Source organism: Bacteroidota bacterium (genome assembly GCA_013360915.1).
Classification (GTDB): Bacteria; Bacteroidota; JABWAT01; order JABWAT01; family JABWAT01; genus JABWAT01.
On sequence record JABWAT010000022.1, the window covers coordinates 1 to 42,500 of the forward strand.

The window sequence follows — 42,500 nt, forward strand, 5'->3', positions numbered from 1 at the left end:
CAAAAAGCAATGATCAGAGATCAGTTAATACAAGTGATTGGTTGATGGAAAAACCCGGTGGCTGAGGGTCTCGAAGCCAAAGGGTTTTTCAGGTGAACAGCCCTTCGACTTTGCTTGGTCCCTGAGCGGAGTCGAAGGGCCGCTCAATGACCGGGACCGAAGGGCCTGACTCCCATATTCCCTATTCCGTTGCTGCTTTCAGTTTTTTAAGGAAGAAGAGAACCAGCAACGCACTGACCAGCGAGGTAACCACCAGCAACAGGAAGAACTGCCACAGTTCCCAGTTCTGATAAAACCGTCCGACAAAACCCGACAGGTAGTTGCCAATGGCGGTGGCCATGAACCATCCGCCCATCATGAGACCTTTCATCCGGGCCGGAGCGACTTTGGAAACAAAAGACAGTCCCATCGGGCTCAGGAACAGCTCGGCAATGGTGAGGATGAAATACGTCGATATCAGGAAGTAAGGAGTTACCGTAACTGGTGAGGGCTGTCCGTTGAGTGAGTGAACCGGAGGCAGACTGAAGGAAGCTGCCATCATCAGCAGGAATGCAATGCCGGTGACCAGCATCCCGATTCCGATTTTCGCAGGAGAGGATGGTTCAATTCCCTTTCCGTTCATCCATCTGAAAATGGCCACAATCAACGGCGTCATCAGCACAATGAACATGGCGTTGAAGGAAATAAACTGTTCGGGAGAAATGGAGGTCAGCGGTTCATTGTTCAATGCCTGATACAGAATGACAGCCGATCCGCCAGCCAGCAATGCCCATCCGATTCCTTTCGAGCGGGATGATGACGATTTGCTGAAGGCCAGGCCGATTCCGATGAAGAAGGCAATAACGGCATGAAGTCCGACAATGTTGAAAAGGACCGCCGTAAAAGGTCCGACTACCGAATCGGTGTAATTCTGTGCATACAAGGACAGAGCGGCTCCATTCTGATGGAAAGCCATCCAGAAGAAAATCACGATGGTGAAAATCGTCACCAGCGCAATGATCCGTTCCCGTTCCTGGGTGGGAGTCAGCACCACATCCTTCACCGAGTTGACGGCATGTTTCGATTGGTAATCGGCATCGGCGTAGTATTTACGGAAGAGAACGAAAATGAGCAGAGAAATCACCATCCCGATGGCAGCAATTCCGAATCCGGCATTGTAGGCAACCGCCAGTGACGTTCCCAGATCATTCTGGAAATAGTTGCGGATTCCTGCAGCAGCCTGGGGTGCGTAAAAAGCGCCGATGTTGATCCCCATGTAAAAGATGTTAAATCCGGCATCCTTCAGAGAACCATCCTTGTGGGCATAGAGATTACCTACCATGACCGAGATGTTGGCTTTAAACAGTCCGTTCCCGATGGCAACCACTGCAAGGGCAATGTACAGTTGGGTGAGACTGTTTGTGGGGATGGCCAGCAGTGCGTAACCAATACCCAGGGTGATGGCCCCGATCACAATGGTGCGGCCGTACCCCAGATAATTGTCGGCAATCCATCCACCGATGATGGGGGTGAAGTAAACCGCCGCCATGAAGATTCCCCAGACATTGGTGACCTGTTGGCTATCCCAGCCAAATGCCGCACCCAGATAGAAAACGAAAATGGCCACCATGGTGTAGAAGCCGAACCGCTCCCACATTTCGGTGAAGAACAGAACGTACAATCCTTTAGGATGTCCCTGAAACATGTGATGTCCTTTTTTGGTGAATAGTGATTGGTGATTGGTGATTGGTGATTGGAAAAACCCGGTGGCTGAGGGTCTCGAAGCCAAAGGGTTTTTCCTGTAATCAGAAAAATCCGCCTGCGATGTCATCCCGGTTTAAAGTACCTGACAGACCCACTCCCCTTCCCGTCCTTGGCAAAGAGGTGGGATTCCGTATTCCGTATTCTGAATTCTTACTTCTGAATTCTGACTTCTGACTTAGTGCACCCCGTGCATGAGTTTTTTCAGCCAGAAACTGAGCACAAACAGAATGGCAGCGGCGGTGGCCGACATGATTACAAAGATCATGAAAAAGGCCTGCAGGTCGCCGATAACGAATCCGAACAGTTCGGGGAAATGACCCGCTTTCGGATCGGGGTAAAAGCTACTCAGAACACCGGCGGTGTAATTGGCAGCCATGTTGGCCAGAAACCAGACGCCCATCAGGAGGGAGGCAAATTTCAGAGGAGCGAGCTTGTTCACCATGGAAAGTCCGATGGGTGACAGGCAGAGTTCGCCCATGGTATGAACGGTGTAGAGTGCAAAAAGCCAGAAAGCAGACACCTTGGCCCCACCTTCCGCCTGACTGATTCCGTAAATAATAATGAGATAACCGACCGACAGCAGGAAAATACCGATCGACATTTTCACGGGGGATGAGGGTTCCATTCCCCGGTCGCCCAATTTGATCCAGAGCCAGGCAAAGAAGGGTGCCAGAAGCAAAATCATGAGCGGATTGATGGATTGGAACCAGCTTGCCGGAACCACGAAATCAATTCCGACCACATTAAAGTCCCGGATGGTTTGTTCTTCTGCGAAGAACGTCAGAGAAATACCCGCCTGTTCGAAGGACGCCCAGAAGAACACCACGAAAAACGCCAGGATAAAGATCACCGCAATCCGTTGGTAGTCAATGCTGGTCAGCGGTTTATCGTACTTTTCTTTTTCGGTTTGTGACTTGCCCGAGGGAGCCAATCCGATCTGCTCGCCGGTAGGCGTGACCAGATACTTGTCCTTCATGGTGATAAAGGTGAACAGACCGATGAGCATTCCGATGCCGGCAGCAAAAAATCCCCAGCGGAAATCGGCAGCGCTGCCGGTATCACCCAGGTAGCCGCAGACCAGCGGAGAGAGAAAAGCACCAAGGTTAACCCCCATGTAGAAAATGGTGTAAGCCGAATCGCGGCGGCGGTCACCTTCGGGGTACAGGGTTCCCACCATGGTGGAAATATTCGGTTTGAAAAATCCGTTCCCGATGACAAGCAATGTCAGGCCGATGGCGAAGAACGGGATGGCCACATCGGCTGTGGAATAAAACGTACCCGAGATGAACAACCCGAACTGTCCAAGCGCCATGAGGATGGCTCCCACAATGATGGACCGGCGATTGCCCCAGTACCGGTCGGAAATATAGCCCCCGATGATAGGAGTCATGTACACAGCAGCCGTGTAAATTCCATAGATCTGGGAGGTGAAGGCCTTATCGAACAACAGAGCGTTGATCATGAACAGCGAGAGCAGCGCCCGCATACCGTAATAACTGAACCGTTCCCACGTTTCGGTAAAAAACAGCAGCCGGAGGCCGACAGGGTGTTGGGCGAACATAACGATTTCCTTTGATTGCGGTTACCCGATTGGCAATCCGGTCAGAAAGCGTCGGACCGGTGCATCGGAATCCGGTAAAAATACAGGGTCGGACCTGCAGAGGAAAGAGCCCCGGATGAATGCTAATGAAATCCCAATGCATCCACCCGGGAAATGGGGGTTACTGATCGCCCCCGGAAGGGAACAACACGGAACGGTAGCGGTTGTAAAGGAACGACATCAGCAGCATCAGAAGGCCCAGCACCACCAGAACGATGGTCTTTCCGATGGTATCCATATCGGCCAGATCATGAAAAGTCACTTTCAACAGAGTGATTCCGATCAGCGAGATGGCCAGAACCCGAAGCGGCCTCAACTGCTTCCTGATTCCCAACCCTATCAGCAGCAAGGCATACAGTCCCCAGAGAATGCTGAGCCCCAGTTTATCGGAGTCGGAAACCCGCAGGATTTGCATCCATTGAATCAATTCGGAAGAAATCAGTCCGAGAATTACCAGATGACTAATCACCAGTAACCCGGTTTTCGACGCCGGTTCAAGGCGGGACCATCCTGCTTGTTTCCATACAAGCGCCAGCAGGACACCCACCACAGCAAGCAGGGGATACCGGATGGCCAGAAAGGTAATGTCCTGATTGAAGGGCCGTGATAAGGTGGTGTTGAGCCAGAGCGTGCGAAGCTGATCAAGTTGCTCAAGGGTACTGGTGAACAGCCCGAGAATCAGAAGCAGGGAAAGTCCCAGATACGACCACAGAACCGCCTCGTTTTTAAACCGCCGGTGATTCAGCCATCCGATGACCACCAGAAAAAAGACCGTATACGTCATGAGGATGACGTTTTTCTTCAGTAACAGACTTTCATCCCAATGGGTCCAGAAGGACGTGCCCGCCGGAACCATAAAGGTGGAACGGGTATATAACTGATCCCACCAGTTGGCGATTTCAGCACGGATGGAGCCATAGATGATCAGGGCCAGCAACACCGTACACACGGTCGATGCGATGGTAGACAGCGACTTTCCCGACCAGGGAAAGCGTTCTTTCCATTTAAAGTGAAACCAGGTCACCACCGAAAAGCCGGTCATGACGAGCAAACTGACCAGAAAGGTCCGGTTAAGCACCGGTGTGATCCAGGTGGAGGCCTGAACCGGATCCCATGTGCCGTAATCGCGGAACCACATGATGAGTGTGCTGAAAAAACTCAGCATCAGGGCTGGCCAGGCGAATCCTTCATAAAGCGATTGTCCTTTTGACCGGCCGATCAGGAACAGGACCACCGCTTCACCCGCCCAGAAGGCGGCGACCCACCGGCCATCGAGTTGCACCGGTACCCACAACACCAGAAAAGTCAGTGCCAGACCGGTGGTGAGCAGGTGAAAGTTGTCATCGGTTCCCGTTCGCAAACGGGCCATGATTGAAGCGGTGGCATGAAACCCTGTACAGAGAATCATGAACCAGCCCTGCCAGCTTTCTCCTGATGGAGATAAACTCAGCAATCCATAACCACTCAGTCCGTACGCCAGTGTGTTTAGCAGGATCATCGACACATCGGTGTATGTAAACGATCCGCGTTGTTTAAGACGATAGGCCGTCAGCACCACATAAAAGATCACGAAGAAAAGGGTGACAAATCCCAGACCCATCCAGACGTCGGCTGATCCGTGAGTCAGGCCGGATTGCCACTGGGCCACCAGCAACCAGGTAATCACAACCGAGGTGACCAGCAGCGATTTCCAGTAACGCTGCCAGGCCACGATCAGAATACCGGTATTCAGGAGTGCCATGTAGGTGAACAGAATTTCCACCCGTCCATGGCCTTCACTGAGAAGCAGGGGAACGGCATAAGCAGCCACCAACCCCACATGGGCAATCACCACCTGATTTTTCCGGATGGCCCCGGCCACAGTTGACGCCGTCACCAGCACCATGATGAGAAAGGCCAGCCAATCGGGAATGAGGGCATAATACCGGTACGCAGCGTATGTCACCAGATAGCTGGTTGCCATCGATCCGCCAAACAGAACCGCACTGTAGGCCGGCAGCTTATCAGCCAGCCGGAAGGAGACGGCCAGCAGCGCCAGTCCAAGAGCATATCCAGACAGAATCCGGAATACCGGGCTGATCAGATTGTGATCAATGGCGTATTTGGTCCCGATTCCAACCCCGATCAGCAGAATCAGAATCCCGATTTTATTAATCAGGTTCTCACCGATCAGTTTCTCGGTCAGGGCCCAGTTGGATGGTTTGGGTGCTGGGCTGGCCTTGGGTCGTTGTTCAGACTCAGGAATCAGTGGTGTTCCGCAGATTCCGGCCGGGTCCGCTGTTGTCGTCACCGGTGATTCTGTCTTCGCTTCCGGTTTCGCCTTTTGCCAGGCTTCCAGATCAATGCGGAGCGTGTTTAAGTCGGCTTCCCAGATGCGGCGCCGCTGCTCCAGCTGATCTAGCCGGTTTTTCAGGTTATCATACTGTTCCTGTGTGAGTGGCATGGCGTTCTCCCGGTTGGCCGCTTTTCAGCTTCAATCAGAATACAAAGTTAAAAGACAAATTATGAGTCAGTCCCCGGAAATCCTGGTTCTGCTTTTCGGTCAGCGGCAGGAAGTAACCCACCCGGGTATCGAGGACCATGTACTGGTTCTTGAAGATCTCGATTCCGATGTGCGGATTCACATGCATCACGTGACGGTTGATGGTCTCGCTGGTCATGAACGTGCCGCCGATGACAAAGCCGCTGTACAGATTGAAGAATTGATTCTGACCACGCCCGAAATATCTGGCATAAAAATCGGAACCCCATCCATACACAAACATGTCTCTGGCGGTGGTGGAATCGCCTGATGACGTATTCATGGCTTTCAGCACCTGCAGATTCAGATAGCTTTTACCCCGGGTAAACATGTAACGGAGACCACCACCGGCATACACCGCATCAGAAACACCCTTTTTCGGATTTTCCACAGCAATCACCATGGTTTCCAGACCGGGCATGTTCACGAAATCCCAATCGGCGCTTTCGAGCGGTTCGCCATGCTCTTCCTCAATTGAGAGCGAGACTTCCCATGCACTGGTTTCCTGTTTACGGTTCAGCAGGCGCTTTTCGAGCTCGAAAATCCGCTGATCCAGCTCCCGGGCTTTTTCCCACATGGTTTCGTAATTCTTATTACGTGCGGAAGGATCCAGCTTGGTCATTTCGGTGGTGTACACTTCACGCTGGGATTTATAAAAACCCAGTTCCATCTCGATGCTTTCCTTTTCCTTCTGGTTATCGCGGGTATTCAGGTCGAACCGCCGAACCGTTCCCAATGCTGGCAATTCTTTGCGGAAGGCATCGAATCCGGCCTGGTTGGTCGACAGAAGAAGTGTAAGTTGCCGGGCGTTGGAATAGGCACCCGAGGTGGAAGAATTCAGGATCAGGGCCTGATGGGTTTCGATGAGGCTGTTCAGTTTGACCTGTGCGGCTTTCAGATCCATGACGATGATGCTGGCATCGAGCCGCTGACTCATCATGGGTTGGGCCTGAAGAGAGGCAACGAACAGCAGGTGGATAAGGATAACAAGTGAGCGTTTCATGGTAACTCCTGTAGATGGTTCTACCCGGTACCGGTTCAACTCACGTGCCAGATCCCCACCGGCCCCGTAACAGGCAATTTACGGGGTTTTTATGACAAGAACGCTTACAATAGTGTAAAGGAAAGTGTAAAACGAGGTTACTTTTTCTGATTCAGTGCTCAGAACGACCAACCAAGACTGACCGCCATCAGGGATTCCTGTCTTACCAGAGTGTCGTAAAACCGGTTATACACCGGCTCAACCGCCTTATCAGTGATGATTTTATATCCGGGTTTGCAGGAGAGCAGCGTCATGTCGGCAAAAAAAGAACGGTTAAACCGGTAAGTGGTACCAAGCCCAAAGCCGATGGTGTAGTCCGTATCAGCGGTACGGAAAATGACATGTTTCTCGCTGCGGAAATCAATTCCGGGTGGCCCGGCGATAACCAATCCGGCCAGACCCCGCATTCCAATCTGGTCACTGAACGAGTAGGCTAAGCCACCCATCAGCCATATATTCCTGTAGCTCTCGTCCCTGAACTCAGCGTTGGGCCCGTACTCCGCTTCAAGATCTGAGAAATCAACCTGATTGTAGGTGAACCGGGCTTCCATACCCATCGAGAAAACCTTGGAATTCCCAACAGGCATGTACACCATTAAACCTCCTCCTACCCCTTGACTGGCCGGACCTGAATCCTTAATTGTTTCAGATGCGAAATCACCCGTTGGAACCGTGAAGGACCAGACCACTCCGCGAAGTGGAGGGTAAACCGGTTCATCAGGAACAGCCTGAGAGTAAGCGGGCCCTGCCCATGAGGCCAGACAGAGGATGCCAGAAATTGCAAAAAGTGTTTTCACCATTATGATCTCTTCCTTTCGGAATCAATGGGCAGAATGCAAGCGTCAGAAAGCAAAACCCAGACTGATGGCCACCATGGATTCATCATGTCCGACTTTGACTGTTTTTGAATTGGGAGTGGATGAATTGTATTGTATCTCGAACCCGGGCTCGCAAACCAAGTAGGTCACATCAATAAACGAAGAAGGGGCTATCCAAATGGTTCCGCCGACACCGTAACCAAAGACAGATTCCGTTGCAATATCTATTTTAAACTTACCAAACCCATTATCCTGCTCAATTTCCGGGAAATCAGCCATTACAACCCCTGCAAGTCCTTTGACACTCAGGGCATTGTTTATATCCAGAATAATTCCCCCAAGCAGCCACACATTGGTATAGGTTCCTTTAACTTCAACATTCTCCAATATATCCTCCAAAGGAGAATTACCGATGGGATTCATGGTCAGACGCGCTTCGAATCCCACGGACATGGTTGGTGAATGTCTCAGCGGAGAATAAAACATTAAACCGCCACCAAAGCCATTCTTTGCTGCGCCAGCGCTTTCACCTTCATCACTTCTAAAATCACTGGTGACCTTCACAAACGACCCGAAAACGCCAAACCATCTTTCATTCTTATCTGGCACCCACACGGAATCCTGTGCACTGACTATACCCGAGGAAAGCAAGAGTACCATTAACAAGATCACTCGGTTCATGTTTATATCTTTTTTTTTGGTTGTAAAAGCAAGTATATAAGAATGTAAAAATAACTTAATCTTAGGGGAATGAGCAAAGTGGAAGCGGTTCAACGAATTCTTAACCAGAGAAGGGGCTAATCAATGATGCAAGCCGTCCTTCTCTTACAGAGATTTCCCGCCAAGGGCCACCCACACAGGGTCTGGCATTGTCACCCGATTTAGCGGAAGGAACGGGGATTGGTTAGACTCATACACAATCGAAGTCAAACAACGTCTTGCTCAGAAAAACCAGCCGATCCCCACAGAAACCACTGATTCCTGGCGGTTAATCCTTTCAGCAACTCTTTCAAAGATCACATCCAATTCCTGTCGCTTCACCGCGAAGGTGGGTTCGCAATACAACCAGGTGACATCGGCAAAAAACGACGGTGAAAACCGGTATCTAGCCCCAACCCCATAACCTGGAGTAAGATCCGTATCCGCGGATTGTTTCATTTCCTTCCCCAAATTGCTAAACTCCACATCGGGATACCCGGCAATCACTATGCCAGCCAATCCCCTGATTCCAACCAATTCCCCAAACCCGATCTGCACACCACCCAATAACCAGACGTTCTTGTAACTGCCCACCACCGTTTCTGACATGAGACCAAAGTCTCCTGTCAGTGACGATATATCTACTTTATTGATGGTAAACCATGCCTCTCCACCGACGGATAAAAAAGAAGAGTTTCCGAAGGGAGTGTAAACCATCAAACCGATTCCAGCACCGGAAGTTGCGGGTCCTGTTTTTTTAACAGTTTCTTCTGCAAACTCTCCGGTGGGTAGCGCCAGAGACCCTACCACCCCACGCAGCAGAGTGTGTACTTTTTCACCTGAAACAGACTGAGAGAAAGCGGGCCCTGCCCAAAAGGCCAGACAGAGCATGCCAGAAATTGCAAAAAGTGTTTTCACCATTATGATCTCTTCCTTTCGGAATCAATCAGCAGAATTCAAGGGTCAGAATGCAATACCCAGACTGATGGCAACCATGGATTCTTCCTGTTCAACCTTTGCTGTGGCAGAGGAGGCAGAGGATTCCAATTCGAACTCGGGTTTACAGGCCAGGTATGTGACATCAACAAACAGGGCCCGGGATAGCCGGATGGTTCCGCCGAATCCGTATCCAAAGGTTGCTTCGGAATCAGCCGATAAGGTGACCTTGTCATAGCCATCATCCCCCTCGATTTCCGGAAAACCGGCCAGCACCACACCCGCCATCCCTCTGACACTGATGGTACTGCTGGCATCCAGCTTGATCCCTCCAAGTAACCACACATTGGTATAATTTCCTGCGTCAAATTCCACATCCTCATAAAAATCTTCCAATGGGGAAATGTCGATGGGATTCATGGTAAGACGGGCCTCAAAACCAACTGACATATTCGGTGAGTGGGCAAGCGGAGAGTAAAACATCAAACCGCCACCGAAGCCATTCTTTGCTGCACCAGCGCCTTCGCCTTCATCGTCGCCAAAATCACCGGTGGCCATCACAAACGACCCGAAAATTCCAGATAGTTTCCCAGTCTCCTCAGCAACCCATACAGAATCCTGTGCACTGACCATACCCGTTAAAAGCAAGAGAACCAAAGACAAATAAACACGTTTCATGTGACCATCCCTTTTTTGTTAGTGTATTAAATGTATGCAAACGATGAAGTGTAAAAAACCTTAACCTAGCTGGCCACACTCCTATGGAAGCGGTTCTAACGAATTCTTAACCAAAGAACGGCGGATCAATGATGCAAGCCGTCCTTCTCTTCCAGAGATTTCCCGCCAAGGGCCACCCACACAGGGTCTGGCATTGTCACCCGTTTAAGCGGAAGGAATAAGGATTGATTAAAATCAGACTCTGCTACAATCACACAATGCCATGCTCAGAACGACCAACCAAGCCCCACAGAAATCATAGATTCCTGACGGATAATCGTTTCATCCACCTTTTCATAGCTCTGATCCGTTACCTGTCGTTTTACTGAGAACTCTGGTTGACAATACAACCAGGTCACATCGGTAAAAATGGAAGAATCTATCCAATGGTAGGTTATTCCAACTCCATAGCCTGGTATAATATCTGTGCCAGCAGATTGATCCGTTTTTTTCATCATATTGCAAATCCCGATATCCGGGGAACTGGCAATAACAAACCCGGCTAGTCCCCTGATCCCAACAGACCCACCAAGTCCGACATGCAGCCCTCCGAGTAACCATAAATTTTTGTAGCTGCCAACATCCATTACGGCGCCGGGACCATACTCTGATTTCAATGACGACATATTTACTTTATTGTAGGTAAATCGGGCTTCGGCCCCCACGGAAAAATACAGTGAGTTTGCTAACGGTGTGTAAACCATTACACCGATTCCTGCACCGGGAGTTGCGGGTCCTGTTTTTTTAACAGTTTGTTCTGCAAAATCACTGGTCGGCAGAACCAGCGACCCAACCACCCCACGCAACAGTGGGAAACCGTATCTATCTGTTGATGATTGTGAATGGACGGATTCTGTCCATAAAAACAGACAGACCATTCCTAGCATTGTTGAAAGTGGCCTCGTCATGCTGATTCTTTCTTTTAAATAGTATCAAAATATAGAAGTTGATCGTAAAAATATTTTTTTCATCTGTTAATTCCGGACATGACATCCGGTTCTGCTTTGCAAACCATCCTGAACTGAAAACATCCGAACAGAACAGAAACTTCATATAATATTTCTTCAGATTAATTTACTTATAATTTAAAAGCATCCTCATTATATCGTAGAGGCAAAACAAACTCCATTCCCATATTATCTGGAAATTCTGGTTTGTAGTGATAGGTATAATTCAGGAAAGGAACGGCTCCGATAAAAACATTGCCGCGAAAAGAATACAAATCGATTCCACCTTTTTCCATCATTGAGACCCCAGCGCCAACCCCAACATATGCAAGACCATATTCACTATACAGGCTCCAAAATGGATCTCTGCTCCAACCAAATGAATAAGAGATGGTGGCATTTATATAATGCATTACCGGAACGGTCATAACACCATAGGTGATTTTAGGGGTTATATAAACATAACCACCGCGACCAAAGGAAAAACTTATGCCCGTCGTGAGATAAGGCGAGACCTGTGTATGTCCTTTTTCAACTGTGGTTACGAACAGAACCAGTAAAACAACAATCATTTTCATATCGCTTTATCCAGTATATAAATAGATTAATAATGTGAAACGAACAGTCCGACTTGTCTATTCAAAACCAATCGCCAATCTATAAAACATCATAAAGAAAGCATGTTAATCTCTCAGAACCGGAAATAGTCGGTGACAAATTCAGCCACTGGTCAAAGCGTGCCTTTACTTTCGAGCTGTACACCAATTTGCACGACAGCCTCTTCCTGGAATTGATACATTTGACCATTCCGTGACTCAGACCGTAGACCATTCCCGTAGGTGCACCAATGACGCCCCCACCGAAATGATAATCCAATTTTCCAAGTACCAGATCATCATTCTTGGTATCATATTTTAATTCACCAGCCAATCCCCAACAACGAAACCTACACAAGCTCCTATAAATAGACCTCCAAAAAAGCCCTCGACTCGGTCGGTTTGTTCGATGCGTTGAATCGCCTTGATAGGAATTGCCACTACACTCCTGGATTTCTTTTCAACTATCCAGACTGAATCCGATTTTATTTGCTCGATATTACCAAACAATTGAGTACAATCAGTGAGGTACACGCACCCCGACTGTGATCTCAATCTCGCATTTACCTCATTATATGTCACCTTATCATTTCGTGATACAATGGATTCATTTCCAACAATTCGAGTTGTTGTGCACGAGAATAGTACAGTCAACAATGTAAACGACAAAAAAAAGACGCACAAATTTCATAGAATCTCCAACTATTTTAGTAAAGACTATTCCGGGTTTAAGCATCGCTGTCGGCAACCTCAATTTACAGAAACGACTAACGCCCTACTATCGCGTACGAACTACTCTTCCTAATCAGACCTGCCCAATGCACTTACGATAGAATCCAACATAAAAATCTCGGAATATTTTTTTTGAAACTTTTATAAGGATATTGGTAATTCCAATGGTATATCGTAAAGATCTGTTTCATATCTCCCCGGATAAATCATAGCAACAAATTCTACACCTACTGAATTTTTTAATTGTGGATCAAATCTATACGTATAATTAACAAATGCGATGTTGCCAGAAAACGCATTTAAGCGATAATGGTAATCGAATGATCTTTTAAAGTCAGTAAAGGTAACACCCACTCCTCCACCAACCAGAGTTTGTTTCCCTCTCGGTCCAACAGGTGTCCCCATTTCACTATAAATATTCAAGTGATCGTATTGAGAACCTTTTGTGGTTGTGTGGCTAACTGTAAGGTTAACAAAACTCTCATTTTCGAATATATATCCGAAGGACACCTTGGGGATAAAATACGCCTTGAAAAGACTATTGAATTCAATTCCTATGCCAACTGTTGTATAAAAAGTCGGTTGCCCAAATACAAGACTGGGAGAAATGGAAAGAACGATCAGAATTAACCACTTTTTCATTTGCGTGCTCCTATCTTCATGATTACTATTACTATGCTAACTACTTGAATCCGCAATTCAAAACCTGAAGTTTATAAATGGAAAACCCCACTTACCAATCCGATTCCAAAGACCGAGTTGTATTCCCTTAAAATCATCAGAGGTATTTAGTAACCCTACCATTACACCCCTGCCACGTTCGGACAGGTTTACGCCAGAGAGCATGAATCCCTCAAAGTCCGTAACGGCATTTGTAATGACGCCTAAGGATGCACCGTTAACCTCTGTATTCATATTCAGCATCAGAGAAAAGGAAACTCCATTAATTTTGGTGTAATTGTTTCGCAAACTACCTGTGGATAAGGATAGGCCATTCACCTTGTTTTTTACGATTATTGTATCAATTTTATTTGCTGTGGCTGAGTCCGATTTTTGAGAGAGTAGGTTTGGTATCCCGACAAATAAATAAGGAAGTGAAAATCCTCCCACAAAAACAGATAGAATATTGGCATCCAGATAAATACCATTCGATGTTGTACTAAAGTTTGATGGCCAATAATTAAGAGTGATCCCATTGATTGTTGAACGGTAACCTGGATCAAATCCCAGAAGATACTGATGCTCACTATCATTAATTGATGTCGAATCAATAATCACCGTTTGTGAAAAAGCTGATGAGAAAATTAACCCACCAAACAAGACAAGAATACAAACTTTTCGAATGACCGATCCCAAAATCCACCCATACTTTTTCATGTTACAATTTTTCTTTCCCACTATGTGTTATAGTTTCAGAATGATATTGAAAAATTCTGAACACTCTCAATATTATAGTCTTTCTGAAGCCTGTAGCTTGTTTCACCTGCACAAATGCTTCTCTTTATAGACAACTACGTCGTGCTTCCTAAAAATGAAAATTGATGAGTGGCATCGACCGGTCCGGATTCACGTTCCAGAGTCCGATCTGAATTCCCTTCCCACCAAAACATTGATTAATCAATCCAACCTGGAAACCATTCATTGCCCCGGCCCAATTAGAGGCTGCAAGTTGTAACCCGTTGTGTTCCTGTGCGAAGTTTCCGATCAGGGCAACGGAAAGGCCATTCACCTGAAGATGACCTTGACCAATGTAACCTGCACTGATGCCCGTTACTATCCCCTGATTAAAAGTGCCTGACAGTGAAAGTTCCAATCCATTCACAATGGAGTCAGCGTGTCTTTTCAACGAATCCAATTCAGATTCTGAAACCGGAGTGGGAGCACCAGGAATTAATGGAATGAGACAACCCATCCCAAGCAATTCGACTTTAATCCCGTTGGTCGTTACCAATTTGGGATCGACCGACGCAAGCCCCACCGATACGCCATAGGTGGTTACACTGTCCTCGTGAAAGGTCCAGATCGGGAACCGAACCTTCACCGAATCGGTCTGTCCCAGCAGGGAAAGGGGAGCTACCATAGACATCAGCAGACAAATAAACACCACTCTCATCACAACCTCTGTTTGGTTGCCGGATGGTGGTACAAGGGACATGCCAACCTGGGAAAGCGCCATTTTACCCGGGAAAAGGGATCAGATACCGTTTTTCACTTTACACTTTTGTAAACCTGGTTTACAGAAGTGAAACCACTCTGAACAGATATCTGGTGGAATTAAACAGGAAACCGGGGATGTGAAATCCCCGGTAAACGAGAAGCGAAAGAGAAGAAGAACGAGGTCCGAAATCGCAAGTTGTTAACCCGTCACCACCCGGACATCGGATTTAAGCGAGTTGGAAACGATGCAATATTTTTTCGATTTCTGCAGAATGCTGTCAATCTTTTCCTGCGGCACGTCCCCATCGAAGGAAAAGACCGGTTTCAGCGTGATGGTTTTTGCCCAGAAGGGACCGCCTTCCAGTTTTTCGAGTTCCAGTTCCGCCCCGACATGCAGCGATTTGAGTGGCACTTTCAGCAGATTGCAGAAGAACACAAAAGTGGTCATGTAACACCCGGCCGTTGCAGTTGCCAGTAAATGTTCAGGAGACCACGTATCGGGGTATCCGTCGAACTGCGGAGGCGACCCCACCGGCAGAGTGATCCGCCCATCCGATACAGCGGTTCCCCGCTTTCCTTCCGTCCAGTCCAACCGGACCTGATACACATGCTCCGACATGAAAAATCCTTTTATCAATTGGTTTAATACAACCCGGAACGCCAGCACGGTGAGCGGGGAAAAAACGTTTTCTGATCAGCGTTCCATTCGGCCCGATCCCGGCATCTGGCAGAAACTCCACAAGACACCGGGAGTGCTTCGGGAACAGACTCAGATGAAAATGATCTGACCGCCTTCGGCCTTATCAAAAAAGTCGACTGCAGAAATGATCTCTTCGATGTGATCATCCAGATCTTCTTTTTTCAGTTTGAACATATCGGCTGCAAGCTGACAGGCCCACAGATGAGCACCGGCATCGCTCATCATTTCAAGCCACTCGGGAATATCTGGAATATCCAGTTCCTGCAACTGTTTTTTCATCATGGCGGTGGCCAGATTTTCCATGCCCGGAAGTCCGCCGATCATGGTCGGAATACCCATGGCCGGATTTCCCACCGTTGCCACATGCAGTTTATTCATGGTCGACTTCTTGATAATATCCATACCCCAGAAGGTGAAGAAAATATGGACTTCAATTCCGGACATCCGTGCTGCATTTCCCATAATAAAGGCAGGGAGCGCCATATCGAGGGTTCCCTTGCTGCAGATAATCGATACTTTTCTGTTCTCTGACATGATCATTTCTCCTATGAATGGGTCTGATGTTAAATACAGCCTTTGGGTTTGGGTACGCCGCCGATTTTGGCAGGAATCTTGGCAGGTCCTCCCGGAAACAGATCATAAATCTCCTTCATCGTCACAACCCCCGCTTTGGTGATGTTTCGGACGGTCGGAGTCTGTCCTTCTTTTAAATATTGTTCCCGCATATACAGAATGACTTTCCAGTGTGTTTCGGTCAACGAAACTCCATCCCGTTGGGCAATGGCCTCTCCGAGCTCGCGGGTCCAGGCCTTCGGATCGGAGAGAAACCCTTCCTTGTCGAAGGTGACGGTTGATAAAATGGCTGACATGATCAATACTCCCTTGTTGTTGGTTTCAGTTAATTCAATTTTCCACCGGCCGGCGGCAAGGCTGGTTGATGTGAAGCTTCTTTCAGAACCCTGAGGAAAAAGGCCAGGCCGCGCCTGATTTCCGGACTGCTGAGGTCCTTCACCAGACTAAGCACCGACGGATTTCTGATTTCATCATACTCGATTTTGCGGGTAACCGAGACCACCTGATTGACCATGGTCATCAGCTCGGGCTGGGTAACCGACTTGACGGTGTTCAGAATCAGGACCACATTGTCACTGAAGGCTTCCACTTCCTCTCGGGTAAATCCGGTGACCACCCGATCAAGGGCATTCGCCATGGTTCTGATGAAGTCCACATAGCCCTTCCGCTCGTATTCATCCAGTTTTTCCATCACTGTGATAGTGATATCGTTCAGAATGGGTTGCATGTCGGTGATCAGTTCATTGGCTGCCACCGCCCGGTCGATCAGTTGTTCGATCGTTCCCAGGTTCACGGCCAGTTTTTTAAGCAGGCTCAGAATCCGTTCAAGGGTCAGTTCGGGGGCCACCTCCTCAAGGTTTTCCATGGCCGCCTTCATGATCTCATTGACGATGGGCATCAGATCCGACTTCAGATCTTCCAGAGCCGACACACGACGTTCCATCCGTTCGGCATGCTCAATCAGAAAATCGAGCTTCCGGTTAATTTCCTGCAGTTCCAGTTCCACCGGGGTCGACATCTCAGGCCTCCTGCAGCGCTTGTTTTCCGGCCATCATCATTTTTGCAGGTACCGGCAGTTCAACGCCTCTGATCAGCATGTTGAAATAAATCCACCTGAAGAGCAGTTTCCCCCAGTGGTTGGTTCTTGATTCCTGCAAGAGCGTGAAAGGTCCGATTCCCGGAAGCGGGTATTTGCCAGGCAAGGGCTCCACATCATAGTTAAAGTCGATGAGAAGTCCCTTCCCGAATCCTGATTCGATGTAGCAGTTGGCATGACCATCAAACTCGGGCAGCGGTTCAAACCCATCAACCACTCTCAGGAAATTTTTGGTCAGGGTTTCGGCCGCAAAGTGGGCAACAGATCCTGCCTTGCTGGCGGGGATATCGGTTGCATCACCGATCACGAAAATGTCATCGTACTGTTTGGACCGCAGGGTTTTCGGATCGGTGGGAACATAATTCAGGTCATCACCTAAACCAGACTCTCCGATGACGGGCGCCCCCATGTTGGTGGGGATCGAGATGAGCAGATCGAAGTCAACGGTCTTTCCATCCCAGCTCTGAATCTGATTTTTTTCATAATCCACCGAACCGGTGTTGAAGTCGGTAACCAGATTGATGTTTTTTTCGTGCAGGAAATTACCCAGATGCCGGGCGGCCACCGGCTTGGTAAAGGCGGCATCGAGGGGAGTCACATAAGTGATATCCACGCGGTCCCGCATGTGACGGTTTGTAAAGAATTCATCGGCAAGAAAGGAAAATTCAAGCGGAGCAACCGGACATTTGATGGGCATTTCAACAATGTTCACAACCAGCTTGCCGCCTTCCCAGTTGCGCAGATGGCGGGCAAGAGCAGTGGCGCCCTCATAGGTGTAAAAATCGAAGGCGTTTTTATACCAGCCTTCTCCCGACATGCCTTCCGTTTCATCCGGATTCGGGGCAGCCCCGGTTGCAATGATCAGAAAATCGTAAGTCAGTTTTTTTCCGCTTTCCAGTGCAACGGATTTTGATTCCGGATCAATCCCCGAAATCACATCAAGAATAAACCGGATCCCGCTGTCGAGATAATTCCGTTTGGGTCTGATCACATCGGCCCCTTTGTAGATTCCGAAGGGAATGAACAAATACCCGGGCTGATAGTGATGATCGGGACTCTGATCGACCAGAGTGATTTCCCACTCCTTCTGACTCAGTTCATGCCGTAATTTGTTGGCCATCATGGTTCCACCCGTTCCGGCTCCCAGAATCAATACCTTTTTCATGCGCAACCTTTCCATTGTCTGTACACCCTGTCCGATGCCCGCCCGCACCGAAGGGTGTCACCATTAAGGACCTCCCTGTCTGCTTCTAATTCAATTCTAATCCCCGCAGCTGAAAACGGTCCATTTCAAACGTTCTGAAAGTCAGATAAACCTCTTCCCGACAGATGATTTTTCCGGGTTGGGAACCCATGTGAGGCGGATATCCATCACATGAAGCCGATCGGGGCTTTTCAATAATCTGGTTACCCGTTACCTTTAACAGTATGCAGTGGATCCTGATCTGTCTCGGATTTACCGGTTTTGTATTCACGGGTTATTCGGCTGCCCCGGTGGTCAGCCTGAATGATCAGCACTCTCAGCTGCTCATTGGGCAATCCGTCTCCATTCTTGAAGACAAGGAAGGACACTTCACCTTCACCGACATTCTTCAGAAGGATCTGCAGGACCGGTTTATCCCGAATGATGAAGATTCTCCGAACATGGGGTATACAACCAGTGTCTTTTGGGTGAGGGTGATTATCCGGAACGACTCGCGAAGGCCCCAGATCTGGTATCTGGAAGTCGGCTATCCCAGTCTCGATTATGTGTACCTGTACCATCAGAACCGGAACGGCCAATGGGCCACCATCCGGAATGGTGACCGTCTGCCATTTTACACCCGCGAAACGGTTCACCGGAATTTTGTTTTCCAGCTCGATATCCCCCATGGACGTGCAGACACGCTGTACCTCCGGATTGAATCACAGGGAAGTCTTAGTTTCCCGCTGACCATCATGAATGAAACGGCTTTCCGTGACACGGTACATGAATCCCAGCTGGCCTTTGGTTTGTACTACGGCATTTTCGTGGCTCTCATGCTGTACAACCTGCTTATTTTCTTCTCGATCAGGGACAGCAACTACATTTACTATGTGGCTTATATGGCCAGCTATCTCATTCTTCAGATGAATTTCAACGGGCTGGCCTATGAGTACCTCTGGCCGGCTTTCCCCGAATGGAACGCCATTGCCATGCCACTCTTCATCGGGCTGGTGTATCTCTTTTCGGTCGGCTTTGCAAACCGTCTGCTGATCACCCGGCAACTGAGTCCGCGACTTCACCGTTTCATGCAGGTGCTCGAATTTCTGGGGGTTCTCATCATCATTGGTGCGTTCATCCTTCCCTACGCCGTCATCATCCGGATTGCCGCTTTCATCACCCTGCTCATGGCCCCCACCATCATGGCCGCTGCCATCATCGGCCTGATTCACAAATACCGGCCGGCCCGGTTCTTTTTCTTTGCCTGGTTTTTCTTTCTGGTCGGAATGGTGCTGTTTTCACTGAAGAATTTTGGAATTGTTCCCTCGAATTTTCTCACGGTTTACAGTCTGCAAATCGGATCCGCCATGGAAATTCTGCTGCTGTCGCTCGCACTGGCCGACCGGATCAATCTGCTAAAGCAGGAGTTGGAGATAAAGGAGCTCGAGAAACAGAAACTGGAACGGGAACGGTTCATGATTGCAAGGCAGGTCACCATCGGCATTCTGCACGAAATCAGGCAGCCCCTGCAGGTGCTTCGAGGCATTCTCGACGTGTTTCAGTTACCCAATTCGGTTACGCCTGCTGATCGGGAGAGGCTCACCGAAAAGGCTCAGCAGGGTGTTGATAAAATCAAAGGACACCTTCACCGACTCGAAACCCTGGAAAAACAGTATTTTCAACATACCAAAGCCTATACTCACGATGAACGGATGATCGATCTTTCCGAACAATCAGCAGTGGTTCCGCCCACCTCTGACCAGCGACCGGGCCCCGATTCACCGGGCAAAACCGGAACCTGATTTCCTCATCCTGCAGGTACTCACCCGGGTTTTTCCATCAGAAAGAATTAAAATTCGAATAGTCTTTTTCAGGAATCGGGGGTTCTGGTTGCCCGATCGGGATATCAGACCGTACTTTCAACCGCCCCTAAGCTGATCGGGCAACAACATGGCTGTCATTTACACCCTTCATCCAAAAAATCCCCAGCGAAACAAGCTGGAGGAATTGGCAGGCCGGCTCCGGCTTGGAGGGGTGATTTTATATCCGACTGACACCAACTACGCCCTTGGCTGCGACTGTTTTCACAAAGCCTCCATTGATAAACTCAGGTTCATCCGCCACATTCCCGATGATTACCCGCTGACCATTCTCGTCCCCTCCTTCCATGGACTGGCCCAGTTCGCCCGGCTTTCTGACATGGCCTACAAAATCATGCGGCAGCTTGTGCCGGGACCGTATACATTTATCCTACCGGCCACAAAGGAAGTGCCTAAACTGCTGCAGAATCCCAAACGGAAAACCATCGGGATACGGATTCCCTCCAATCCGATTTCGCTGGAACTGCTTCAGGAACTGGGGAATCCGCTGGTTTCCATTTCGGCCAAACTGGATAATGAGGAACTGGCCTGGCCCGGATTCTATGCATTGTTTGAAAAGTACGGACCGCTGGTCGATTACATGATCGACGACGAACAGGAGGATCTGGGATCTGAATCAACCATTCTTGATCTGACGGGTGATGAACCGGATATCATCCGGAAGGGATTGGGATATGATCAGGTGCTGTCGGTTCTCTGAAAGGCAGGACTGACTGAATGGCTCTGGAAGGAAAAAACCGGGACCTGCCTTCTGATTCACAGACAGATCCCGGCATCAATTTAATCGCTCCGCTTCACTTCCATAAAGAACCGGGCTATGTTTTCGAGACTTCCGCTGGCTTTTGAAATGGAGTGAATGGAATCCACCATGTGGTTACTGGTCTCGGCGATTTCACGCAGACTGGTGACCATCTGGCTGTTGGCAATGGTTTGCTGGGCGGTCGATTTGGAAATACCGGTTGCAGCTGTGGTGACTTCCTGCTGGGATTGTGTGAGTTCACCCACCGATCCTGACATCTCCTTGCTGATTCCCACCGTATCCATCACAAACTTGTGGGTATCCTTGCTGCTCTTCACCACCGTTTCCATGTCTTCCATCATTTCATTGATGTTCTGCTTGATCTCCCGCGTGGACTGGTTGATTTCATGCGACAGGTTGCGGATTTCATCTGCAATAACCCCGAAACGCCGGCCCATGTCACCGGCCATGGTGGCTTCGATGGCTGCGTTGAAGGCAATCAGCTGGGTCTGATCATTCACCGATTCAATGAACTGACTTACCTTCCTGATGTTTTCCATCCGCTCGGCCAGCCCCTTGATCAAATGCATCTGTTCGGTCGTGGCCGATTGTACCTTATCCATCTGGGTGATGGTCTGCCGTGTCTGGAAATTCACCTTGTCGAGCACCTGCTGGGTCTTGATGGCCAGGTTACTCACCTTCATGGCCGACTCTTCGATAAACTTATTGCTCTGGGCCAATTCCTCCATGGTGGCTGTGGTTTCGGCAATGGAGCTCGATTGCTGAACGGTACCGGCCGTCATGGAGCTGATGTTTTCGTTAACCTGAAGCGACTCTTCATAAATCTGCTTCCCTTTGGCATCCATTTCATGAAGTAACTGGGTCAGCTCGGCATCTTTTTTAATAATGTCAGCGGTCCGCTCTTTAATCGAGGCTTCCAGTTCTGCATTCCGCTGCTGAAGAGCCCGGCTGCGGATTCTGATAAAGGACAGCACCAGGGTGGCCGTACCCAGAATGTAAATGACGATCATCCACCAGGTCACATACCAGTGAGGCTCCACATTGAAGGAGAGAACCATGGGCTCGCCCCAGGCCCCGATTTCCTTCGAAGCCCGGACCTGCAACTCATAAGACCCGGCCTTGTTCACACTGAAGGAATAGGAACGTGACGTTCCAGGATCGGACCACTGATCATTCAGACCGACAATGCGGGTCTGATAGTAAATATCATCGGCGGGGTAGTCGATGGCATAATAATCGAACTGAATGGTCGAGGTGGAGGGATCCAGCGACTGAAAGTTGGTCGAGAAAAAAGAAGCCAGATTCGTTCTCCAGGAAGCCATCCGGACCGTTGGTCTGAACTCGCTGACCGCCTCTCCGGTGGTATAACTGACTCCAACGTTGGTTCCCATCCATAAACGGCCCTTGTTATCGCGTGTGGCCGACCGGATGGAGAAACTGGTCGATTCCAGTCCGTTTCGTTTTCTGAACACCCGCTTGCCCACCACCTCTCCGGTGGCATTCAATGTAAGCAGGAACAGGTAACGGTTGGTTCCAACCCAGGTCCGGGTTCCATCGTGAACCGAAAACCGCACGTTATCCATGGGTGTTAACTGATCGGTAACCACCTGTTCCAGCGTTTTTCCGGGGGTCCAGATGTACAATCCACTCGAGGCGCCAATCCAGATGCGGTTCTGGTCGTCCCTGGAAAGGTAATCAAACAAGGCCAGTGAATCGGGAGCGGTTGCATAGGACGACCAATCGAGTGGTTTCAGCTTCTGTGCGGCCGGGTCGGCCTGATACATCATCCGGTTGGAACCGCCGATGTAAATGTTTCCATCCTTGTCTTCAATGGCCGAATACAGATTCGATTCAACCCCGTTTTTCTGATCGTACAGCTGAATCGCACCCGATACTGTATTGAACATCACCAGTTGCGTCAGGGCCGGAAGCCAGATTCTTTTCTTTGAATCCATGAACGCATGTTCGATGCCGCCGGTATTTGGCAACCGGATCTGCTTTTCGGTGGCCAGCGTGGTCAGATTCACCAGAAAAACCTGATACTCACCGAATACATACAGGGTGTTTTCGGGTTCATCGAGAATCATGGATTTTGTAAACAATCCCGAGACACCTCCCGCCAGCCGTCTGACACGCTTGGAGCCATCTTCAAGAACAAAAACGCCCTCATAATTCGAAATAAAAGCACGGTTGCGGCTATCCACCACAATTTTAGATACATAGCGGTTAGGCAACCCGTTCTCTTCAGTCACGTTTCTGAAAATGGTGAACGGATTGAGGTAAACGCCGTCATCACACAGGATCCAGGTGTTACGCTGCCGGTCCACCTTCACATCCTTCAGATAAGGGGATTTGATATCGAAGGGTTTTCTGGTTGTGTTTGTTTTGCTATCCCAGACCAGATAACCATACCCATCGGTGGCCACATGGTAACTGCCGTCGCCCATGGGTGTCAGCCGGTTAACCATTCTCAGCTGCTGATTCACCATCCGCGCGGTGGATTGCTGTGGCTGCTCAGGATTGATGGTCACTTCGAATAACCCGGTGCTGCCCGGATTTCTGGTATTTTCGCTGGTGCCAACCAGATACTTATTGTCCCCGACCGGATAGATGATCCGGGTCAGCGGATCCATTCCGGGGATCGGAACAGGAACCGGATTTTTCAGATCGGCACTCACATACCAGATACCCGATCCCAGACTGGTCACCCACATGCCACCCCGGGAATCTTCTGCAAAATCGAAGGAACGTACAAAATCACTGGCAAAGTAGGTTCCTGAAGGGAACGTCAGCTTGGTTACCATTTCGCCGCTGATCACATAAATGACACCATCCGAGGCCGCCCAGATTCTGCCCTTTGAATCCTCGATCAGATTCAGAATCCGCATATCGGGGGTTTCTTTATCCAGCGGGAATTTGGTAAAACCGGCCCTCAGGTTGGCAGGATCAGCCGTCGCAAGTCCGGTATTGGTCCCTACCCACAGTTGTTCTTTGCTGTCCAGAAGCAAATACTTCACATAAATGGAAGGAAGACCGTCCTTCAGGTGGTAATTGGTGAAATTGTATCCATTAAATTCGGCCAGCCCGTTGTCGGTGGCGATCAGCATTTCACCGGATGGTAATTGCAGGAGATATTTCACATAACTCGACGGCAACCCTTCATCCAGGCCATAGCGGTAAAGCAGTGCCGACTGTCCGTACAGAGCTGCGGAGAGGAAAAGGGTCAGAACGGTTAGCAGGAACCGTGGCATACATCCTCCGAACGGCCGACAGGGTTCTGCCTGTGCAGCCGGTTATGATTGCGATTGTTCAGACAAATATACGCAGTCCCCTGTCAATCCATCAGGGAAAGCGTACCGGTGGGTTATTTTCCGCGGGAAGCCATATGGCCGCCGAAGGCTTTTTCAATGATCAGGGGAAAATTCTCCTGCCAGGCATCTTCAAATACGGTCGCCTGAAAGCGGACACCTTTCGTATCCATCAACGAGGTTACCGTCAGAAAATCTGTCATCTGATCACCATTTTTTTGTTGCAGTAAAATAAAATTCAACATGGGTTTGATGTGGTCCGGCATGATATTCAGATAGTATGCCGGATACTTATCGGTCCAGTAATCGGGATTCCCGGCATCGACATGACTGGCCATCAGAGATTGGGTCAGCCGGCCATTCACCGATGCAACCGAAGAAAACAACGTTGGGTATTTAATACCATAATACATGGCTGCCAACCCTCCCTGACCAAATCCGGTCAGAAAACGGTAGTCTCTGTCCGGGATGGTGCGGAGGGTAAGATCAAAATTGGCACCAACCCCGTTCATGAAGAAGTCTTCAAAATTATACGCATCAGAATGGGCCGACTTCATATACAGGGAAGGCCCTCCATCCATGAAAATAACAATGGCAGGCTTCATGTGGCCCTTTTCAATGGCCTTATCAAACTTCTGATCGATCCGGTAAGCCACCCAATCCTGAGTGCGGTCCAGAAAGTCGTTGAAGACATAAATCACCGGATAACGCCGTTTCACATTGGTGAAATAGTCGGGCGGCAGGTACACGTAAAACTCGCGTTCACCACCCATGTTTTTGGCATCAAGCACATTTTTATAAAACCGGCTCAGGTTTCCGGTCTCTTTCCAGACACCATTCACCTGTTTGAAATATCTCATCTCTGTACCCGAATCGACCAGGGTATCCTGTTTCCAGAGATTGTACTGATAGTAAAGAAATTTTCGTCCGTCCGGAAGGGTCTCGAAAAGGAAATTGCCATAGTCGAAATGCATGCCTTCGAGCCGCAGGGCAATGAACTTGTAGAAATTCATCTTGTCTGATTTTCCAACCCCATTGTCGGAATATCCGCCATGGATGAACTGAGTAAATTCATCAATCCGGTTCCGTATCAACAGAGAATCCATGCGTTTCATGGTTCTGACAAGACGCCGGTTTTCTTCATCCTGAATCACGGTTTCCGGGACTCCCGAACTGATCGGAATCAGGCGCTGATCGGTTTGGCCTGCAAGCGAGGGCGTTTGCGGATTGTGAATCACAATCAGATTGGTGGCCGGATGCACCTGTTTGAGCGAATCCAGATCGAGCAGTAAACGGTACCGGATTGAATCCCTTGTGATGAAAGAGGACAATGAAACCGGACCGGGATAAACGGTCACCTGAACCAGGGATGGATCATCGGCCGGAAAACCCACCACAGGTAATTGACCCCGCTCATGCGATCCGTTCAGATGGATTCGTGTCCATGGAACCGCCGCCGCAGCCTGACTCAGTTTGAGTGAGTCAGCTGGCCCTTCGAAAAAGACGGCCCACGACGTATCTGCAAACTCCCGGCCCATGGCGCCATCGGCCATTTCATAGGAATAGACCCACCGGATCACGAGGGGACCGGTTGGTTCGGCCTCCCGGGAAGGTGATCCGCAGCCGAGAGCCAGAAAAGTCAGCAGAAAGGAAAGCAATTTTATCATAGCTCACTGATGATTGAATGAATCCATCGGGTGAAAACAGCCTTACGAGCCTGCCCCACCTCGTTGACTTCGGAATGAGAGAGTTTGCTGTCCGACATTCCGGATGCCATGTTGGAAATCAGGGAAATTCCCAGCACTCTCAGTCCCAGATGGGCCGCCTGAATCACTTCCATCACCGTTGACATTCCAACGGCATCGGCACCCAGCACCCGTAACATCCGTATTTCGGCCGGGGTTTCGTAACTCGGACCGGTAAGTGCCAGGTACACTCCCTTACGACAGAGAATTCCTTCCCGGATGGCGATTTCTTCGGCCCTGGCAATGAGTCCGCGGTCATATGGCTCACTCATATCAGGAAATCGTGGTCCCATTTGATCGGGATTCGGTCCGATCAGCGGATTTCTGAACTGAAAACCAATGTGATCGGTGATCAGCATCAGATCGCCCACCGAAAAGCCCGGGTTTATTCCACCTGCCGCATTGGTGACGATCAGGGTTTTCACACCCAGGTGCCTGGCGATCCAAACGGGAATAACCGTCAATGCCGGTTCATATCCCTCGTAAACATGTAACCGGCCTTTGAAAGCCAGAACCGTCTTTCCACCCGATTTTCCGAAAATGATCTGTCCGGCATGTCCGTCAACGGTGCTGGCGGGATAACCACTGAGTTCTGAAACCGGAATAATCACCGGATCGGTCAGCGTGGTGGCAAAATCACCCAGTCCGCTGCCCAGAATGATAGCGAGATCAGGAACGCCCTGATATCTGGCACGGATCTGCCCGGCAAGCGCCTGCGTCAGGGTGGCAACGTCGGTACTCATCCCAACACCCCGGCGATGGAGGCCGTCATCAGTGTGGCCAGGGTTCCGCCAAGAACTGCCCGGAGTCCAAGTTTGGCCAGATCGGACTGGCGATGAGGGGCCAGCGGTCCGATTCCGCCGATCTGAATGGCAATGGAGGAAATATTCGCAAATCCGCACAAAGCAAAGGTGGCCATGGTGATGGTCTTCGGATCCAGCATGTTGGCTTTTACCATGTCGGCAAGGTTCAGGTAGGCTACAAACTCATTCAGGATGATTTTCGTACCGATCAGTGATCCGAAATTAAGTGCATCAGCGACCGGCACTCCGATTCCCATGGCGAGGTACTGAAGCACCAATCCCAGCATGAGTTCAAGTTTCAGTGGTTGTTTGTAAGTGTCGACCAGCCAGGCATTCAGGCCGGTTACTTCTCCCAGCTGACCCAGCAGCCAGTTCACCAGCGCAATCAGGGCAATAAAGGCCAGCAGCATGGCCCCCACATTTAGCGCGAGTTTCAGTCCGTCTGCGGCCCCGGCTGCAGCCGCCTCAATGACGTTGGAAGATGTTTTTTCCACTGGCACTTTCACATGTCCGGTTGTTTCAGGCGTTCCGGTTTCAGGTACCAGAATTTTAGCAATCAGCAAGGCTGCCGGTGCGGCCATGATACTGGCACCCAGCAACTGACCGGCAAACTGAATCTGTGCTTCCTGAATCGGGATTCCTTTTGCCTGTGCAAAGGAAAACCCAAGCATCTGAACGTAGGAGGCCATCACCCCGCCGGCGATGGTAGCCATTCCGCCAATCATGACTGCCATGAGTTCGGACTGGGTCATTTTACCGATAAACGGTTTGATCACCAGCGGTGCTTCGGTTTGCCCGACAAAAATGTTGGCTGATACACTGAGGGTCTCTGCGCCTGATGTCCTGAGCGATTTTGAAATCAGCCAGGCCACTCCCTGAACTACTTTCTGCATGATCCCCAGATGGTACAGCACGCTCATGATGCTGGCAAAGAAAATAATGGTTGGCAGAACCTGAAAAGCGAAGAAAAAGCCGAGAGAGTCGTTGAATCCGGGGCTGATGGCCAGATTTCCGAAGACAAAACGGGATCCCTCAACGGTAAATGCCAGTAACTGAACAAACACAGTGCTTACAAAATCAAAGGCCATTTTTGGCCACTCCAGCGGTGACCAGATCTGACCGAGGTCGCGTCCTCTGATAACAAAAATGCCGAAAACCACCTGAAGACTGATTCCAATTCCCACGAGTTTCCAGTTAATGGCCTTCCGGTTGCTTGAAAACAGCCAGGCCAGACCGATGATAATTATGAGACCCACAATTCCCTGAAGTATAAACATGCCGGCTATCCTTTCTTTTCTGCTGGAGGGGGAACAAAACAATGTCTGCAACGGGGCTCATAGCTGTCCTTAGCACCCAACTGAACCCGGCTGGTGGCCGCTGTCAGCCGCTGGGACCGCAAAGCCGGAGCCCCGCATACCATGCAGATGGCCTGGGTTTTGGTAATGTATTCGGCAATGGCCAGCAATTGGGGAACCGGCTCAAACGGGAGTCCCCTGAAATCCTGATCCAAACCGGCACAGATGACCCGCTTTCCGGCATTCGCAAGGTGTTCAACCACAGGAACGACTTCCATTCCCAGAAACTGGACCTCATCAATACCGATCACATCGGCATTTTCGCTCAGAAGGATCATCTCGGCCGCACTTTCAATCAGGGTCGAGGGAATGGATTGATCGCTGTGCGCCACGATATGGGTTTCGCTGTAACGGTTATCCAGCCGTGGTTTAAAAATTTCAACCCGTTGCCGGGCAATCTGCGCCCGGCGGATGCGGCGGATCAGCTCTTCGGTTTTTCCCGAAAACATACTGCCGCAAATCACTTCTATCCAACCGGGGCGAACGTGGGTTTCCATGGGTCAGGAAGGCAGGTCCGAAGCGCTGAAATGATCGGGTAACAGGTCGCTGCAGGTGACCGTACGGACTGAGTTGTCCCGGTGAATCAGGTGAATAGCCAGATCAGGACCAGCCAGGTCCATGAGAACCTGCCGGCAGGCTCCGCACGGATGGGTCCAGGCAGGGGCATCACCGCACAGGTACAGGTCGGTAAAAGTGGTTTCGCCTTCAGAAATGGCTTTGAATATGGCCACCCGTTCTGCACAGATCGTCAGACTGTAGCTGCTGTTTTCAATATTGCAACCCGTGTAAAGTGCCCCGGAAGAAGTGACCAGCACCGCTCCCACTCTGAATAGAGAAAAGGGGGCCCGTGCTTTCGACTGGATGGTTCTTGCAAGGTTGATTAATCGTTCGGAAGGATGTCCGGTGGTATTCATATCAGACAGAAATATAAATCCCTGACGGTATAAACTCAACAAAATCAGAGACTTCCGGACCGTTGTGTTTCAAAAATCTGCTGTTTCTTTGTTATTTTAGAAAGTTATTGGCCAATCAGAGCCCCAGGGGCCTGAAAAGGACCGGCAAAATGCCTCCTTTCTCAGCGAATTTTTCAATTTGTAATCATCAGAAACGTCTTTCAGAGTACTTATGATCGATCAGGCAGCCATTTCCAGAATTTTCCGCGATTCACCGAAACTCCGTCTCGGCAGCGGAAGTTTAAAATCCCTCACCCTGCATCCGAATGGTCGCGAGGTGATCATCGGAACCACCGTCGGTATGGAAATCAGGGACCTTCATTCCGGTGAACTGATCCGTATGGTCGACTGTCATGATGATTTCGTGACCGCTGTGGCCGTTTCTCCGGTTAATAACCAGGTGGCCACCGGCAGCGATGATCAGACCGTGATTATCTGGAATCTTGCCGATTATACGCCCATCCGCACCATACAGGTCAAACAGGGCCCCATCAATGCCATTGCATTCAACCTGCTTGGCACTCAGATAGCCGTCGCCAATAAAACCGGCAAGACCCTCATTTTCGAAGTTAAATCCGGTGCCCTGGTTCACACACTTGAAGGACATAAGGACTCGGTCTATTCTCTGGCCTACAGCGGCAACGGAAAAGTCCTGGTTACCGGCTCACGTGATTCCACCGTCCGGGTATGGGACCCCTACACAGGAGACTGTACCAGGATTTTTGAAGGACACAACGGCTCCATTTATTCAGTAACGGTCAACAGCAACGGGACCGTTGCGATCAGTGGCAGCTGGGATAATACCATTAAATGGTGGGATATCCGCTCCGGTGCCATGATCCGCAGTGTGGAAGCCAATAAGTCCTCCGTCGAAGTGGTTACCATCAGTCCGGGCGATGAAATCGTGGTGGCGGGCGGACTCGATAAATCTTCCACAGTCTGGGATTTTCATGAAGGCATTTTACTGAATACCCTGCAGGGTCATGACTTCGGCGTCTATGCTGCAGCCGTCACCCGCGATGGGAAAACCATTCTGACGGCATCGGATGATGGCACCTGGTGTGTCTGGAATACCGATTCCGGTGAATTGATACGCAAAACCAACGGATTTAACGGTGCGGTGGAATCGGTCATCTGGGAGCCGTCCACTGATCGGTTGATTGCCTCGGGGAAGGGAAAGCAGATCCGGTTCTGGAACCTGGAAACGCGCGACATCGAACGGGTTATCGACCATCCGACACACGTGAAGGATATGATTGCCGATACCCGGCGTAACCGGTTAATTGTGGCCGGACTCGAAAAGTCTCTCCGTTTTTACCACCTGGTCACCGGTGACCTTCTCTCCACTACCGATGTTCATGATTATTATGTCAACAATGTCCTGCTTTCTTCAGACGGACAGTACATTCTGACGGCCGGATGGGATATGCTGATCAAATTGTGGAAGGCCGATGACCTTACATTGATCCGGTCCTTTGCAGGTCATAAGGAATCTATTCTTAAAACCCTGATATCTGAAGATAACCGGTATCTGGTCAGCGGGGATGAAAAAGGAATTGTGATGGTGTGGGATACTCACACCGGCGATCTGGTGGCCGAGGTTCATGCCCACTCGGGTCCCGTCACCGGCATGGTGTTCGATCCAGACGGCGATAGCCTGTTTACCACGGGCAAAGACGGACATCTGATTGATTGGGCATTCCCTGCCATGACCAAACAACGTCACAGCGTTCCGCATGAAAAGGGAACCCTTTGCCTGATTCAATCGGCCAAGAACCATTTTCTGATTACAGGCGGTGGCGATAAGCACATTGCTGTCATCAACCGGAAAACCCATCAGAAGGCTGCCCAGCTGAAAGGACATCAGAGCCGTGTCATTTCCCTCCTGACCGATTCCGGTGACCGTTTACTCGTCAGCGGTAACGTGGATGGTACCATTTACGTCTGGAAACTGGGTTGATTCTGTCTTCTATTGACAACCCGCGCACCAAAGCGTAACTTTGCATTCCCTTTAGGGGCGTTTAGCTCAGCTGGTCCAGAGCATCTGCCTTACAAGCAGAGGGTCCGGGGTTCGAATCCCTGAACGCCCACCAACAAGGCCTTTTCTGATATCAGGAAGGGCCTTTTTCGTTTTTAGGGTACAACATAGGGTACAACATTGCAGAAAATGACCTATCTTTGTCCCATCCATAGCCGGGGGTGGTCCTTAACTGGGCTGCCCCTTTTTTGTTCAAATAAAAAAGGCCACCCAATCAAGTCGGATGGCCTCTCCCGAGTCATGACCCATTAGTAGGCAGGGTCATTCCAAAACTGCTCTATTTCCTTTAATTAACGTATTTCTTCCTGTTTGTCTCCTGCTCTCAGGAAGTGACAGAACCGGCTCAATCTCATTGAATTAAGTATCGGGGTTTTCTGTCTGCTCGGATCGGTGGCGAAACTATCAGGGCCATTTAAAAGAATCAAAAGTCAAAGGATGGGCAGCCCGTTTTCTAATTATTTCTTAACGGAATGATTCTATATTTTATTAACCCTCAATAAGAAAAATCTATCTCTAAGGGAATCCCGGGGTTCCGTGCATCCGCTCCCTGAATCCACCGGAAAGGACCCAAAAAAATAGGCAGCGTCCCCCTTTCATTATCAGCTTCAGAATTGTCAAGGTTTACCGAATGGCACTTGGCACAAGTGGCATTTGTGGCACAAGTGGCTTTTAGTTCATGCCTTTAATGCCGGTCGTGCCGTAAATGCCAAATGCCATCGGCTTAAATTAACTTTTCGTATTCACCCCTGCTTGTCCTGCAGAACAACCCTTTGTCATTAAGGAACCGCTTAAAGGTTCTTTCTTTCATCCCCAGCCTGACCACTATTTGTAAGCCTTGCTCGGTCGTAAATGTATCTGGTAAGGCATTGTAAACGATCTGTTTATCGGCAGGATGTTTATCCAATGGGCTGGCATTTTGCAGAATTGAATTTACTTTTTCGGCAGACCTTTTGAAGTACTCAACCAACAAAATAGCCCCGTGAACTGCCCGTAATCCTATAGCCTGTTTATCGCTTTCGTTGCAGGCATATTGAAGTAATTCAAGTATCAAAGCGAACCGTGCAACATACGTTTCCATCTTGCTGAAAATACCGCTCAACGTCTCGTTGTCTGCTTTATTGCTTTGGTCTGTGTTAAACCTCTGCCATTCTATTAAGGCTTGTTTTGCTTCGGGTTTAAACATTAGAACTATGGGACTGGGGTTCCCTGTATCATCAATTGGAACCGACAAACTCAAAAGTTTATGGATGATTGCTTTCCACCGTTCTGAAATATCGGGTGGTAACTCCGTCTCGCTCCAATATTCCTTTCTTATATTATCGGGAATAACAAACAGGATCCTGTCAATAAACCCGTTTTGAGTCCGGTTTTCTTTGGCAAGTTCATTCAGGATCCCGTTTTGCATAGTCCCGGCCACCGAAATAAATGGCAAGGGAATAAAAATGGGCTCCCCTGTTTTCCGGTCAATGTTGATTGGCCTTCCACTCCATTGACTCAACCAAAACTCCATCTCGCTGCCTTTATTGTACCGATTGAAGTTTTTGAACCAACCGGCCAATTCATCAACGTAAACCCCGATTCCCCGTTTATTGAACTTGTGGACTTCTGCAAGGGCCTCAGGTGTGAAATCCGAAATCAGGTACTTCTGCCAATGGGGTTTAACCGTTTCGTCAATGGCTTGGTCTTGCCGTTCTTTCTTTGGAAGGTTGACCATTTTTTCATAGTCCCTTCGTTGTTGTTCATATAGACTGTAAGATTTCCTGTCCTGATCAACGATTGGCTGAAGGGCAAAGCTTAATGGGTGGCTTTTATTCGTTCCTGCCCGGGCAACAATGGCAAGGTATAAGACAGAACTTTCCACCCATCCCTTTTTAACCTCAGCTCTATGGGTATTCCCAATTGCAATGGAAAGGGCATAAAGCAGGGAAGACCCGATGAAGTCGGCAGGATATTGTAGGCTTTCATTTGTTGCAGCAATGATTTCTTGAACAGTTTGGGGGAATACTTCAACCGGGAAAATGTTTGTTTCTTGGTCTTGGGGTAGATCCGTTTCGGTTTCATTAACCCCGGACCCGTTGATGTTGTGTTGCAATGGCTCATCCTTGGAAAACTCATCGGCATGGCTGTTTAATGAAAACAGGGGACTTTTCATTTTTCACCCCCGGATGATAGGACAGTCCAATCGGTCCATTCATAGGCATCACCGATCAATCGTTCATTGTTTTCAGGCCAAGAATCATGGACCCTTAAAAATTCATCTGCAAGGTCCCACCCATCAACCCGGTCAGGGAAGGGGTCCATTATCTTAACCCTGCAACCGTATTGGGTTAATAATTGAGCAGCTTTTTCTGCACCCTTCCGTCCCGGTTCATCTGCATCAAAATAGATCAGGATATCCCTTCCGGTAAGGTCCCGGGCCTTTTCTTTTGTTACCCCACTGGTCCCACCGGATGCCAACCAAACATACTTAGGCATCCAACGGTAAAGGGTCAGGACTGTCTTTTCACTTTCAACCAAGGCAATCGGTTTTCCTTTGTTCCCGGCTTGGTTTATCTGGTGGACCCCGTAAAAGGGAACAGGAATCCCACTTCCAATAAAACGGGTTCCATCCTTCTTCCTTTTCAGGTCCAGTCCGTACCGGATGGTTTTTATATTAACTGCTTTTCCATCAATGGACCGGTAAGGAAAATGGATTTCAACCCAATCAGGACCACTTGCATCGAAACCGATTTCCCAATCCATTAAAACATCAAGATCCCAAAAATATCGCTTCAGGGCAGGGAGTAGTCTGTTATCCATTGCGCTTCAACCCTTTCAACTGTTCCCTGTATTTCTGTATTTCGGCCTCAATCTGCTCCTGGCTTACCTTCACCCCTTCCCGGTATATTGGCCGGATCGGGATGTTTCTTGGTGGCCTGTGGGCTGTTCTGTGGGTCAGGTGGTTCAGGATATCATCAAAGGAACAACCTGCAAAACAATAGAGTAAAAGTCTCCCGGTTCTTGCATCCTCCGAAATACATAGGGATGGGGATCTGTCGGCATGTGCCGGGCAGCAGGCGCTGTATCTTGGATTACCTTGTGGGTCCTTTCCGCTTTGTCGGACCTTTTCCAATTGTCCCAATACTTCATCAAAGGTCAGTCGGTTTTCCATAGCCATTCCTCCTTACCTTGCCTTGGGTTTTCTTTTGGATGGGTTCTGCTTCAGGGCCTCCAAGACCTCCGAATACAGGTAAAAGACCTTCCGGCCACCGGGGGTTTCATGATAGGGAAGTCTCCCAATCCGTCTCCATCGGTTTGCGGTTTGTGGGTGGATATCAAAAAGCCTGCAGACTTCCTCGGTGGATAGTGGCTTTTCTTCTTTGGGGAAGGCTTCAGAAATCCGGGTCATGACTGACTGGGAAACCGCTTCAGTCAAATCCGGAAGGATGGCTGTTAATTGCTCCCGGACTGTCTGCCCGAGAATGTTTTCAAAGTTATTCGGCATTGCAATTGTCCCTTTGTTAATGAAACAATTGCAAGGTCTCCCTTTGTTTATTGTTGACTTGTATCAGTTAAACAACTAAACAAAAGAACAGTTATTCCCTGTCAAAATAGTGTTTATGTTGGATTCTCCAATCAATCAATTCAGGTACATTCCCTGCGGTTTCATAGAAGTACCCCCTCAGGGTGGGTTCAGAAACGGTTTGTCTGTTACCCCTCTGCTCTGCATATCGATCTGCGATTTCCGGAATAAAGACCCCCGAAAATGAAATTTTTTTCCCGGGAGTTTTTGGCTTCCATTCCTTCAAAATCTTTATGATCAGATCAACGGCTTTCGCTTTACTCTCGGTCCTGTGGTGTTTTTTTGATTTGATAGTGGGGATGGGTTCCTGAACAACATTACCCCCGGACTTCCCTAATAATTCAGGGACTTCCTTCAGGGCCCTCTTTTCATTTTCCCGGATCCGTTTATCCAAGTCAACCGGGTCAAACTCCATCAGGTCAGGGGAAAAGGAATAGGCCAAGTTTGAACCATCCCGGAACCAACTGAACCATCCGGGGTTTTCCCTGCCAAAATAGTAGGATGAGTAAAGGTCACTTATCTGGCCAAGGATTTGAATCCACGTTTTCTGCTCTGTATGGTCCTGCAATACCCCGGCCCGGGTTATCCCGGTCCAATCCGTACCGGCCAAGGCTCCAACCTTCCTAACTCTCTGCAGGAAGATATGCAGCTCAATTAAAAGGTCTTTAAGGATCCAATCATGGAAAAGTTTTGTCTGTTCACAAAAATCAATTATTCTGTCAATTTCACTTCCTTGGGTTTCCCAACTTAGGTAAAGGGATGGAACGTCCCGGGTATGAAGGATGTGGATTTTAAACCTTTTCTGTTCTTCCACCACTTCAATCTTAAAGTATTTCTGATCCATCGGGGTGACTTGCAGGGCTTGGGATAGACGTACCTTGGCCCAATCAAAACTATTCAGATCCATTGCCTTTCCTTTCAGATTTTCTTGAATGCCTCTGTAAACGCCACCACGTTAAACCGGAAATCATCATGACTGTAAATCATGGTCGTTTTCAGGTCTGAATGACCCAAGGTGGCTTGAACAACTTTTGGGGGTAGTCCTAACTGATGACCAAGGGTGGCCGTTGTGTGCCGGGCTGTGTGGGTCCCGATCAGGTTCCATTTTGGATGGGTAACCGTTATTTCCTTGGCTCCTTGGTATCGGGTAATTTTCACCGGTTCATTCAGTCCGGCTTCCTGTCCCAACTCCTTCAGGTACTCATTGTACTTTTGATTGGATGGGACCGGTAAAAGGAAGTCGTATTTTATCAGGATTTCTTCTGCCAAGGGTATCAGGGGAATCTTTACAAAGTCCCGGGTCTTTTCTTGTCTCTTTTCAATGAACCGATATTCCTTTCCTTCAATCTTAATATCTTTGACCGCTTCCCGGGTCATGGTCTTCAGATCAGAGTAACGAAGACCGGTCAGGCATTGAAAGATAAAAAGATCCCGGATTCTCTCAATTTTGGCTGTTCTTGGCTTCAGGGCAATGATTGACTGCAGTTCCGGAAGGGTAAGGAATATTTTCCCGGCCTTCCTTGTTTTGACCATTGAAAGGGATTCAAAAAAGTCGGGGTGGATCGTTATTCCTGCCTGTTTGTACGTCTCGGTCTTTTGTGTTTTCTTGGCTGCAGCCTGAAGGGTCCTGATTACCTTGTGGGCTGTATTATCCGTCAATCCAACCTCAGAGTATAAGAAAGAAAGAAACCCCTGCATAAAGTCAGAATTGAATTTTTCCGGGTTCACTGGCTTTCCTTCCTGAATGCAAAACTCCCTCAGATACTTAAAGGCAGTCCGGTAAACTTTTAGTGTTCCTTCATTAATCCGGTTTCCCTGCTTCAAAAGAATCTCATTGAAAGTCTGTTCAAAACTGAAAGGCTCTTTCACTTGAACCGGAAGTGGTCTGATCTGATTGACCATTGCAGCTTTCCAACCGGTCACCCGATCCTCCCGGGTCTCGGACTTTATCATGATCTGATGGGCTGTCCTTTTTCCTTTTTCAATCAGTTCACTGATCATCCGGTTTTTTAATGCCCATTCCGGATCCGTTCTCCTGACCGCCTTTTTCGTTGGGTCCCAATCCTTCCGGTAAACCTTCAGGCCTGTGTAAACCCTTGTCCGGTCCGTCCGGCCAAAATTACAGTCAATATAGATCAGGTGTTCATCCCCATCATCCGGGGTGGAACCTGCCCCAAGGGACTTCCTTTTAAGTGTGAGAAAGATATTCAGACCACCGTAACCCATAACAACCCCCAAGGATGTGTGGGCTAAAGATAGGAAGGGTACAACATAGGGTACAACATTTTCGCTTATCCATGATTACTATAAATAAACATTAATAATCAGAGATAGGCCTAAAGTATTGAAAATCAATGGACTTATGACTTTTAGCAGGAAGGTAGGATATCATAGAAAAGCGAAGGTTCTGGGCCCTGAACGCCCACCAATCAGGCCTTTCTTGTTATCAGGAAAGGCCTTTTTCGTTTTTAGAGTTTTACCCTTCCCATCCCGTTTAATCAGGACTCTTCCCTTTGTCTGCAATGGCTGCCAGTCAGACTACATCAATCACCTGTCCGTACTCAAGGTCAGAGCATACTCTGAACACCCTCTTCCTCTGATCTCTGACTTTCAGATCACCACTTCCCTGGTTCCGCAAAGAATATAGATAATAATTATCGACAGATACGATATTATCTATTTTACTTATTGAGGATTTCCGCCGGACCTTTGTATCACAAACAAACACAAATCAATAGAGGAAACACATGTCACAAATCGGAAAAAAAATCGTTGACTTCAAAGCACAGGCTTTTATTAACAACGGATTCAAAACCATTACCACACAGGATGTCATGGGCAAATGGTCAGTCTTTTTCTTTTACCCGGCCGACTTCACCTTTGTCTGCCCGACCGAACTGGAAGACCTGGCCAATCTGTACGACCAGTTTAAATCCATGAATACTGAGATCTACTCGGTTTCCACCGACACGCACTTCGTTCACAAAGCCTGGCATGATGCGTCGGAAACCATCCGCAAGATTAAATACCCCATGCTTGCCGATCCAACAGGGGTGATCACCCGCGGATTTGATGTTTATATCGAGGAGGAAGGACTGGCAGAGCGGGGCACCTTTATCGTCAATCCGCAGGGTGAAATCGTCTCCTATGAGGTGGTTGCAGGAAACATCGGAAGAAACGCTGCCGAACTGCTCCGCCGGCTGAAAGCCCTTCAGTTTGTAGCCAGCCATCCTGGTGAAGTCTGCCCGGCCAAATGGGAAGAAGGAAAATCCACGCTTAAACCCAGTATCGATCTGGTTGGCAAAATCTGAAAATGGTTACCGGAAGGGGCAGAGGCTCCTTCCGGACCCATGGAAAGGGCACTCACATGTTAGATCAGACCATTAAATCCCAGGTCAGCGAACTGTTCGCCAGACTCAATAGTCACTATCAATTCAGAATCTTGGCCGGCCCGGCTCATCCGAACCGCGAAGAACTGATCACCCTTCTGTCTGAAGTGGCCTCCTGCTCAGAGAAAACAACGGTGCAGATCTCAGAGGGAACTGGGTTGTCCTTTGTCATAATGAAAGACGGCCAAGCCACTCCCGTTGTTTTCAGGATGATTCCGACCGGTCATGAGTTCACGACCCTGTTGCTTGCGGTTCTGAACCTGGATGGCATCGGAAAAAATCTTCCCGATGATTTGCTTCAGGCACGGATCAGGGCTCTTCCCGGACCCATTCAGATTAAAAGCTATGTTTCGCTCACCTGTACCAACTGTCCCGATGTGGTTCAGGCTTTAAATGTGCTATCCTTCCTGAATCCCGGCATTCAGCATGAAATTCTGGATGGCGGACTTCACCAGTCTGAGATAGAGAAACTTGGAATACAGGCTGTACCCTCGGTTTATGTAAACGGCACCTTGTTTCATGTCGGCCGATCCACACTGGGTGAACTGCTCTCCAAGCTGGAGGATCATCTGAATGTAACCGGCACATCACCGGCCGGAACGGTTCAGCAGTTTGATGTTCTTGTGGCTGGAGGCGGACCTGCAGGGGTCTCGGCAGCCATTTATGCGGCAAGAAAAGGATTCTCGGTGGCCATAGTAGCAAACGCCATCGGAGGCCAGGTGAATGAAACCCTGGCCATTGAAAACCTGATTTCTGTTCCGCAGACCACCGGCAGTCAACTGGCCGGGAATCTGCGGCAGCACCTGAGCGAATATCCAATAACCATTCTGGAAAATCGTCTGATTGAATCGGCAGAAGTGGTCCATGGAGTGAAACACCTTACCACCTCATTGGGCGAAACCCTCAAGGCCCCGGCTCTCATCATTGCCACCGGAGCCAGCTGGCGTCGTCTGAACGTACCGGGTGAAAAGGAACACATCGGGGCCGGCGTCGCCTTTTGCACCCACTGCGAGGGCCCCTTCTATAAGGGCCGGAAAGTGGTGGTGATTGGTGGTGGCAATTCCGGATTGGAGGGTGGAATTGATCTGTCATCCATTGCCTCTGAAGTCACGTTACTCGAATTCCTTCCCGAATTAAAAGGCGACCAGATTCTGCAGGAAAAGCTTCGGTCCAAACCCAATGTCCGGATTGTCACTTCTGCACAGACGCTCCGGATCGAAGGAACCAACGGTAAGGTAACCGGACTGGTCTTCAAGCACCGAGAAACCGGCGAGGAAGAGCTACTGGAAGCAGACGGGGTCTTTGTTCAGATCGGGCTCAGTGCAAACAGCAGTGTTTTCAAATCACTGGTTGAAGTGAACCGCGCAGGAGAGATACTGGTTGATGCCCACTGCCGGACCAATGTTCCTGGCATCTATGCGGCTGGCGATGTGTCTGTGGTACCTTATAAGCAGATTGTCGTGGCCATGGGCGAGGGCGCTAAAGCTGCCTTGTCGGCCTTTGAAGACACCATCAAAGGAAATCTGGGTGTGATGCAAACCTCGGAGGCCACCTTGGCTCAATAATATAAAAGCCGGCAGGCAGGGGCGGGTCAACCGGTCCGTCCCTGTCGGATGCGGTTCATCCGTTGATACAACCCATCCAAACCCACCTCGCTCCTATCCTCAGAATCATTCCCCGGTCACTCTGTAACTCTCAAGGAAACATACGTCAGACAAAAGGACTGTAAAAGGCGTTGTCTGTTCAGAAGGATTCCTTTGCAATCACACGGACATAAAAGCGTATAAACGATCAAAGTGGACATTCATCCGAAATTGGACAAGAGGAAAGAAAACAGGGGGATATTGGGAATGAGGAATTGGGAGACAATCCCTTTGCGAAGGTGATAAAAAAAAAGCCGGCAGTGACCTACTCTCCCGGGTGTGTGGACCCAGTACCATCGGCGCGGCAGGACTTAACTTCTCTGTTCGGAATGGGAAGAGGAAATTCATGATTGAACGTGCGTGATTGCAACAAAGTGGGACAAGACGGGGAAAGAAACATTTAATTGTCAGAAAAGGGCAGGATCGGTTGAAGGATCCTTTTATAAAGCAAGTGCATGGGGAAAGCCCACCGCCCGATTAACGGACAAGAGTGGGATTGTGGTCAGGGGCAGAACCAGTTAAGCCGCTCGACTGATTAGTACTCCTCTGCTGCAGCTGTTACCAGCCTTCCACATAGAGCCTATCGACCTGGTCGTCTTCCAGGAGTCTTCAGTCCCGATAAATCGGGAGGGAAGTCTTATCTTGAGGCGGGTTTCGTGCTTAGATGCTTTCAGCACTTATCCCATCCGAACATAGCTACCCGGCAATGCCATTGGCATGACAACCGGCGCACCAGAGGTTCGTCCATCCCGGTCCTCTCGTACTAAGGACAGAGCCTCTCAAACTTCCAACGCCCACCACAGATAGGGACCGAACTGTCTCACGACGTTCTGAACCCAGCTCACGTACCACTTTAATTGGCGAACAGCCAAACCCTTGGGACCTTCTCCAGCCCCAGGATGTGATGAGCCGACATCGAGGTGCCAAACCTCCGCGTCGATATGAACTCTTGGCGGAGATCAGCCTGTTATCCCCAGCGTACCTTTTATCCTTTGAGCGACGGCAATTCCACTCTCTACCGCCGGATCACTAAACCCTGCTTTCGCATCTGCTCGACGTGTCTGTCTCGCAGTTAAGCTCTCTTATGCTTTTGCACTCAACGTACGATTACCAACCGTACTGAGAGAACCTTTGGGAGCCTCCGTTACTCTTTGGGAGGCGACCGCCCCAGTCAAACTACCCGCCTAACACTGTCCGTAGACCAGATTCATGGCCCGACGTTAGAATCCGTATAAAGCAAGGGTGGTATTTCAACGGTGACTCCATGATGGCTGGCGCCACCACTTCAAAGTCTCCCACCTATCCTACACATGCTTTATCCAAACCCAATGCTAGGGTGCAGTAAAGGTGCATGGGGTCTTTCCGTCCCGTGGCGGGTACCCGGCGTCTTCACCGGGACCACAAGTTCACCGAGCTCGTAGCCGAGACAGTGGTCAAGTCGTTACACCATTCGTGCAGGTCGGAACTTACCCGACAAGGAATTTCGCTACCTTAGGACCGTTATAGTTACGGCCGCCGTTTACTGGGGCTTCGGCAGGTGTCAGTCCCTATACATCGTCTTAAATCGACTTAGCAGAGACATGTGTTTTTGTTAAACAGTCGCTTGACCCCTTTCACTGCGGCCGGCTTCAGCTTCAGACGCGAAGTCTTACACCTACAACCGGCGCCCCTTATCCCGAAGTTACGGGGCTAATTTGCCGAGTTCCTTAGCTACGGCTCACTCGCACACCTTGGTATATTCTACCCGTCTACCTGTGTCGGTTTGCGGTACGGTCACCTTTGGACAACTTACGAGGTTTTTCTCGGCAGCCTGTTTATCAGTCAGTTGACCTGGCAAGCCAGATCTTCCCGTCACTTCTCGGCGTATGCCCGAACGGATTTGCCTGTCCGGACCGCCTACCAGTTTGGAAGAAGTTCCATTTCCTCTCTGACCTTCACTTCTGCGTCACCCCTTAAGTTAACGCCCACCGGTGGTACAGGATTATTAACCTGTTTTCCATCACTTACGCCTGTCGGCCTCAGCTTAGGACCCGACTAACCCTGCGTCGACGAACGTGGCGCAGGAACCCTTAGACTTACGGTGGAGGAGATTCTCACTCCTCTTATCGTTACTTATACCTACATTTGCTTTTCCATGCGCTCCAGCACAGGTTTCCCTGCACCTTCTGTGCCCATGGAATGCTCTCCTACCAATTCACTCCTTAACGGAGGATTCCATAGCTTCGGTGACCGGTTTGAGCCCCGATAATTATCGACGCCGGATCACTTGACCAGTGAGCTATTACGCACTCTTTAAATGATAGCTGCTTCTAAGCGAACATCCTGGTTGTCTCAGTAATCCAACATTCTTTCTCACTTAACCGGTACTTGGGGACCTTAGCTGATGGTCTGGGTTGTTCCCCTCTCGGACATGGATCTTATCACTCACGCCCTCACTGCCGTGGACCATTTCGCAGGTATTCGGAGTTTATCTGGGGTTGGTACCGCTGTGGCAGCCCTAGCCCAATCAGTGCTCTACCCCCTGGAAACTACTCACGACGCTGCTCCTAAAAGCATTTCGGAGAGAACGAGCTATCACCGAGTTTGATTAGCCTTTCACCCCTAGGCTCAGTTCATCCAAATGGTTTTCAACCCAAAATAGTTCGGACCTCCACCCCGTTTTACCGGAGTTTCATCCTGACCAAGCCTAGATCACACGGTTTCGCGTCTACGGCAAGTAACTCTAATCGCCCGTTTCGGACTCGCTTTCGCTGCGGCTCTACGACCCTGAAGGTCTTAACCTGGCTACTTACCGTAACTCGTAGGTTCATTATGCAAAAGGCACGCCGTCGTCTCACGAAGAGACTCCGACAGCTTGTAGACAAACGGTTTCAGGTTCTGTTTCACTCCCTTCATCAGGGTGCTTTTCACCTTTCCCTCACGGTACTGGTTCACTATCGGTCACTAAAGAGTATTTAGCCTTATCCAGTGGTCTGGACAGATTCCTGCAGAATTCCACTTGCTC

Annotated in this window: 35 protein-coding genes, 1 tRNA gene and 1 rRNA gene (1 of these 37 running past the window's edge); 7 read left to right on the top strand and 30 right to left on the bottom strand. The window is 49.3% G+C overall.

The genetic code is table 11. The annotated features are described in order from the left end of the window. Positions 1–181: 181 nt before the first annotated feature. From HUU10_14200 to HUU10_14265, 14 genes are all read right to left on the bottom strand, one after another. The gene (locus HUU10_14200; protein ID NUQ82758.1) at positions 182–1,684 is read right to left on the bottom strand and encodes a peptide MFS transporter; all 1,503 of its coding nucleotides are present in this window, start codon (positions 1,682–1,684) and stop codon (positions 182–184) included. A gap of 234 nt (positions 1,685–1,918) precedes the next feature. Further along, positions 1,919–3,304 (bottom strand): peptide MFS transporter, encoded by a 1,386-nt coding sequence (locus HUU10_14205; protein ID NUQ82759.1) that lies wholly within the window; start codon positions 3,302–3,304, stop codon positions 1,919–1,921. Positions 3,305–3,464: 160 nt separating this feature from the next. Continuing rightward, a complete protein-coding gene (locus tag HUU10_14210; GenBank protein ID NUQ82760.1) occupies positions 3,465–5,786 on the bottom strand; it encodes a DUF2339 domain-containing protein in 2,322 nt (773 codons plus the stop codon). Between the two features lie 34 nt (positions 5,787–5,820). Continuing rightward, positions 5,821–6,867, bottom strand: coding sequence for a hypothetical protein (locus HUU10_14215; GenBank protein ID NUQ82761.1), 1,047 nt, complete (start codon positions 6,865–6,867; stop codon positions 5,821–5,823). A 158-nt stretch (positions 6,868–7,025) separates the two neighbouring features. Further along, on the bottom strand, positions 7,026–7,706 hold the full coding sequence (locus HUU10_14220) for a hypothetical protein (GenBank protein ID NUQ82762.1): 681 nt from the start codon (positions 7,704–7,706) through the stop codon (positions 7,026–7,028). A gap of 42 nt (positions 7,707–7,748) precedes the next feature. After that, a complete protein-coding gene (locus tag HUU10_14225; protein NUQ82763.1) occupies positions 7,749–8,498 on the bottom strand; it encodes a hypothetical protein in 750 nt (249 codons plus the stop codon). 168 nt (positions 8,499–8,666) lie between these two features. Further along, the gene (locus HUU10_14230; GenBank protein NUQ82764.1) at positions 8,667–9,344 is read right to left on the bottom strand and encodes an outer membrane beta-barrel protein; all 678 of its coding nucleotides are present in this window, start codon (positions 9,342–9,344) and stop codon (positions 8,667–8,669) included. A gap of 42 nt (positions 9,345–9,386) precedes the next feature. Continuing rightward, positions 9,387–10,037, bottom strand: coding sequence for a hypothetical protein (locus HUU10_14235; GenBank protein NUQ82765.1), 651 nt, complete (start codon positions 10,035–10,037; stop codon positions 9,387–9,389). A 266-nt stretch (positions 10,038–10,303) separates the two neighbouring features. After that, complete coding sequence (locus tag HUU10_14240) at positions 10,304–10,984, bottom strand: hypothetical protein (protein ID NUQ82766.1); 681 nt, start codon at positions 10,982–10,984, stop codon at positions 10,304–10,306. Between the two features lie 170 nt (positions 10,985–11,154). Continuing rightward, on the bottom strand, positions 11,155–11,601 hold the full coding sequence (locus HUU10_14245) for a hypothetical protein (protein NUQ82767.1): 447 nt from the start codon (positions 11,599–11,601) through the stop codon (positions 11,155–11,157). 891 nt (positions 11,602–12,492) lie between these two features. Next, entirely contained in the window at positions 12,493–12,993 is a 501-nt protein-coding gene (locus HUU10_14250; protein ID NUQ82768.1) for a hypothetical protein, read from the bottom strand. Between the two features lie 57 nt (positions 12,994–13,050). Beyond that, positions 13,051–13,728 (bottom strand): hypothetical protein, encoded by a 678-nt coding sequence (locus HUU10_14255; GenBank protein ID NUQ82769.1) that lies wholly within the window; start codon positions 13,726–13,728, stop codon positions 13,051–13,053. A gap of 148 nt (positions 13,729–13,876) precedes the next feature. Then, positions 13,877–14,464 carry a hypothetical protein gene (locus HUU10_14260; GenBank protein ID NUQ82770.1) on the bottom strand — a complete coding sequence of 196 codons (588 nt, stop codon included), beginning with the start codon at positions 14,462–14,464 and terminating at the stop codon, positions 13,877–13,879. A gap of 243 nt (positions 14,465–14,707) precedes the next feature. Then, a complete protein-coding gene (locus tag HUU10_14265) occupies positions 14,708–15,127 on the bottom strand; it encodes an OsmC family protein (protein ID NUQ82771.1) in 420 nt (139 codons plus the stop codon). Here HUU10_14265 and HUU10_14270 point away from each other — a divergent pair. Next, positions 15,126–15,296 carry a hypothetical protein gene (locus tag HUU10_14270; GenBank protein NUQ82772.1) on the top strand — a complete coding sequence of 57 codons (171 nt, stop codon included), beginning with the start codon at positions 15,126–15,128 and terminating at the stop codon, positions 15,294–15,296. The two genes, HUU10_14265 and HUU10_14270, sit on opposite strands and share 2 nt — an antisense overlap. Here the strand turns inward: HUU10_14270 and HUU10_14275 are convergent. The 4 genes from HUU10_14275 to HUU10_14290 are packed head-to-tail and all read right to left on the bottom strand — an operon-like array spanning position 15,278 to position 18,042. Next, positions 15,278–15,742 (bottom strand): DsrE/DsrF/DrsH-like family protein, encoded by a 465-nt coding sequence (locus HUU10_14275; GenBank protein NUQ82773.1) that lies wholly within the window; start codon positions 15,740–15,742, stop codon positions 15,278–15,280. The genes HUU10_14270 and HUU10_14275 overlap by 19 nt on opposite strands. Positions 15,743–15,771: 29 nt before the next feature. Continuing rightward, on the bottom strand, positions 15,772–16,077 hold the full coding sequence (locus HUU10_14280; protein NUQ82774.1) for a TusE/DsrC/DsvC family sulfur relay protein: 306 nt from the start codon (positions 16,075–16,077) through the stop codon (positions 15,772–15,774). Between the two features lie 29 nt (positions 16,078–16,106). Beyond that, positions 16,107–16,799: a DUF1641 domain-containing protein gene (locus HUU10_14285; GenBank protein NUQ82775.1), complete on the bottom strand. Its 693-nt coding sequence runs from the start codon at positions 16,797–16,799 to the stop codon at positions 16,107–16,109. 1 nt (position 16,800) lies between these two features. Further along, entirely contained in the window at positions 16,801–18,042 is a 1,242-nt protein-coding gene (locus HUU10_14290; protein ID NUQ82776.1) for an NAD(P)/FAD-dependent oxidoreductase, read from the bottom strand. A 263-nt stretch (positions 18,043–18,305) separates the two neighbouring features. Between HUU10_14290 and HUU10_14295 the strand changes: the two genes are divergently transcribed. Together HUU10_14295 and HUU10_14300 are read left to right on the top strand one after the other, a co-directional pair. Further along, positions 18,306–19,862, top strand: a complete 1,557-nt coding sequence (locus tag HUU10_14295) for a hypothetical protein (protein NUQ82777.1) — start codon at positions 18,306–18,308, stop codon at positions 19,860–19,862. 148 nt (positions 19,863–20,010) lie between these two features. Beyond that, positions 20,011–20,640, top strand: a complete 630-nt coding sequence (locus tag HUU10_14300) for a threonylcarbamoyl-AMP synthase (protein NUQ82778.1) — start codon at positions 20,011–20,013, stop codon at positions 20,638–20,640. Positions 20,641–20,720: 80 nt separating this feature from the next. Here the strand turns inward: HUU10_14300 and HUU10_14305 are convergent, their stop codons facing one another. The 6 genes from HUU10_14305 to cdd form a co-directional block, all read right to left on the bottom strand. Next, positions 20,721–23,951: a hypothetical protein gene (locus tag HUU10_14305; protein NUQ82779.1), complete on the bottom strand. Its 3,231-nt coding sequence runs from the start codon at positions 23,949–23,951 to the stop codon at positions 20,721–20,723. A gap of 113 nt (positions 23,952–24,064) precedes the next feature. After that, positions 24,065–25,675 carry a hypothetical protein gene (locus HUU10_14310; GenBank protein ID NUQ82780.1) on the bottom strand — a complete coding sequence of 537 codons (1,611 nt, stop codon included), beginning with the start codon at positions 25,673–25,675 and terminating at the stop codon, positions 24,065–24,067. Then, entirely contained in the window at positions 25,672–26,496 is an 825-nt protein-coding gene (locus HUU10_14315) for a purine-nucleoside phosphorylase (GenBank protein ID NUQ82781.1), read from the bottom strand. Before HUU10_14315 ends, HUU10_14310 begins: the two co-directional genes overlap by 4 nt. After that, positions 26,493–27,833 (bottom strand): NupC/NupG family nucleoside CNT transporter, encoded by a 1,341-nt coding sequence (locus tag HUU10_14320; protein NUQ82782.1) that lies wholly within the window; start codon positions 27,831–27,833, stop codon positions 26,493–26,495. Before HUU10_14320 ends, HUU10_14315 begins: the two co-directional genes overlap by 4 nt. 5 nt (positions 27,834–27,838) lie before the next feature. Beyond that, positions 27,839–28,408 (bottom strand): thymidine kinase, encoded by a 570-nt coding sequence (locus HUU10_14325; protein NUQ82783.1) that lies wholly within the window; start codon positions 28,406–28,408, stop codon positions 27,839–27,841. Between the two features lie 3 nt (positions 28,409–28,411). Further along, on the bottom strand, positions 28,412–28,825 hold the full coding sequence (gene cdd / locus HUU10_14330; GenBank protein ID NUQ82784.1) for a cytidine deaminase: 414 nt from the start codon (positions 28,823–28,825) through the stop codon (positions 28,412–28,414). A 211-nt stretch (positions 28,826–29,036) separates the two neighbouring features. Between cdd and HUU10_14335 the strand changes: the two genes are divergently transcribed. Together HUU10_14335 and HUU10_14340 are read left to right on the top strand one after the other, a co-directional pair. Further along, the gene (locus HUU10_14335) at positions 29,037–30,824 is read left to right on the top strand and encodes a WD40 repeat domain-containing protein (GenBank protein NUQ82785.1); all 1,788 of its coding nucleotides are present in this window, start codon (positions 29,037–29,039) and stop codon (positions 30,822–30,824) included. A gap of 55 nt (positions 30,825–30,879) precedes the next feature. Continuing rightward, positions 30,880–30,957 (top strand) — tRNA-Val (locus HUU10_14340). Between the two features lie 666 nt (positions 30,958–31,623). Here the strand turns inward: HUU10_14340 and HUU10_14345 are convergent. The 5 genes from HUU10_14345 to HUU10_14365 form a co-directional block, all read right to left on the bottom strand. Further along, positions 31,624–33,054 (bottom strand): DUF3987 domain-containing protein, encoded by a 1,431-nt coding sequence (locus HUU10_14345; protein NUQ82786.1) that lies wholly within the window; start codon positions 33,052–33,054, stop codon positions 31,624–31,626. Beyond that, entirely contained in the window at positions 33,051–33,701 is a 651-nt protein-coding gene (locus tag HUU10_14350; GenBank protein ID NUQ82787.1) for a toprim domain-containing protein, read from the bottom strand. Before HUU10_14350 ends, HUU10_14345 begins: the two co-directional genes overlap by 4 nt. A gap of 364 nt (positions 33,702–34,065) precedes the next feature. Then, complete coding sequence (locus tag HUU10_14355; protein NUQ82788.1) at positions 34,066–34,290, bottom strand: helix-turn-helix domain-containing protein; 225 nt, start codon at positions 34,288–34,290, stop codon at positions 34,066–34,068. Positions 34,291–34,477: 187 nt separating this feature from the next. Further along, the gene (locus tag HUU10_14360; protein NUQ82789.1) at positions 34,478–35,371 is read right to left on the bottom strand and encodes a hypothetical protein; all 894 of its coding nucleotides are present in this window, start codon (positions 35,369–35,371) and stop codon (positions 34,478–34,480) included. Between the two features lie 11 nt (positions 35,372–35,382). Beyond that, positions 35,383–36,690 (bottom strand): site-specific integrase, encoded by a 1,308-nt coding sequence (locus HUU10_14365; protein ID NUQ82790.1) that lies wholly within the window; start codon positions 36,688–36,690, stop codon positions 35,383–35,385. A gap of 521 nt (positions 36,691–37,211) precedes the next feature. On the opposite strand from HUU10_14365, the gene ahpC reads away from it, so the two are divergent. Further along, positions 37,212–37,775 (top strand): peroxiredoxin, encoded by a 564-nt coding sequence (ahpC, locus tag HUU10_14370; GenBank protein NUQ82791.1) that lies wholly within the window; start codon positions 37,212–37,214, stop codon positions 37,773–37,775. A 56-nt stretch (positions 37,776–37,831) separates the two neighbouring features. After that, positions 37,832–39,418, top strand: coding sequence for an alkyl hydroperoxide reductase subunit F (ahpF, locus tag HUU10_14375; GenBank protein NUQ82792.1), 1,587 nt, complete (start codon positions 37,832–37,834; stop codon positions 39,416–39,418). A 588-nt stretch (positions 39,419–40,006) separates the two neighbouring features. Here ahpF and HUU10_14380 read toward each other — a convergent pair. After that, positions 40,007–42,500: ribosomal RNA gene (locus tag HUU10_14380) — 23S ribosomal RNA — on the bottom strand (it continues 418 nt past the right edge of the window).

Excerpts from the sequence above, each read along its gene's own strand:
- HUU10_14350 (NUQ82787.1), bottom strand. The coding sequence starts at position 33,701 with ATGGATAACAGACTACTCCCTGCCCTGAAGCGATATTTTTGGGATCTT.
- ahpC (NUQ82791.1), top strand. The coding sequence starts at position 37,212 with ATGTCACAAATCGGAAAAAAAATCGTTGACTTCAAAGCACAGGCTTTT.
- HUU10_14265 (NUQ82771.1), bottom strand. The coding sequence starts at position 15,127 with ATGTCGGAGCATGTGTATCAGGTCCGGTTGGACTGGACGGAAGGAAAG.
- HUU10_14300 (NUQ82778.1), top strand. The coding sequence starts at position 20,011 with ATGGCTGTCATTTACACCCTTCATCCAAAAAATCCCCAGCGAAACAAG.
- HUU10_14335 (NUQ82785.1), top strand. The coding sequence starts at position 29,037 with ATGATCGATCAGGCAGCCATTTCCAGAATTTTCCGCGATTCACCGAAA.
- HUU10_14205 (NUQ82759.1), bottom strand. The coding sequence starts at position 3,304 with ATGTTCGCCCAACACCCTGTCGGCCTCCGGCTGCTGTTTTTTACCGAA.
- HUU10_14345 (NUQ82786.1), bottom strand. The coding sequence starts at position 33,054 with ATGAAAAGTCCCCTGTTTTCATTAAACAGCCATGCCGATGAGTTTTCC.
- HUU10_14285 (NUQ82775.1), bottom strand. The coding sequence starts at position 16,799 with ATGTCGACCCCGGTGGAACTGGAACTGCAGGAAATTAACCGGAAGCTC.
- HUU10_14245 (NUQ82767.1), bottom strand. The coding sequence starts at position 11,601 with ATGAAAATGATTGTTGTTTTACTGGTTCTGTTCGTAACCACAGTTGAA.
- HUU10_14280 (NUQ82774.1), bottom strand. The coding sequence starts at position 16,077 with ATGTCAGCCATTTTATCAACCGTCACCTTCGACAAGGAAGGGTTTCTC.
- HUU10_14295 (NUQ82777.1), top strand. The coding sequence starts at position 18,306 with ATGCAGTGGATCCTGATCTGTCTCGGATTTACCGGTTTTGTATTCACG.
- HUU10_14275 (NUQ82773.1), bottom strand. The coding sequence starts at position 15,742 with ATGTCAGAGAACAGAAAAGTATCGATTATCTGCAGCAAGGGAACCCTC.
- HUU10_14200 (NUQ82758.1), bottom strand. The coding sequence starts at position 1,684 with ATGTTTCAGGGACATCCTAAAGGATTGTACGTTCTGTTCTTCACCGAA.
- HUU10_14290 (NUQ82776.1), bottom strand. The coding sequence starts at position 18,042 with ATGAAAAAGGTATTGATTCTGGGAGCCGGAACGGGTGGAACCATGATG.
- HUU10_14270 (NUQ82772.1), top strand. The coding sequence starts at position 15,126 with ATGAAAAATCCTTTTATCAATTGGTTTAATACAACCCGGAACGCCAGC.
- ahpF (NUQ82792.1), top strand. The coding sequence starts at position 37,832 with ATGTTAGATCAGACCATTAAATCCCAGGTCAGCGAACTGTTCGCCAGA.
- HUU10_14230 (NUQ82764.1), bottom strand. The coding sequence starts at position 9,344 with ATGGTGAAAACACTTTTTGCAATTTCTGGCATGCTCTGTCTGGCCTTT.
- HUU10_14365 (NUQ82790.1), bottom strand. The coding sequence starts at position 36,690 with ATGGGTTACGGTGGTCTGAATATCTTTCTCACACTTAAAAGGAAGTCC.
- HUU10_14355 (NUQ82788.1), bottom strand. The coding sequence starts at position 34,290 with ATGACCCGGATTTCTGAAGCCTTCCCCAAAGAAGAAAAGCCACTATCC.
- HUU10_14215 (NUQ82761.1), bottom strand. The coding sequence starts at position 6,867 with ATGAAACGCTCACTTGTTATCCTTATCCACCTGCTGTTCGTTGCCTCT.
- HUU10_14305 (NUQ82779.1), bottom strand. The coding sequence starts at position 23,951 with ATGCCACGGTTCCTGCTAACCGTTCTGACCCTTTTCCTCTCCGCAGCT.
- HUU10_14240 (NUQ82766.1), bottom strand. The coding sequence starts at position 10,984 with ATGACGAGGCCACTTTCAACAATGCTAGGAATGGTCTGTCTGTTTTTA.
- HUU10_14360 (NUQ82789.1), bottom strand. The coding sequence starts at position 35,371 with ATGGATCTGAATAGTTTTGATTGGGCCAAGGTACGTCTATCCCAAGCC.
- HUU10_14220 (NUQ82762.1), bottom strand. The coding sequence starts at position 7,706 with ATGGTGAAAACACTTTTTGCAATTTCTGGCATCCTCTGTCTGGCCTCA.
- HUU10_14310 (NUQ82780.1), bottom strand. The coding sequence starts at position 25,675 with ATGATAAAATTGCTTTCCTTTCTGCTGACTTTTCTGGCTCTCGGCTGC.
- HUU10_14255 (NUQ82769.1), bottom strand. The coding sequence starts at position 13,728 with ATGAAAAAGTATGGGTGGATTTTGGGATCGGTCATTCGAAAAGTTTGT.
- HUU10_14325 (NUQ82783.1), bottom strand. The coding sequence starts at position 28,408 with ATGGAAACCCACGTTCGCCCCGGTTGGATAGAAGTGATTTGCGGCAGT.
- HUU10_14250 (NUQ82768.1), bottom strand. The coding sequence starts at position 12,993 with ATGAAAAAGTGGTTAATTCTGATCGTTCTTTCCATTTCTCCCAGTCTT.
- HUU10_14235 (NUQ82765.1), bottom strand. The coding sequence starts at position 10,037 with ATGAAACGTGTTTATTTGTCTTTGGTTCTCTTGCTTTTAACGGGTATG.
- HUU10_14315 (NUQ82781.1), bottom strand. The coding sequence starts at position 26,496 with ATGAGTACCGACGTTGCCACCCTGACGCAGGCGCTTGCCGGGCAGATC.
- HUU10_14320 (NUQ82782.1), bottom strand. The coding sequence starts at position 27,833 with ATGTTTATACTTCAGGGAATTGTGGGTCTCATAATTATCATCGGTCTG.
- cdd (NUQ82784.1), bottom strand. The coding sequence starts at position 28,825 with ATGAATACCACCGGACATCCTTCCGAACGATTAATCAACCTTGCAAGA.
- HUU10_14260 (NUQ82770.1), bottom strand. The coding sequence starts at position 14,464 with ATGAGAGTGGTGTTTATTTGTCTGCTGATGTCTATGGTAGCTCCCCTT.
- HUU10_14210 (NUQ82760.1), bottom strand. The coding sequence starts at position 5,786 with ATGCCACTCACACAGGAACAGTATGATAACCTGAAAAACCGGCTAGAT.